This window comes from Candidatus Pseudothioglobus sp. uisw_070, assembly GCF_059512545.2.
Genome location: NZ_CM183456.2, coordinates 1554948 through 1611526, shown reverse-complemented (window position 1 = coordinate 1611526; position 56579 = coordinate 1554948). Strand labels below are relative to the sequence as shown.

Here is a 56579-nt window from a genome sequence, read left to right as displayed (position 1 = left end):
TCGGCGTCGGAGTATGATCAATATATTCACCAACCATAGCTTTAGTGTGTTCATACCACTTAGATTCGTACTCTTCACCGTAAGTATTTTGAGTATATGTTTTGAGGTGGAGAAAATATGCACCAACTGGCCCATAACCATCTTTAAATCGGGTTAACACAATTCGGTTTTCCATCTGCGTCATCTTAGCGCCCACCTGAATTGGAAGCGCATAGGCTGAACCACTACTCCATGGAGCATACCAAGTCCTTCCCATTCCTTCACCTACTGAACGAGGCTTAAAGATATGAGAGGCACCACCTGCTCCTACAATTACTGCTTTGGCACGGAAAACATGATAATCACCAGTACGGCAATTAAAGCCAACTGCTCCACCAACTCTATTTTCCTTAGCCTCATCCATTAAAAGATGCGTAATCATAATTCGGTTATAAATTTTGTCTACTGATTTGCGAGCCGCTTCTGCAACGATAGGTTTGTAGCTTTCACCGTGAATCATTATTTGCCATTTACCTTCGCGCTGGTAACGACCAGTTTCTTCATTTCTCATAATGGGTAGGCCCCATTCTTCAAATTTGTGAACGGCAGAGTCAACATGTCGAGCCATATCAAAAGCAAGGTCCTCACGAACTAAACCCATCAAGTCATTACGTGCATATCGAACATGGTCTTCGGGTTGGTTTTCATCCCACTGCATTCCCATATAGCAGTTGATCGCATAAAGGCCTTGAGCTACTGCACCACTTCGATCAATGTTTGCCTTTTCGGCACATATAATTCTCATATCACGGCCCCAATATCTAGCCTCATAAGAAGCACCAGTTCCAGCCATACCACCACCAACAACTAAAATATCACAGTCTTCCCAAACAGTTTTTCTCTTAGCCATTAGTAGTAAACTCCCTCTTTTAGCTTATCTTTATTTATTACGGGTAATCCAGTTTCAATGTTAAGAGCATCTGGCTCAAAACATAAAAGTTGTGAATCAAGTGCTGCTTGATCAGGAACTTCTAAGTCCGCAAGTTTTGGAATTTTTTCACCCCATGGTTGCGTAGTAATTGGAGAAACAAAGTTTTTCTCACGACCATCTCTAAATTTAATTTTCCAAGAGATAGTTCCTTTTTCTTCTTCACGAAGAACTCTTACGCTATGGCCCATTGGAGCAAAGTCAGCATAACCTCTTACATCAATTGCATTTTGAGGGCATGCTTTAACACACGAGTAACACTCCCAGCAAAAGTTTGGCTCAATATTGACTGCACGTCGAATAGTCTTGTCAATGTGCATAATGTCAGATGGACAGATATCTACACAGTGTCCACAGCCATCGCATCTAGTCATGTATACAAAAGTTGGCATAATATTTTCTCCGAAAATTAGTTATTATTAGTAATGTCTTGGCGCTTCGCGTTCAATTCCAAGGCCAAATTTCTTTGGCATATCAGCAGGTTCTGGAAGGTTCTCTCTTGAACCGTCAGCTTTAGTAACTCGTTTTTGAAAAGCTGCAGCAGGCTTATAAAACATGTGGGCAAATTTTGACCATAAGACACCACCAAATAGAACAGTGCTAGCCCCAATGAATAGCCCAAAAAATAGAGTTTGCCAGATATTAATTCCATTGGACTGCATGTAAGACCATAGGAGCGCAAAAGTAGACATAGCTAAGAGCGATAGAACAAATAAGTCTGCCCTAATTACTCTGTACCACTTATTACCTTCAGCCGCAACATCAACTCTTATAAAGAACCAAAACCAATAACCACCAACACAAAGCATAGCTGCACCTAAATGCCATGCTAATGGCCAAATTGAAGGAGTCATTGTGTTAGGAGTTGAGTAAGAAAAAATCATTACAACTGTCGCAACGACAAAAATGATAAATCCATACATTGTCAGAAGGTGAGCCAATCTTCTTCTAGTGCTGCAAAATTCTGACGAGGTTAAGATTTCATTGGTTGCAGTTTTAAAAGCAATAGAAACTTTTTCTCCAGAGCCTACGTTTCTGGTTGCAGATTTTTTTGCTTTAACTGAGTTGTTGAAGAAATACTTAGCACTCTTTTTATGAACCACATCAAAAAGCGTGGCACCTATAACAAGAACAAACATTGCAATTACATAAGTTTGCATTACAAAAGATGGAATAAATGCTGAAATTTCAGAAAATGGGTTAATAGATATCATATTATATTTTTCCTTTTTTTTTGTTGTATTATGGAGGCCCTTATCCATAATAAATTCACTATATTTCCGAGCATGAGATTGTAGAATATTTGCGCATTTGTAATTCAATTTTTATAGAACCAGAAAACTCATAACTAATAGACCAGGATTGTTGATTAAATTTAATTTCATCTTCATCTATTTCGCAGAATGCCCTTTAAGTTCAATTTTTACTTTGTCACTTTCTTTAATTTTAGAATAGTACTTACGAAGAATTTCAACAACTTCAGGTCTTGAAAAATTATCAGGAACTTCTAGGTTTTCACTAAGAAGATGTCTTAATTTAGAGCCTGAAAGCATTAGTCTGTCTTCCTGATCATGTGGGCAAGTTTTCATGCTTGACATTCCAGCACACTTTTCACACCAAAATGTCCAATCAATCTTTAAGGGCTTAGTAGCCAGACCATTGTCAATTTCATCAAAAATATTGTGAGCATCAAATGGTCCATAATAATCTCCAACACCCGCATGATCGCGTCCTACTATAAGATGAGAGCACCCATAATTCTGTCTGAATAGCGCATGAAGTAATGCCTCCCTTGGACCAGCGTATCTCATGTCCAATGGGTATCCCGATTGGAGAACAGTGTTATCTACAAAGTAATTTTCAATTAATGCTGAAATAGATTTGGAGCGAACATCAGCAGGAATGTCACCTGGCTTTAGTTCTCCTAAAGTTGAATGAATCATTACTCCATCGCATATCTCTATAGCAATTTTAGCTAAATACTCATGCGAGCGATGCATAGGGTTACGAGTTTGAAATGCAGCTATAGTAGACCATTCTTTTTTTACAAAGTATGCGCGTGTTTCAGAAGGTGTCATGTAAAGGTCACCATATTGATTTGGAAATCCTCCATCTGATAAAACTTTTACAGCTCCAGCAAGATTGTATTTACCTTGGGCCATAACTAAGGCAACACCAGGATGTTTTATGTCGCTAGTCTTGAATACTTCGTTGCACTCTAGCTCTTTGTCAATTAAGTATTTTTCAGAAATAAGCATTGTAGCGATAACTGCATTATTTTTTTCGTACACAATAGCAACTTCCTGACCAACTTTTAAATCTTCATTATCAGTAGAAAGTGTTATTGGGATAGGCCAAAAAGTTCCATTGTCCAATGCCATATTTTTACACACACTTAGCCAGTCAGCTTTTCCCATGAAACCTTCAAGAGGAGTAAAACCACCAATACCAAGCATGATCAAATCACCAAACTCTCTTGATGAACAAAACAATTTATACATTGAGTCTGTTTTTTTCAGCTCTGAGTTTAATGCATCTCCTCCTAAAGCGAGGATTTTGAGTTCATTACTTGCGTGGGGTGGTACTAATTGAGACATAAATTAATTATTTTTTTAAATAGTTTTAATAGATTTTTAGAACTCATATATATGAGTTATCAATATGTTATTATAGGTTTAATTGTTTAAATATGTCAATTAAAACTTGACCTACTTGGCAATCATTTGTTAGTATAAAAAGTATACATGAATTAATATATATCTTTTATTTTTTTCTGTTTAATTACACACTTCAATCGCTTTTTAAAATATTAAAATTGTGCCAATGATTCGTTCTGCATTAACAATATCGCTACCAATTCTATTTGGTTTTGTACCTTTAGGGATTGCCTTTGGTCTTCTGTTCCAGGAGCTCGGTTACCCATGGTATTTCGCATCCTTGATGGCCATCTTTGTCTATGCTGGAGCTGCTCAGTTTATGGCAATTGGGCTTCTCTCTTCTGGAATAGGTTTATTAGAAATTGCAATTTCAACATTTTTCTTAAACTCAAGGCATATGTTCTATGGTCTTGCCTTCCTTGAAAGTTTTGGTAATTGGAATCTTAGAAAGTTATATTTAATATTTGGTCTAACGGATGAGACTTATGCGCTCATGACCACAATAAAGGTTCCTAAAAATTTTACTAAGGAGCGTTATTATTTCTTCATAACGCTATTTGCCCAATTATATTGGGTTCTGGGATGTACTATTGGCGCCTTAACAGCAAATGCTTTGTCATTCAATACGAATGGAATGGAATTTGCAGCGACTGCTTTGTTTGTGGTGTTACTTATTGAGCAGTGGGTTAAGGTGAAGAGGTTGCTGCCGTTTGTCATCGCATTCATCGCATCTGCTATTGCTTTATTATTTTTTATAAAACATATGCTTTTGGTTGCCATTATTCTTTCAATAGCATCAATAGTTTTATTGCGATTAATCAAAATACAGTCTAATGAATGAAATAAATTATCTTCTAGCTGCTATGCTTGTGATGACAGTAGCAACTTATATTACAAGGCTGACGCCATTTTTACTTTTTGGTAAAGGTCAAGAGAGCTCTTTGTTTAATTACATTTCTAAAAGTACACCGCCAATGGTGATGACAATACTTGTAATTTATATGCTAAAGGATGTTGAGTACTTAACATTTGAAATTGTCTATACATTTATTGCATTGCTTGTAACTGCTGGACTTCATATTTATAAAAGAAATGCTCTATTAAGTATTGTTAGTGGAACGATTGTTTATATGATCTTTGTTCAAACTTAGTACAACTTAATATTATTAAATATTACCTGAGATCTTTGAGTACATATGAATTACTATATAATCTGACACCCATTAATAAACGACTCATTTTAAACTTATAATCTTATGTTTCAATTAGCCAAAATTTTCCCTTTTATAGCATGGTTTAGACTGACCACTATAGAGACAATTAAGGCTGATTTTTTTGCAGGATTGACAGGCGCTATTATTGTCCTTCCTCAAAGTGTTGCCTTTGCAACAATTGCAGGAATGCCTCCAGAATATGGCCTTTATACAGCGATGGTTATTCCTATAGTTGCTGCACTTTTTGGCTCGTCTTTCCATTTAGTATCTGGCCCAACCACAGCTATTTCAATTGTTGTTTTTGCAGCAGTCAGTAAGTACGCTGAACCTGGCAGCGCAGAATTTGTATCGCTAGCTTTGACGCTGACCTTTTTGGCGGGAGTGTACCAACTAGTTTTTGGACTTGCTAAATTTGGTATGTTGGTAAATTTTGTTTCTCATAATGTTGTCATCGGTTTTACAGCTGGCGCAGCGCTATTGATTGCAAGTAGTCAAATCCCATATATTGTAGGTATTGATATCCCCAGGGGAGAGGATTTTCTTAATACCTGGTTTGATATTTATACGGGAGTTGGGGAATTTAATATCTATCTTTTAATTGTTGGTCTTGGGACTTTAGTAACTGCGATAGTTGTTAAAATTTTAAAACCAAAATTTCCTAATTTATTAATTGGGATGCTAGTTGGTGGGCTACTGGCTTTTTACTTGGGTGGCTTTACTGACAGCATAAAAACTGTCGGAGCAATGCCGGCTTACTTTCCTCCGTTATCAACGCCTGACTTTTCGTTAAACTCATTAAAGGCACTTGCACCAGAGGCATTTGCAATTGCACTTTTAGGTCTTATTGAGGCTTCATCAATTGGAAGGTCGATTGCTACTAAATCAAATCAAAGGATTAATGCGAATCAGGAGTTTATTGGTCAGGGAACATCAAATATTGTAGGAAGCTTTTTCTCAAGTTATGCATCTTCTGGATCTTTTACAAGGTCGGGAGTTAATTTTGAATCTGGAGCAAGAACCCCTTTATCTGCAATTCTTGCAGCACTTTTTCTAATGGCAATTGTGTTTTTAGTTGCACCACTAATTTCGTATTTACCTCTTGCAGCAATGGCAGGAGTTATCCTTCTTGTTGCATATAACCTCATAGATTTTAAAAATATTAAAAAAACGTTTACGTACAGCAAATCAGAGAGCGTTATCTTTACGGCAACTTTTCTAGCAACTCTATTATTTGAGCTAGAGTTTGCGATATATCTTGGAGTGCTATTATCATTAATGCTTTTTATTGCCAAGACATCAACTCCAGATGTTCATACGCTAGCATTTGGGACTCCACCAGGTGAAGGCGATAGAAGGTTGCAAAGTATTAGAAAGGCGCCTTTAGTGCAATGCCCACAGCTCAAGATAATTCGTATTGATATGTCAATATATTTTGGATCAATAAACCACATTCAAAAACAAATAAGTCAGATTGTTGATAATCAGAGAATTTACCACATTTTGATTGTTGCAAGTGGCGTTAACTTTATTGATCTAGCTGGAATAGAGGCGCTTCTAATTGAAAATAAACGTTTAAAAGCCCACAATGGTAGTTTATATTTTGTTGCTGTGAAATCTACAGCCTTTGAGTTTATGGAAAAAGTAAATTTTGTTAATGAGATTGGCAGAGATAACTTTTTTGATTCAAAAGCAGAGGCCATTAATGTTTTATATGACCGGCTTGATAAGAGTAAATGCGAAAAGTGCCAAGCACTAGTTTTTAAAGAATGTAATTAATAGATTTTTCCAATAAAAAAGCTCGATTTAATCGAGCTTTTTTTTGATTGGAGGCTGGGACCGGAGTCGAACCGGTCTATAAGGCTTTGCAGGCCCCTGCATAACCGCTTTGCTACCCAGCCAATTGAGGTTAAATTTAAAAAAAAAAGCCTTGTTATCAAGACCAACACAAACAGTTAGAATATGGAGCGGGAAACGAGATTCGAACTCGCGACATTCACGTTGGCAACGTGATGCTCTACCAGCTGAGCTATTCCCGCACAAGGTTGGAAATTATAGTGTTTTTTTTCTAACTGTCAAATGTTTTTAGCCCTGCAATTAGATATTTTATACCTGACCAGAGTGTCAGAATTGTTGCAGCAAAGAGGAGGACACGGCCCATTATATTTATCTCATTAAATGAAAAAACGAATAGAGGCTGATGAATCAAAAGAAATAGTATTGCAATCATTTGTACAAATGTTTTTGATTTCCCTATCCATGACACAGCAACATTAGCTCTTTTACCAACTTCACTCATCCATTCTCTAAGCGCAGAAACAAGAATTTCTCTCGAGATTATGATTATTGAAGGAATTGTGATATACCACGTGTGATAGTAATCTATTAGAAGAATAAGCGCTGTACAAACCATCAGCTTATCTGCAACTGGATCAAGAAATGCCCCAAGCGCAGTTTCTTGGTTGAGTCTTCTGGCTAAGAATCCATCTATAAAGTCAGTCGCACTGATAACTATATAAATTGCAATAATAGAATTATTAATCCAGCTAAGTGGCTCTCCATCCAGATAGTTTGGCTGTAAATAAAACAAACCAATAAAGATAGGAATCAAACAGATTCTTGATAGGGTAATTAAATTAGGAAGAGTCATCATAAGGCTAATTCTATCAAAGACTCGAAGTATTTAGGGCAAACTTATTCAAATGTTGGTGCGCTCGGCAGGATTTGAACCTGCAACCGCTCGGTTCGTAGCCGAGTACTCTATCCAGTTGAGCCACGAGCGCAGCAGCGTAATTATCGCCATGTTTCATGCAAAGGTCAAGAAGAGTTTGAGGTATTTATTAAATTATCAACCAATTTATTAAGCTCCATCATTCTTGAGCCTTTTATTAAAATTGTAGCACCTTTATGATGGTTCTCTATCTCATTAAATATTGATTCAATATTCTCAAAATGGCTGCCTTTGTAGTTTTGAGCCTCTTGACCAATTGTTAGAAGATTATCAATATTTTGTTCACGCGCATAATCTCCAATGTGTTGATGAAGTTTTTTTGAATCTTTACCAAGCTCTGCCATTGCTCCCAGAACTAAAACTTTCTTTCCAGAAAATTGTTTAAGTGAGTCAATTGCAGCTTTCATTGATTGAGGATTTGCATTATAACTATCATCAAGAATAGTGAAATTTTGAAGTTTAATTAATTCTAGCCGCCCTTTTTCAGGCGCTGAATTCTCAAGACCTTTTTTTATCATCTGAGGGCTAACCCCAAGCTTAAGGGCACAAGCTGAGGCTGCTAATGCATTGTCTATTTGATGTAAACCAATCATTGAAAGAGTTATATTTACAGAGCTAAGATTAAAGTTAAGATTAAAGTTTAGAGCAGAATTAGTGTGCTTAATATCACTGGCATATATGTCACTTTCATTACCAAAAAAAGTAAGAGCTTTAGTGTTAGACATTTTTTCCCAGATATTGATATGAGGTGAGGATTTATTAACGATTGCAATACCATCTTCAGATAAAGATTCGAGAATCTCTCCTTTTGCTTTTACTAAGTTTTTCTCACTGCCAAACTCACCAAGATGCGCATTATTCGCATTTGTAATGATTGCAATATGTGGGTGAGCCAACTTGCACAATAACTCAATTTCATTTACATGATTTGCGCCCATTTCAATAATGCAGTATTGGTGATTTTTTTCAAGCTCTAAAAGTGTTTTAGGAACGCCTAAGTGATTATTAAGATTACCTTTAGTTGAAAGTGTTGGACCGTGTAGGGACAAGATTGAGTGAAGCATGTTTTTTGTTGAGGTTTTTCCATTGCTTCCAGTAATTGCAATTACAATTGGCGAGTGAGATTGACGATGCCAAGCAGCTAATTTTTGGTATGCTATTTCTGAATTATTAACTTCAATAGTAGGTAAATTTGAGTTAACTTTTTTATGAGTAATAGCTGCAATAGCCCCTAAATCTTCTGCTTGTTCAATAAAATTATGACCATCAAAATTTTCACCTTCAAGCGCAATAAAAAGCTTTCCAGAAATTTGACCTCGTGTGTCAGTACAAATGCCCTGAAAGTTGATCGCTTTATCTGAGCTTGATTTACCACTAATAATTTTGCTTATTTTATCGGTGTCAGATGAAAGCATCTAATGCGACCTCAACATCACTGAACTGAAAAATTTGATCACCAATAGTTTGTGTTGTTTCGTGACCCTTGCCTGCTATAAGTAATACCTCATCTTCCCCTAAGGTTTTTACTGCCGTTTCTATTGCATGTTTTCGATCTAAAATTACCTGAACATCATTCTCTACTTTAATTCCACCAAGTATATCTTCAATAATTTTTTCTGGACTTTCGCTTCTTGGATTATCATTGGTAAGAATTATGCTGTCAGCCTTTTCACTTGCGATTTTCCCCATTAACTGCCTCTTGGTTTTATCCCTATCTCCACCGCACCCAAAAAGCACTCTGATTTTAAATTCAGGATAGTGCGCCCTAAGAGATGCAAGGGCATTATCAAGTGCATCTGGTGTGTGTGCATAGTCTATCCAAATATGGCTGTTTTCAAGTTGCTGCATTCTTCCAGGCGGTGGATAAAGTTTTGCAAGAAAAGGAATAATTTGATCTTCACTATATCCCAAACATTTAACACTAGTGAATGCTGCAAGAGCATTTGATAAATTAAACTCCCCTATTAAGGGTAACTCAAAGACGTAATTATTGAGCTGACAAATAAAACCATTCTCACTAGTTTTAAAGAATTCTAAATCATCGATTCCAAAGGTAAGTGGATCTTTATCCGAGGCAGTATCTAAAAAATATTGATGATTTTCATCATCCCTATTAATAATTGCTTTTTTTGAAAAACCATTCGTAAATAATTTACCTTTGGCCTCTTTATAATTTCCCATTGTTTCATGATAATCAAGATGATCTTGCGTCAAATTGGTGAAGATGCCCTGAACAAATGAAAGCCCTTCAAGCCGATCTTGGATGAGCGCATGCGAAGAGGCCTCAATAATGGCTAGTTTAATTCCCTGGCTGCTGTATTCTTCAAGTGAGCTATATATTGAGAAGATATCTGGTGTTGTGTTTATGCTTTTCTTTTCAACCTTGCTGATGCCAAGTGTCCCAATAACGCCATTATTAACTTCTAAGAAGTCAAGCAGCTGTGAAATGTAATGACTGACAGAGGTCTTACCATTTGTACCCGTGACTGCAATAAGATCAACATCCTTTGCTTTGGTGTAGAAATTTTGAGCAAGCCCAGAAAGTTGAGGCTTGAGGTTATCAATTCTGATGGTTGGGACGTCGCAATCAAAATCCTTTCCCTCAATTAAAACTCCTATGCAGCCATTTTCAATTGCACTGTCGATATACTCAGCTCCATGATTTTTCTCACCTTGAAGGGCAATAAACAAATCACCCTTAGTAAGTGTTTTCGTATTGAGTGACAGACCAGAAACATCAAATGCTTCAGTAGTTTCAGCAATATCGGATAAAAGGATTTTAATGTCCATTATTATTAAAACCTATAAAGGTAATGGTCAACTTACTAAAATAATTTCGCTTGAATCAAGGTATGCATGTTGATTGCGCCAACTATATTATTACTTGAGTCAACAACTGGCAGTGAATTTAAGCTGTATTTTTCCATCAACTGCATTGCGATTAATGCGGGCTCTTGTGGTTCAATGGACTTGCAATCTTTGGTCATGACATCTTGAATAGTTAATTTCTGAAAATCTACATTAGACTCTAAAGCCCTTCTTAAGTCACCATCAGTAAATATTCCCACGAGCTTTTCATTTTCAGCAATGAGAACCATTCCAAGTGCCTTTTCACTCATCACTAAAAGGCTATCAATAAGCAGCATCTCTTTAGTGACCTTTGGTATATCTTCCCCTGATTTCATAACACTGGAGACAAGCGTGAGTAGTCTCCTGCCTAGAGAGCCTGAAGGATGAGACATGGCAAAATCATCTGATGTGAAATTATTTAAGGACATAAGCGAGACAGCAATTGCATCACCCATAACCAAGGTTGCGGTAGTGCTTGAGGTTGGCGCTAAATTGTTAGGGCATGCTTCATTATCGACACTTATATCTAAATGAAAATCACTTGATGAGGCGATTAAAGACTTAGCACTTCCTGTCATACTGATAATAGGCACATTCATTCTTTTGATTCCTGGGAGTAATGAGATAATCTCATCTGATTCTCCAGAATAGGAAATCATGATAACTACATCATCATGACTAATCATCCCAAGGTCGCCATGACCAGCCTCAGCTGGATGTAAATAGAAAGCAGGTGTCCCTGTTGATGCCAGGGTGGAAGAGATTTTTTTGGCGATATGGCCTGATTTACCCATCCCAATTAGAACAACTTTCCCTATACAGTTTTTAAGAATTTGGCAAACCTCATCAAAACTTTGATCAATTCTTCCTTTAAGTTTTAAAACAGAATCAGCTTCAGTTTGAATGACGTCTTTAGCAATATCGATTATAGATTTACCCACAGGCATAGTAGAATTGGTCTTTGTTGTGTATTGATAGATTATAAATATTATTTAACTAGTATGGGTTATATAATTATTTCTTAATTTGAAATATAATCTCGGGATGGGAAAACTTTTAGCATTTATATTATCTGAGCTATTTCAGTGGAATTAAAAAACAAAGTTCTGTTTGTTTGTATGGGTAATATTTGTCGCTCTCCAACAGCGGAAGGTGCTTTTCGATCAATTGTTGAAAAAAATAGTAAATCTCAACATTTTGAAATAGATTCAGCTGGGACTCACGCATACCATATAGGTAATTCACCTGATCAAAGGTCTCAACAAGCCGCTATCAATCATGGTGTTGATTTGTCAAGTCAGAGAGCGAGGCACGTTCATGAGAGTGATTTTTATTATTATGACTACATTATTGCCATGGATTCTGACAATCTCGAAAGATTGAAATCAATCCAACCTTCTGAAAGTCATTCAAAGATTGAATTAATGTTAAATTACTCCAAAGAACATTATGGTGCTAGTGTTCCTGACCCCTATTATGAGGGAAAGTTTGATGAAGTCTTTGAGATGCTTTACTCAGCTTGCACATCATTTTTTGAAAGTATAGTAAAAAAAGACTAATATTCATTGACATTCAAGTCAGCACCAAAGTATAATTGCCCGCTTTATTGACCCCGCTATGTGGGCGAAAAATTAAATATACATTGGAGTATAACCCTTTATGTCAACGATTAACCAATTGGTAAGAAAGCCAAGAAGTAAGAAGATTGTTAAAACTGGTGTCCCAGCGTTGGACAGTTGCCCACAAAAACGTGGGGTATGCACTCGAGTTTATACAACAACACCAAAGAAACCTAACTCTGCTTTAAGAAAAGTTGCTCGTGTCAGATTAACTAATTCTGCTGAAGTTACAACTTATATTGGCGGTGAAGGACATAACTTACAAGAACACTCGGTAATTCTTATTCGTGGTGGTCGTGTTAAAGATTTACCTGGTGTACGTTACCACACTGTTCGTGGAGCATTAGATACAACTGGTGTAGATGGAAGAATGCAAGGCAGATCAAAATACGGTACAAAAAAACCAAAAACATAATTTATTAAGAGAAAACTAATATGAGAAGAAGAGCCGCCCCAAAAAGATTAATATTGCCAGATCCTAAGTATCATGATCTTGTTCTAGCTAAGTTTGTAAATATTTTAATGCTAGATGGTAAAAAATCAGTCGCTGAAAAGATTGTCTATGATGCACTTGATACAATTGAATCCAAAGGAAACGCGGAGCCAGTTGAAACATTTAAAAAAGCTCTTGAAAATATTGGTCCAGCAGTTGAAATCAAATCTCGTCGTGTTGGTGGTTCTACATATCAGGTTCCAGTTGAAGTAAGATCAGATCGGAAAGTTGCTTTGGCGATGCGTTGGATTATCGAAGCATCAAGAAAGCGTGGTGAAAAAGGAATGAAGCTTAGGTTGGCAGGCGAAGTGCTAGATGCAGTTCAAAACCGTGGTACTGCATTTAAGAAAAAAGAAGACACTCATAGAATGGCGGATGCTAATAAAGCATTTGCTCATTTTCGCTGGTAATTTAAGGACTCAATCATGGCAAGAATTACTCCAATTAATCGTTATCGTAACGTTGGTATTATGGCACATATTGATGCTGGAAAGACGACGACTACTGAACGCATACTTCTATATACAGGACGTACTCACAAAATTGGTGAAGTCCATGATGGAAGTGCAACAATGGACTGGATGGAGCAAGAGCAAGAGCGAGGTATTACAATTACTTCAGCTGCAACTACTTGTTTCTGGAAGGGAATGGATGGTCAGTTTGAAGATCACCGAATTAATATTATTGATACCCCAGGCCATGTTGATTTCACGATTGAAGTTGAAAGGTCATTAAAAGTATTAGACGGCGCTTGCGCCGTTTTTTGTGCTGTGGGCGGCGTAGAGCCTCAATCTGAAACAGTTTGGAGACAAGCAAATAAATATAACGTTCCTAGAATTGGCTTTGTTAACAAGATGGACCGAGCAGGTGCGGATTTTTTACGTGTATGCGACCAAATTAAAACAAGATTAGGTGCTAACCCTGTTCCGATGCAAATTGCTATTGGTGCAGAAGATGCCTTTGAAGGCGTAGTTGATCTTATCCGTATGAAAGCCATTTATTGGAATGAAGAAGATCAAGGCGCAACATATGAAGTGAAAGATATCCCTGCTAATTTGCAAGATCTTGCAGATGAGAAACGTGAATTCATGATGGAATCTGCAGCAGAGGCTAACGAAGTTCTTATGGAGAAGTACCTTGATGACGGTGAATTGAATCCTGATGAAATTAAAGAAGGTATCCGTCTTCAAACCATTGCAAATCAAATTATTCCAATGTTCTGTGGTACAGCGTTTAAAAATAAAGGTGTCCAGGCTGTTCTAGACGCTATGGTAATGTATATGCCTTCTCCAGAAGAAGTGGATGCTATTACTGGAATATTAGATGATGCTGCTGAATCAGAAGGAGTAAGGCCTCCTAGAGATGATGAGCCTTTTGCAGCTCTAGCTTTTAAAATTGCGACAGACCCTTTTGTTGGTAACCTAACTTTCTTTAGGGTTTACTCTGGTGTTTTGAAGTCAGGTGATTTTGTATATAACTCATCTAAAGGTAAGAAAGAGCGTATCGGCCGAATTGTGCAAATGCACTCCAACGATCGTGAAGAAATTAAAGAGGTAAGAGCTGGAGATATTGCTGCAGCTATTGGCCTAAAAGATGTTACGACTGGTGACACACTATGTGACATGAAAGATAAAATTATTCTTGAAAGAATGGAATTTCCTGAGCCAGTAATTGCTGTTGCAGTTGAGCCTAAAACTAAAGTTGACCAAGAAAAGATGGGTATTGCTTTAGGAAAGCTAGCAAATGAAGACCCTTCTTTTAGGGTTTCTACAGATGAAGAGTCTGGACAAACAATTATTGCAGGTATGGGCGAGCTTCACTTAGATATTATTGTTGATCGAATGATGCGTGAATTTGATGTTGGGTGTAATGTTGGTGCCCCTCAAGTAGCGTACCGTGAAACAATTACAAAACTTGTTGAGCACGAACATAAATTTGCCAAACAATCTGGTGGTCGTGGTCAGTATGGTCATGTCTATCTAAGAATTGAGCCACAGGAGCCTGGTGCGGGCTATGAATTCGTTGACGAAATTAAAGGTGGTGTTATTCCTAAGGAATATGTTCCTGCAGTTAATAAGGGTGTTCAAGAACAAATGCAAAACGGCGTTATTGCTGGATTTCCATTAGTTGATGTTAAAGTTACTGTTTATGATGGTTCTTATCATGATGTAGATTCTAACGAAATGGCATTTAAAATTGCAGCCTCTATGTGTGTTAGAGAGGGCGTTAAACTTGCTAATCCTCAATTGCTAGAGCCAATGATGAATGTTGAAGTATCAACACCTGAAGATTACATGGGTGATGTTATGGGTGATTTAAATCGTAGAAGAGGTATTGTAAGTGCTATGGATGACACTCCAGCTGGCAAACAAATAAAGGCTGCTGTTCCTTTAGCAGAAATGTTTGGATATGCAACGGATCTTCGTTCAATGTCACAAGGGCGTGCAAATTACTCTATGGAATTTGCTAAATATACTGCAGCTCCAAGAAATGTTGCTGAAGATGTTATTGAAAAATTAAATACTTAATAGGGGATTAGAAATGGCAAAAGAGAAATTTGAAAGAACCAAACCACACGTAAATGTGGGAACAATTGGTCACGTTGACCATGGAAAAACTACCTTAACTGCAGCCCTTACTAAGGTTATGGCTGAAATGAACGGCGGTGAATTTAAGGATTATGCAAATATTGATAATGCTCCTGAAGAAAGAGAGCGTGGTATCACGATTTCAACAGCGCACGTAGAATACGAGTCAGCGGCTCGTCACTACGCTCACGTTGATTGTCCGGGACACGCCGACTACGTTAAGAACATGATTACAGGTGCTGCGCAAATGGACGGCGCAATTATTGTAATCGCTGCAACTGATGGACCAATGGCTCAAACGCGTGAGCACATTCTATTGTCTCGTCAAGTTGGTGTTCCTTACATCGTTGTTTACATGAACAAAGCCGATATGGTTGATGATGAAGAATTAGTAGAGCTTGTTGAAATGGAAATCCGTGAACTCTTAACAGAGTACGAATTCCCAGGTGATGACACTCCAGTGATCTTTGGTTCAGCTTTGAAAGCATTAGAAGGCGATACATCAGATATTGGTGTCCCTTCAATTATGAAGTTAGTTGAAGCATTAGATACATACATCCCAACTCCAGAGCGTGATACAGATAAGACATTCCTAATGCCAATTGAGGACGTGTTCTCAATCTCAGGTCGTGGAACGGTTGTAACGGGTCGTATCGAGCGTGGTGTTGTTAATGTTGGTGATGAAATTGAAATCGTTGGTATTAAAGATACGCAGCTGACTACTTGTACAGGTGTTGAAATGTTTAGAAAATTGCTTGACTCAGGTGAAGCAGGTGATAACGTTGGTGTTCTTCTTCGCGGAACGAAGCGTGAAGACGTTGAGCGTGGTCAAGTACTTGCTAAGAAAGGTACGATTAACCCGCACACTAAGTTTGAAGCAGAGATTTATGTTTTAAGTAAAGAAGAAGGTGGACGTCATACTCCATTCTTTAACAATTATCGTCCACAGTTCTACTTCAGAACAACAGACGTTACTGGTGCATGCGAACTGCCAAAAGGCGTTGAAATGGTTATGCCAGGTGACAATGTGAAGATGACAATTGAGTTACTAGCTCCGATTGCAATGGAAGAAGGATTAAGATTTGCAATTAGAGAAGGTGGACGCACGGTAGGTGCTGGAGTCGTCTCGAAAATTACGAGCTGATTAGTTGAATAAGGGCCGTCGATATCTTGTATAATCGACGGTTTTTTCGTATCACAAGTTAGATAAGGTAAATAGGCAAATGAGCAATCAAAATATTAGAATTAAATTAAAGGCATTTGATCATCGATTAATCGACAAATCAGCCGTAGAGATTGTAGAAACAGCAAAACGAACTGGTGCTAGTGTAAGGGGTCCAATCCCTTTACCTACTAAGACAGAACGTTTTACTGTGTTGTCTTCTCCGCATGTAAACAAAGATGCTAGAGATCAGTACCAACTTAAAACTTATGTTAGGTTGATGGATGTAATTAGTCCAACAGACAAAACAGTAGACGCATTGATGAAATTAGATCTTGCTGCTGGTGTTGATGTGAAAATCCAACTTAACTAATAGAACAGAAAGGATTAATAAAATGGCAATTGCATTAGTAGGAAAAAAATTAGGAATGACGCGTTTGATGGCTAACGATGGTTCAGCATCTTCCGTTAGCGTCATTAAGATAGAGCCTAATCGAGTAGTGCAGAGCAAGTCTGTCGATACCGATGGTTACAATGCAATTCAAGTCACGACTGGCAAAAAGACTAATAAGAAGGGTGACGCAAAAATTCGTCGTGTTTCTAGCTCGTTAAAAGGTCATTATGCAAAAGCTTCTCAAGAAATTGGCCTTGGACTTTGGGAAATGAGAGTTAGTGAAAATGAAGTTTCTGATATGCCTAATCTTGATGTTTCATATTTTGGCGCTGGACATTACGTGAATGTAACAGGAAAGTCAAAAGGTAAAGGATTTCAAGGTGGCGTAAAGCGCCATAACTTTAGTATGCAAGATGCAACTCATGGAAACTCAGTTTCTCACCGTGCGATTGGTTCTACAGGACAATGTCAAGATCCAGGTCGCGTATTCAAAGGTAAAAAAATGGCTGGTCAAATGGGTAATGCTCAAGTGACAGAAGAATGTCTGGAGATACTTAGAGTTGATAGTGAGCGTAATTTGTTGTTAGTTAAAGGTGCCATTCCAGGTTCTAAAAATGGCTTTGTAAGAGTATTTTTGTCAGATAAAAAGAATAAAATTAATTCTGAGATAAGTAAGCAGCTATCTGAACAACAAGTGGCTCCAGTTGAAGAAGTTGAAGAAACGTTAGTTGAGGCATCAGTGGAAGCAGTAGTTGAAGCTCCTGTAGTTGAAGATGTTGCAACAGATATAGAACAAAATCAAGATAAAGAAACTGAAGCTTAATAAATAGTTATTTAAAGGTCTAGCGATGAAAGTAAAAGTATTAAATTTAAAAACGAACAAATCTACTTCTCAAGAAGTTTCAGATGATATTTTTGGTCGGAACTATAATGAATCATTAGTTCATCAAATAACAACTGCTTATATGGCAGGTGGAAGAAGTGGCACTAAAGCACAAAAAAATCGTGCTGCAGTCAGTGGTGGTGGTAAGAAGCCTTGGAAGCAGAAAGGTACAGGGCGTGCTAGAGCAGGTACTTCACGTGGACCTATTTGGAGAAGTGGTGGAGTAACTTTTGCTGCTCAGCCTCGTAACTATTCTCAAAAAGTTAATAAAAAAATGTACAAAGGTGCAATTAGCGTTATATTTTCAGAGCTACTTCGTAATGATCGCTTAAAGATAGTTTCAGATCTTGAAATTACTGAACCAAAAACAAAAAATGTTACGTCACTAATGAAATCCTTAAACCTTAAGGATGCTTTGTTAATGACAGATGAGCTAGATGAGAACTTGTACTTGTCTTCAAGGAATTTATACCATGTTGGTGTTTGCGATACTCAAAGTATAGACCCAGTAAGCTTAATTGGTTATGACAATGTAGTTATGACAAAAGCCGCATTAAAAAAAGTTGAGGCAATGTTATGAATAAAGAAAAAATATTAAGCGTCCTACTTGGGCCAATTGTTTCTGAAAAATCTACTTTAGCATCTGCTAATAACCAGTACGTCTTTAAGGTTAGGCCTGATAGTAATAAGAGAGAAGTGAAGGCTGCAGTTGAAGAGTTATTTGGAGTAACTGTTGAAGATGTTACTACTTCAAATGTAAAAGGCAAGAGAAAGATATACAAAGGTAAAGCTGGACAGCGTGTTAATTGGAAAAAAGCAGTCGTTAAAGTGTCTGAAGGTCAGATGATTGACGCAACTGCCTCATAGAGAATTTATTATGGCAATAGTTATAAAAAGAAAACCAACCTCACCTGGCAGAAGACATGTTGTCAGTGTAGTTGATAAAGATTTGCACAAAGGTAAGCCTTTTGCAGCTTTAACAGAAAGTAAGAATAGAATAAATGGTCGTAATAACCGTGGAAAAATTACTGTTAGGCATAGAGGTGGAGGCCATAAACAAAGATATCGTATTATTGACTTCAAGCGTAATAAGGATGATATTACTGCAACAGTTGAAAGAATTGAATACGATCCAAATAGAAGTGCAAATATTGCTCTTGTCTTGTATGCTGATGGTGAAAGACGTTACATTATTGCACCTAAGGGTGTTAATGCAGGTGATCAGGTTGTTTCTGGAAATTCAGTTGCAATACACAAAGGAAATACTTTACCTTTGAGTAATATACCACTTGGTAGTGTTATACATTGTGTTGAGCTTAAGCCACAAAAAGGAGCACAAATTGCACGAAGTGCTGGTACATCAGTCCAGCTAGTTGCCAAAGAAGGTAACTATGTAACTCTTAGACTTCGGTCTGGTGAAGTAAGAAAAGTTTTAGCTGAATGCCGTGCGACACTTGGTGAAGTTTCAAAGTCAGAGCATAGCTTAAGAAAATTAGGAAAAGCTGGAGCCACTCGTTGGAGAGGTGTTAGACCAACAGTTCGTGGTGTAGTAATGAATCCAGTTGATCACCCACATGGTGGTGGTGAAGGAAAAACTAGTGGTGGTAGACATCCAGTTTCTCCTTGGGGTACTCCTACTAAAGGATACAAAACACGTAGCAATAAACGTACTGATAAGCTTATCGTACGTCGAAGGAATTAAAGGGAAATTATGGCAAGATCACTTAGAAAAGGTCCATTTGTAGATGAGCATTTAATTAAGAAAGTATTGAAGGCTCAAGATAATAATGATAGAAAACCAATTAAGACTTGGTCGCGTCGATCAGTTATTGTTCCTGAAATGATTGGGCTGACAATAGCTATACATAATGGTCGTAATCATGTTCCAGTTTCAATAAATGAAAATATGATTGGTCATAAATTAGGCGAGTTTGCCGTAACAAGAACATTCAAGAGTCACTCCGGTGACCGTAAATCGTAAGCATAAGGTGACATAATGATAGAAGTTAAAGCAATTCATAAATACGCAAAAATCTCACCTTTTAAAGTTAGATTAATTGCTGATCAAATTCGCAATAAGCCGGTGGAAGAGGCTTTGAGTATTTTGACATTTAGCAATAAAAAAGCTGCGGTACTTGTAAAAAAAGTTCTAAGTTCGGCGATTTCTAATGCTGAGCATAATGATGGATTAGATGTAGATGAACTAAAGGTAAGTAGTATTTTCGTAAATGAAGGTTCTACAATGAAACGTATTCGCCCAAGAGCAAAAGGTAGAGCGAATCGTATTCTTAAACGATCAAGCCACATTAGTGTTGGCGTAAGCGAGTAAAAAATTATGGGTCAAAAAGTAAATCCAGTAGGCATAAGACTAGGAATTGTTAAAGATTGGCATTCAAAGTGGTACGCCAGTAGTAAAAATTATTCCGAATATTTGTTGTCTGACATTGCAGTAAGAGACTTCTTATTCAAAGAATTAACTACCGCATCTGTAAGTCGCATAAGTATTGAAAGATTGTCAAATACTGCTAAAGTTATTATTCATACAGCTAGACCTGGAATTGTAATTGGTAAAAAAGGTGCTGATATTGAGAAGTTGAAGAACTTGGTTTCAAAAATGATGGGCGTTCCTGTCCATATAAGTATTGAAGAAGTGAAGCAACCAGAATTAGATGCCCGTTTAGTTGCTGAAAATATTGCACAACAACTTGAAAAGCGAGTGATGTATAGACGCGCAGTTAAGAGAGTTTTAGGTAACGCTACAAGATTGGGCGCACTAGGAATTAAGATAATGGTAAGTGGTCGATTAAATGGAGCTGAAATAGCTCGATCTGAGTGGTATCGCGAAGGACGTGTTCCATTACATACATTTAGAGCTGACGTTGACTATAGCAGTTATAGGGCGAATACTCAGTATGGAGTTATTGGCATTAAAGTATGGATTTTCAAAGGTGAAATTCTAGATCATAATAAAGGCACTATTGAAGAAGTTTCAAAGCGTGGTGCTGGAAAACAAACAGTAAAGAAGTAAAGGAATTAAGAAATGTTGCAACCTAAACGTACAAAATTTAGAAAAATGATGAAAAACCGCAACCGCGGTTTAGCTGCTGGCCACAATGTAAGCTTTGGTGATATTGGCCTTCAAGCAACTGGAAGGTGTCGAATGACTGCTAGGCAAATTGAAGCAGCACGTCGTGCAATGACCAGACATGTTAAGCGCCAAGGAAAAATTTGGATTCGTGTATTTCCCGATAAACCAATTACTAAAAAACCCCTTGAAGTTCGTATGGGAAAAGGTAAAGGTAGTGTTGAATATTGGGTTGCGTTAATTAAACCTGGACAGATGTTATTTGAAATGCAGGGCGTAGATGAAGTCGTTGCTAGAGAAGCTTTTGAGCTTGCAGCTGCAAAGCTTCCTGTCAAAACAACAGTAATTAAACGGACAATAATGTAATGGATGTTAAAGAATTAAGAGATCAAGACGAGTCTCAGTTAAATGACCAGCTTATAACATTGCTTAAGGAGCACTTTGAATTGCGTATGCAGCAGAGCACTTCTCAGTTAAGTGATTTATCAAAGCTTAGTAAAACAAAGAAAGCAATTGCCCAAATTAAAACAATAATTAATGAGAAGAAGTCATGAGTGAAACTAATTCAGTAGAAAGAATATTAACAGGCAAGGTTGTTAGTAATAGCCGTGATAAAACAATTGCTGTTTTAGTTGAGCGCAAAGTGCGCCATCCAATTTATAAAAAATATATTAAACGTAGCACAAAAGTTCATGCACATGATGAGAAGAATGAATGTGGTCTTGGTGATGTAGTAAGAGTTTCTGAATCAAAGCCTTTCTCAAAAACAAAGAATTGGGCTTTGGTAGAAGTTGTTGAAAAATCTGTAAATATTGATTAACTAGTAGCATTTTAGAGAGAAGAATATGATTCAAATGCAAACAAGATTACATATAGCTGACAATAGTGGTGGGGTTAAGGCTATGTGTATTAAAGTTTTAGGCGGTTCAAAGCGCCGTTATGCCAATATTGGTGATGTTATTAAGGTTAGTATCAAAGAGGCATCTCCTCGAGGTAAAGTTAAGAAAGGTGATGTATATGATGCAGTAGTTGTTAGAACTGCTCAAGGTGTTCGCCGAAGTGATGGCTCTAGAATTCGCTTTGATAATAATGCTGTAGTGTTGCTGAATCCAAAATTAGAGCCAATTGGCACTCGTATTTTTGGACCTGTGACTCGTGAATTAAGAAACGCACAGTTTATGAAAATTGTTTCACTTGCACCAGAGGTTCTGTAATGATGAAAATTAAAAAAAATGATGAAGTGATAGTAATTGCAGGAAAGGATAAGGGCTCAATTGGATCTGTAAAAAATATCCTTGGAGTAAAAGTTATTGTAGAAGGTTTAAATCTAGCTAAGAAACATGTTCGTGCTAATCCTCAGGAAGGTATTCAGGGTGGTATTGAAGAAAAGGAAATGCCATTAAGTATTTCTAATGTTGCAATTTACAACCCAACTTCAAAAAAAGCAGATCGTATAGGTATTAGAACAGATGATAAAGGTGTGAAAGAAAGATTTTATAAATCGAGCGGCGAATCCGTACTTTGATATAACAAATAAATAGGTGACAAGTGTCTAGATTACAAGAACAATACAAAAATGAAATTCTTCCTAAATTAAAGGAAGAATTAGGTGTCACTAATACAATGTCAGTCCCTAAGATTGAAAAAATAACAATAAATATGGGATTAGGCAGTGCATTGGGAGATAAAAAAATACTAGAAAGTGCTCTTGAGGAGTTAGGACTAATTTCTTCACAAAAGCCAATGACTTGTTTAGCAAGAAAGTCAGTAGCAAGCTTTAAACTTAGAGAAGGAAATGCTATTGGGTGTAAAGTTACCTTGAGAAAAGAAAGAATGTATGAATTCTTAGACCGTTTAGTGAATGTTGCAATACCTCGTATTAGAGATTTTCGCGGACTTAATGATAAATCGTTTGATGGTCGAGGAAACTACAACATGGGTATTACTGAACAGATTGTGTTCCCAGAAATTGAATTTGATAAAGTAACAAAAGTGCGTGGTATGGATATTGCTATCACTACTAATGCAAAAAATGATGAAGATGCTAAGAAACTATTGGCGATGTTTAATTTTCCATTTAAAGGAGAAAATAATGGCTAAAAAGTCTATGATTCACAGAGATGTGAAGCGATCAAAATTGGTCGAAAAGTTTAAGGAGAGACGTCTTGAACTTAAAAAAATTATTAAGAGTATTCATACCTCTGATGAAGACCGTTTTCAGGCGGTGATTAAATTACAATCACTCCCAAGAGACGCTTCACCTGTACGTCAACGTAACCGATGTGGTCTTTCAGGTCGTCCTCATGGGTTTTATCGTAAATTTGGCTTGGCCAAATCCCAACTCAGAGAGCGCACTATGAATGGTGAAGTCCCTGGATTATCTAAAGCAAGCTGGTAGGAGTTTAATATGAGTATGTCTGACCCAATAGCTGATATGTTGACTAGAATTAGGAATGCACAAGCAGTTAATAAAGATCAAGTAAGTATCCCAGCTTCAAATTTGAAGTCGGCGATTGCCAGTGTTATGCAAGACGAAGGTTATATCACTTCTTTTGCTATTGAAGGCGATAAAGCTGCTAACAAAACGTTAGTAATAAAATTAAAATATTTTGATGACCAACCAGTTATTGAAACCTTAAACAGAATTTCTAAGCCTAGCTTAAGACATTATGCGAGCAAAGACGAGATGCCAAGAATTATGAATGGTTTAGGTATTGTCATTGTCTCAACACCAAAAGGTGTAATGACAGGTCAAGCTGCCAAAGCCCAAAATATTGGTGGTGAAGTCCTGTGCAGTGTTTCATAATATTGGAGATTAATAATGTCTAGAATTGCAAAAGCACCAATTACAATCCCTGAAGGCGTAAATATTACGCAAGCTGAAGGATTAATTTCGGTCAAAGGAAAACTTGGTGAAATGACAATGCATGTTAATTCAGCAGTCCTTGTTTCTAATAATGATAATATATTAACCTTTGAGCCAAATGAAGTTAGTAAGAAAGAACAAAAAAACGCATGGGCTCAGGCTGGAACAGTAAGAGCAAATACAGCAAATTTAATTAAGGGCGTTACCGAAGGCTGGGAGAAGAAGCTAACACTAATTGGAGTTGGTTATCGTGCTAAAGCGCAAGGTAAAGTATTAAACTTAACTTTGGGTTTTTCTCACCCAGTTAACTATAATTTGCCTGAAGGTATTTCTGTTGAAACTCCTTCGCAGACAGAGGTTATTGTTAAAGGTATTGATAAGCAGAAAGTTGGTCAAGCTGCAGCAGAAATTAGAGCATTTCGTCCTCCAGAGCCATATAAAGGTAAAGGCGTTCGTTATACAGATGAGCAGGTTGTTCGTAAAGCTGCTAAGAAAAAATAATTGATTAAGGTAGTTAAATGAAATTATCAAAAAAAGATGCTCGCTTAAGAAGAGCAACAAAATTTAGAGCTAAACATGCTGAAAGAGATGTAGAGCGTTTATGTGTCTTCAAATCTTCTCAGCATATATATGCTCAGATCATTAGTGGTTGTGGAACGAAAACGTTAGCTTCTGCATCAAGTATATCTTTGAAAATGAAGAATGGTGGAAATGTTGAAGCCGCTTCAAAGGTGGGAGATTTGATAGCAAAGGCTGCTAAAAAAGCTAAAGTTTCTAAGGTCGCATTTGATCGTTCAGGATTTAAGTATCACGGACGAGTAAAAGCCCTTGCTGAAGCGGCAAGAGAAGGCGGATTAGATTTTTAATTAAGTAAACTTAAGGTTTAAAGAATGGCTGATAATAAAAGAAATAATTATAAAGAAGAAAGTGAATTCATCGAAAAGCTGGTTAATATTCGACGCGTAGTTAAAGTTGTCAAAGGTGGTAGAATTTTTGGTTTCTCTGCTCTAGTAGTAGTTGGTGATGGAAATGGAAAAGTTGGATATGGAACTGGAAAAGCTCGTGAAGTTCCTTTAGCTATTCAAAAAGCAATGGATAAAGCTAAAAGAGCTATGAAGCCTGTCCCATTAGTAAATGGAACATTGCACTACCCTATTACATCATCTGTTGGAGCTGCTAAAGTATATATGCAGCCTGCCTCTGAAGGAACAGGCGTAATTGCTGGTGGACCCATGCGAAGTGTTTTAGAGGCAGTTGGAGTTCATAATATTTTGGCAAAGTGTAATGGTACTCGTAACCCAATTAGTGTTGTTAGAGCTACTGTTGAAGGCTTAACTCAAATGTCATCGCCACAAATAGTCGCTGCAAAGCGAGGTAAAACGGTTGAACAAATTACTGGAGAAGTGTGATGGCTGAGAAAAAAGTAGAAACAAAAGCAGCTCCTAAGAAGTCAACTCCTAAAAAAGTAGTTGCTAAGGTTGCAACTTCTAAAGTAGTTGAAACTAAAAAAGTACCTACTAAAAAAGCTGTGTCTACAAAGTCAACGGTAAGTGTGACATTAATTAAAAGTTTTTATGGCCGTCTTCCTAAGCATCGTGCGACAGTAACTGGTTTAGGATTAAAAAGAATTAACCATACGGTTATTCTTGAGGACACGCCAGAAGTAAGAGGCATGATTAATAAAGTGTCTTACTTATTAAAAGTAGAGGGTTAAATAATGAATTTAAATACTTTGAAGCCTGCAATAGGTGAAAAAACTAGCAGGAAGCGTGTCGGAAGAGGCATTGGTTCCGGAATGGGTAAGACAGCTGGAAGAGGACATAAAGGTCAAAAATCTCGATCTGGCGGATTTTCGAAGGTTGGTTTTGAAGGTGGTCAGATGCCACTTCAAAGAAGATTGCCTAAGGTTGGTTTCTCGTCAAGGGTTTCTATAATAACATCTCAGGTAACACTATCTCAGCTTGATAAGTTAACTGAAACTGATATCAATATTGATGTTCTTAAGAAACACAACCTAGTTACTAAAAATATATTAAGAGTCAAGGTTATGCTTTCAGGTGAAATCAATCGCGCTATTAACCTAGTTGGAATTAAGCCAACTAAGGGTGCTAAAGCAGCTATTGAGGCTGCTAAAGGAACCATAAGCGAGTAAGGATATGAGTGACGATCTATTAAAACGCATCCTATACTTAGTTGGTGCTTTAATCGTTTTCAGACTTGGAACGCATATTGTGATTCCATTTATATCACAGACTGCGTTAGCTTCACTTGTGGAAGATAACAGAACTGGTATTCTAGGAATGATGAATATGTTTTCAGGTGGAGCCTTAGAACGCTTATCAATCTTTACGCTTGGAATCATGCCTTACATTTCATCTTCAATTATTATGAACCTGATGACATCAGTTGTTCCGAAGTTTGAGCAACTTAAAAAAGAAGGTGATCGAGGAAGAAGAACAATTACTCAATATACTAGAATGGGTACAGTATTTTTAGCGGTATTTCAATCATATGGAGTGTCAATTGCACTTCAGTCTCAGTCAGGTGGAGGCGTAGCGTTAGTTACAAATCCTGGCCTAACCTTTAGTTTTGTAACAGTAGTTACTTTAACTACCGGTACTTTATTTTTGATGTGGCTTGGTGAACAGATTAGTGAGAAAGGAATTGGTAATGGAATTTCAATGATAATCTTTGCAGGTATTGTTGCAGGCTTGCCAGCTTCATTTGGTAATACTCTTAGTATGGTTGGTACGGGAGAGTTAAGTGTATTTGTTGTCGTACTTATGTTGGCAATGGTAGTTCTTGTAATGGCTTTTGTTGTTTTCATGGAAAGAGGCCAAAGACGAATTGCTGTTAATTATGCTAAAAGACAACAGGGAAGAAAAATGGTTGGTGGTCAGACATCCTATTTACCACTCAAGATTAATATGGCAGGTGTTATTCCGCCTATTTTTGCCTCAAGTATTATTTTATTTCCAGCAACTTTAGGTGGATGGTTTTCTCAATCTGAGGGAATGGGATGGTTAGCAGATATTACTTCAAGCATTTCACCAGGCCAGCCTCTCTACATAATTTTTTATGGTGCTGCCATTATCTTCTTTACCTTTTTCTATACAGCTCTTACTTTCAACGCGAAAGATACAGCAGATAATTTAAGGAAATCAGGTGGATTTATACCAGGTATTAGACCTGGACAGCATTCGGCAGACTATATAGACGCAGTAACTTCAAGACTAACAGCAGTAGGTGCTATTTACATAACAGCAGTATGCCTACTTCCAGAGTTTTTAATTTTGTATTGGAACGTTCCGTTCTACTTTGGTGGAACTAGTCTTTTAATTATCGTTGTTGTAGTAATGGATTTTATAGCACAAGCGCAGTCTCATATGATGTCCAATCAGTATGAAGGCTTAATGCGCAAAGCAAATTTAAAGTAAGGGTAAGTTATGAAAGTAAGAGCATCAGTTAAAAAAATTTGTAAAGATTGCAAAATTATTAAAAGACATGGAGTAATTCGTGTCATATGTAAAGAGCCTCGCCATAAGCAGAGACAAGGTTGATGACATTGACAGGCGTTCATTTACAAAGTAAAATTGCACGATTTTTCAACTATAAAATTTTGAATGGAATTATCCATTCAAAAATAAAATTTTTAGAGGCATAGGTAGATTATATGGCACGTATTGCAGGCATAAATATTCCAACAAATAAACATATTGTAATTGGTTTACAATCAATTTTTGGTATTGGAGAAACTAGATCAAAACTAATTTGTAAAACACTTAAATTAGAGCAAAGCACTAAGGTGTCTGCACTAACTGAAGATCAACTAGAAGCAATTCGTGGAGCTGTTTCTCAATTTGAAGTTGAAGGTGATTTGAGGCGTGATGTTGCAATGAACATAAAACGCCTAAGAGATTTAGGTTGCTACCGTGGTATACGTCACAGAAAGGGATTACCGTTACGTGGCCAAAGAACAAAAACAAACGCTAGAACTCGCAAGGGTCCGCGTCGTTTAATTAAATAATTAAGGCATAAGTTATTATGGCAAAAGAGCAAACAGCTAAGAAAAAATCTAAGAAGATCGTCTCTGACGGTATTGCACATATTCATGCAACTTTTAATAATACTATTGTGATGATTACAGATCGTCATGGGAACACTTTATGCTGGGCAACTTCAGGTGGTGCAGGATTTAGAGGCTCAAGAAAATCAACGCCTTTTGCAGCTCAAGTTGCAGCAGGTAATTGTGGTGAAAAGGCTCAAGCTTTTGGAATGAAAAATGTAGAGGTTCGAGTTAAAGGCCCAGGCCCAGGCCGTGATTCTGCAATTAGAGGCTTGAATGCACAAGGTTTAAAAATTCAATCAATAACAGATGTGACGCCTATACCTCATAATGGTTGTCGTCCTTCTAAGAAACGTAGAGTATAAGGATAAATTATGGCAAGATATACAGGTCCTACATGTAAATTAGCACGCCGTGAAGGTGTGGACTTAGAGCTTAAGAGTGGAATTAGATCTATCGATTCTAAATGTAAATTAACACAACTTCCTGGTGTTCACGGAGCAAATGCCCGTCGTCAAAAAGGAAGTGAGTATGGATTGCAGCTCCGTGAAAAGCAAAAAGTTAGACGTATTTATGGTGTATTAGAAAAGCAATTTAGTCTTTATTATAAAAAAGCTAGTGCAAAAAAAGGGCCAACTGGTGAAAATTTACTATCACTTCTTGAGTGTCGTCTTGATAATGTTGTCTATAGAATGGGTTTCGCTTCAACGCGTGCCGAAGCAAGACAATTAGTGTCTCATAAGTCAATTGTAGTAAATGGCAAGCTGGTTAATATACCTTCTTTTCAAGTAAGTGCAAATGATGAAATCTCTGTTCGAGAAAAAGCAAAAAAACAAAGCCGAATTCAACTAGCACTTGAAATTTCTGGTCAAAGTGGATTATCAGAGTGGTTGGATGTTGATAATAAAGCATTAAAAGGTGTTTTTAAAAATGTCCCTGCTCGCGATGAATTATCTTCAGATATTTCAGAGCAATTAATCGTTGAATTGTATTCTAAATAGGAATTAAATATGCAAGGAAGTGCAAGAGATTTTCTAAAACCAAAACTAGTAGATTCAGTTGAGTTGTCTAAAAACGAATATCGCGTTGTTCTAGAGCCTTTTGAAAGAGGTTTTGGACATACTTTAGGAAATTCAATTAGAAGAACGTTATTATCTTCTATGGTTGGTTCTGCGATCACAGAAGTAGCAATTGATGGTGTAATGCATGAATTTTCAACTATTGAAGGTGTTCAAGAAGACGTTCTAGATATACTTCTCAATCTTAAAGAAGCTTCTATTGGCCTAAATTCAAGTGATAGCGCTACAGTTATTATTGAAAAACAAGGTCCATGTGAGCTTACAGTTGCCGACATTGAAGCAAATGGTACAGATGTTTCTGTATTTAATCCTGAGAAAGTAATAGCTACAGTGAATGAAGGTGGAAAAATTAGAATGACTGTTGTTATTAATACTGGTATCGGTTATGACGTTGCTGTTGCTAGATCAGTTGATTCTGAGACAATTGGAAGCATTCAGTTAGATGCAAGTTTCTCTCCTATAAAAAGAGTAAGTTTTACTGTTGAATCTGCAAGAGTTGAACAAAAAGTTAATCTAGATAAACTAAATATTGTTATTGAAACTAATGGTTCAGTTAATGCTGAAGATGCTGTTAAGAGAGCTGCTACAATTCTTCAAGATCAATTATCTTCATTTGTTGAGTTAGAGCCAGTAATCGAAGAGGAGCCACAACCAACTTCAGATGACTTTCCTCCAATGTATTTATCAGCTGTCGATGAGCTTGAATTAACAGTTCGCTCTGCAAACTGTTTGAAAGCTGAACAAATCTATTATATTGGTGACTTGATTCAAAAATCAGAGCAAGACTTACTTAGAACTCCAAACTTGGGGCGTAAGTCACTTAATGAAATTAAAGAAGTTTTGACAGAGAAAAATCTAGAGCTTGGTACAGAAATTGAAAACTGGCCACCAGTTGACTTAATGAGTGAATAAGGATAAATAATGAGACACAGAAAGTCAGGTAGACAATTAAATAGAAATTCATCGCATAGAAAAGCCATGTTTAAGAATATGGCTAATTCATTAATTCTGCATGAAACAATTAAAACAACACTTCCTAAAGCGAAAGAATTAAGACGCGTTATCGAGCCTTTAATTACAAGAGCTAAGGCGGATAGCGTTGCTAATCGTCGTCATATTTTCTCTAAACTAAGAGATGATGCAATGGTTGCTAAGTTGTTTACGCAATTGGGCCCTTTTTATCAAGATCGTCCTGGTGGATATATACGTATTTTAAAAGCAGGTTTTCGTACAGGTGATAAAGCTCCAATGGCATTAGTTCAATTAGTTGATTTTGAAGGTCAAGAAGAGGTTATTATTGAGGCACCTAAAAAAGAAACTAAAGTTGCTGCACCTAAAAAAGAAACTAAAGCTGCTGCACCTAAAAAAGAAACTAAAGCTGCTGCACCTAAAAAAGAAACTAAAGCTGCTGCACCTAAAAAAGAAACTAAAGCTGCTGCACCTAAAAAAGAAACTAAAGCTAAAGCTACAAAAAAAGAATCATAAAGGAATTACCATATGCCAGCAATTAAAGTAAGAGAGAACGAACCATTTGATATTGCACTTCGTCGTTTCAGACGTCTTTGTGATAGAGCTGGTGTCATTACAGATGTTAGGAAAAAAGAGTATTTTGAGAAGCCAACGTGGGTTAATAAGCGTAAAAAAGCTGCTGCAGTTAAAAGAACTCATAAAGAAATGTCAAAAAATCGTATTCACCGTAAACGTATGTACTAATCACTATTTATAGTGCAAAAGTAAATCAAAATATGTCACAGCTAAAACAACTCATTACTAACGATATGAAGTTAGCAATGAAGGCTAAAGACAAAGAAGCCCTTAAAGCAATTCGTATGATTCTAGGGGCAATCAAACAAAAAGAAATAGATGAGCGCATCGAATTGACTGATGGACAGGCTTTGTCTGTTATTCAAAAAATGGTCAAGCAACGTAAAGATTCTATATCACAATTTTCAGACGCTGGAAGAACTGACTTGGTTGATATTGAAGAAGCAGAGCTTTTAATAATAAATAACTACATGCCAAAGCAGCTAAGTAAAGATGAGGTTGAGGCTGCAGTTATTAAAGCTATTTCTGAAACTGGAGCTGACTCTATGAAAGATATGGGTAAGCTAATGGGCGTTCTTAAAGGCCAGCTTGATGGTAAAGCAGATATGGGCGTTGTTTCCCAATTAATTAAAGCCAAACTAAGCTAGTTCTAGTTATACATACTGGTTACTATTTCTTCCATAACGACAAAGGTTGAGCTATGCTGAACATTTGGTAGCGATGAAATTTTTTCACCTAAGACCTTTCGATAACTCTCCATATTTTGCGTTCTGACTTTCAATAAGTAATCGAAATTTGATGCAATCATATGACATTGTTCTACTTCTGTTATATCTTTAATTGCTCTATTGAATGAATTTAGTGCGGCAGTTTTTGTATCATTCATCTTAATTTGAACAAATGCAATATGATTATTCTCAACTAACTCATGATCAATAATAGCCTTATAGCCTTTGATATATCCTGACGTCTCTAATTTTTTAATACGATTTAAACAAGGGGTTTTAGATAACCCAATTTGATTAGACAATGCAGTAACAGTCATTCGACCATCACTTTGAAGGAGCTTAAGAATCTTATGATCGAAACTATCAAGAGTAGGCATAATAACTATTTAATTTAAAATAATAGATATATTATAATTTAATTTTTAATATATAAGTCTAATTATATGTTTATTAAAAAATTATAGTTATTATGACTATTTAATATAAATTAAAATTGTTGTAAATTTAAAATATTTCTTATAAGATGCAGGATCAATACACTTCTAAAGTATTTGATATAGATTACACATCTTCTCGAAAAAAAATGAGAGATGCAAGAGTAATGTCAGAGGCAGAGGCCCTAGATCAACTTAAGCTATCTGAAACAACAGATGCATATCAAAGAGTAGATTTTCAGAAAAAAACTTCGAATCTTATCAAAGATTTAAGAGCTTCAAATCAACCAGACTTACTGTCATTGTTTATCTCTGAATATAATTTAACAAGTGATGAAGGGCTTTCATTAATGACTCTAGTTGAGGCTTTTCTTCGAGTTCCAGATAACAAAACAAGGGATAAATTATTTATTGATAAAGTTGCTAGAAAGGGATGGACCAGGCATATTGGTGGTAGTAAATCCTCTATGGTTAACATTGCAACTATTGCTCTTAGTATTGCAGATAGGATGATTGCACATGGAAGCAATAAAGAGATTAAAAATAGAATAAAAAAAGCGTTAGAGATTCTATCTAGGCCCGGTATACGGTTTAGTGCAAACAATGTGATGCAATTTTTTGCTAAGCAGTTTGTCTATGCTGAAAATATTAAAACTGCAATTAAATCAAGTAAGGCTAAAAATGGTCTGTATTCATTTGACATGCTTGGAGAAGCTGCTTGGACTATGGCAGATGCTGACAAGTATTTTTTATCTTACAAGAATGCATTAATAGAAATTGGAAAGCATAGGCAATCAAAAAATGTATTTGAGGCTGATGGAATATCGGTAAAACTTTCTGCACTTCATCCTAAATATGATTTTATGCACAGAGAGAGAGTTCTTTCTGAATTACTACCTCGGATAATTGAGCTCGTAAATATTGCTCAAAAATATAATATAGGAATTAATATTGACGCCGAAGAGGCTGAGCGCTTAGACCTCTCATTGGACGTTATTGATCGGGTTATGGATTCGATTTCAAATACCTCATGGCAAGGATTTGGAGTAGTAGTTCAGGCTTATCAAAAGCGTTCATCATATGTAATTGATTGGCTTCACCAAAGCTGCAAAAAATATGATTTAAAGATAATGGTAAGGCTAGTCAAAGGGGCATATTGGGATAGTGAAATTAAGAAAGCCCAAGTTATGGGAGAAGTTGATTATCCAGTTTTTACAAAAAAAATAAATACTGACTATTCATTCTTAGTATGCGCTCAAAAACTACTCTTGATGAGGAATTTTATCTACCCCCAATTTGCTAGTCATAATGCACATTCATTAGTCAGCGTTTGCGAAATTGCTGGAGATAATGTTGGATTTGAGGTACAAAGACTTCATGGTATGGGCGAGTCTCTTCATATCTATATAAAAAATAAATATAATGTCCTTTCAAGGGTATACGCGCCAATTGGTAGTCATAAGGAGTTGTTGGCTTATCTAATGAGGCGATTATTAGAGAATGGAGCTAATAGTTCCTTTATTAATCATTTATTTGATGAGAATATTAAGCCAGAAAGCTTAGCAGTAGATGTTTTTTCTGAAGTTGAAAAAGATACTAATAACTCTCATTCAAAAATCCCACTTCCAAAAGACATTTTTAAAAATATCCGGCAAAACTCATCAAGTATTATGCTGACTGAGCAGAATGAAGTTGATTTACTATTTCAATCTCAAGAGCCTTGGTTAAAGAAAAAGTGGCAAGCAAAATCAATGATTTCTGGGATAGCCCTAGAGGACTCTAATCAAGAAGAAGTAAAAAATCCATCTGATACTTCTGATATTTTGGGCAGTTTGCTATATGCAAATCAATCACAGTTAGATCGCTGCTTAATAACTGCACAAAATGCATTTAATTTAAATTCTCATGACCCAGACAGAATTCTTGAGAGTTTAAATAGAGCCGCTGAACTCTATGAAGAAAACCAATTTGAATTGATGGCCCTTGCAATGCGAGAGGCTGGAAAGACTTATCAAGATGCCATTGATGAGGTTAGAGAGGCGGTTGATTTTTTACGCTATTATTCCAACTTAGCACATAATATAATTCTTAATAAAAGACAAGCCATGGGAGTTTTTGTTTGTATTAGCCCGTGGAACTTTCCTTTGGCAATTTTTACAGGCCAGGTCGCTGCTGCGCTTGCTGCTGGAAATGTTGTAATTGCTAAGCCTGCTGAGAGTACCTCTTTAATAGCCTATAGAGCAAGTGAGTTATTAATTGAGGCCGGAATTCCTTTAGGAGTATTTCAGCTTTGCTTAGGAAAGGGTTCAGATGTTGGCTCTTACCTAACTAGCAGTTCAATAATTTCTGGTGTAGCCTTTACAGGCTCATCAGCTGTAGCAAAACAAATCAAACACAACCTAATTAAAAATGGAAATCCAGGGGCAAGAGTTATTGCTGAAACTGGCGGCCTAAATGCAATGGTAGTAGACTCAACCGCTTTATGCGAACAGGTAACAAGAGATGTCATTGATGGAGCATTTAAAAGTGCAGGGCAACGTTGTTCTGCACTTAGGGTACTAATGATTCAGGAAGAGTGCTTTGATGAAACCCTAAAGATGATTCAGGGCGCAATGATGGAGCTCCGTATTGGAAATCCTAAACACCTCTCCACCGATTGCGGTCCAGTTATAAATCGTGAAGCTCAAGTAAAACTTCAAAGCTATATTGAAAAATCTAGAAAAAGAAATCAAATAATTAAAGATATTCAATGTGATCTTAAGACTGGCTATTATGTAACTCCAACAATTATTAATCTTAAATCAATTGATGAAATTAATGAAGAGTTTTTTGGTCCAATCCTTCATGTTATTTCATACAAAAGTGATGAGTTGGAGTATATGATTGATCAATTAAATGCAAAAGGCTTTGGATTAACGTTTGGTATACATTCCAGAATTGACAAGCAAGTTGAGGAAATTACGTCCAGAGTTAATGCTGGGAATATCTATGTGAATCGAAATCAAATTGGTGCTGTTGTTGGATCTCAACCTTTTGGAGGTGAGGGCTTGTCGGGAACTGGCCCTAAAGCAGGAGGGCCAAGTTCACTTCATGGATACAGCCAGAGTATAGCCTCAACTAAGACAACCGATCATGAACTTAAACTTTATGGGAATGCACAAGTTAATAATTTGATTTTGCCGAGCATTCTAATAAATGAAGATTTGATAACTAAAATGAAAAACCAGTTTTCGTTCATTGAAAGTGATTTCTTTGACTTCCTGCATGATGAAATAGCTAAATACGCAACTAAGATTTTCTTGCCTGGGCCAACTGGTGAATCAAATAGTATTAGATATAAACCAAAAGGAACAGCATTATGCCTTGGTCCAACAGCTATTGATGCACTTAAGCAGACTTTACTAGCTCTTGTATTAGGAAATAGCGTTGTTAGTCTTATTAAAGAAGATGAATATAACTCTCTGATTACGCTTGGCTTTGGTAAAGAGAATATATTTAGATTGGTTAACGGGCCAAGCCTGAAGTTGATGAAAAGTGAATCGTATAAATTAATATTATTTTTTGGTAATTTGATGTCAGTGGAAAAGTTAATAGTTAATCAGCGCTCAGCGATTACCCCAGTTATGAGTTCTCTTTACGAAACATGGCAATTAGTTAATGAGCGTGTCATTACAGAAGATACAACGGCATCTGGCGGTAATGCCAATCTCTTAGCGCTTTAATCTTTATTAGTTGTTTTTAAATGTTGTTGGCGTTAATTTAGTCTGGCCAATAAACCAACGAATAAATGAAGAGGGATCTGAGTAGCCAAGTTGATATGAAATTACTTTAACCGAAAGACCTTTTTGAAGCATATTTTTGGCTTTTTTGAGCTTGAAGTTATTTAGAACTTTTCGAAACGTTGTGTTTTCTTTTGATAATTCATAGCGAAGCTGGATAGTGCTGACACCAAGCTGATCTGAAATTTCTTGAATATTGATATTACTATAATAATTTACATAATTATTCATCAGTACTTCAATATTTTCAACAAGATTAACCTTACTAACCTTTTTATCGATTTTTTCTTGCGCAATTGACTTTAAGTAATCAACAAGCTTCGTGTTTGAGAGAGTATTCTTTTTTAAATAATTTTTTTTGCTAATTACAATTGATGTTTCAGCACTTTGAGAGTTAATTGGGCAACTAAAAACTGATTTTTCTTTTATGGCTCCTCCAGAGGTATGAGTTTTTGTATTAATGCATTTAATTGGGAATCTTTTAGACCTAATAAAGGCAGCAAGTATTGAAAGGCATAGATTCTCATAAACAGATGAATGCTGAATCTTTGGGTTTGCAATAAATAGCACTTTAACTTCATTGAGATCTTCCCTAATTACAAAATTAATACCTTCTAATTCAATATTTATATAAGTTTGCAATAGCTTAAAGCCCTCTTTTAAGTGTCTAGAGTAAACAAACATTAACCCAAAGGCTTCAGCATAGTTAGGCCTTATTTGAGCTAATCGAGCATAATTTATTGAGATTAGCTCATCATTAAAAACTGATTCAGCCTCGATAAAAAAGTTTAAAAAAATATCAATTGGTAGTGATAAGTTTGGATTTAATAGCATATTTTTTGATAACCCAATCCCGTTACAAATTTCATTTACTTTTTCTGGGTAAATTTGTTGTAACCTTAGAATTGATCGCCAAACTGCACTATTTGTATTCATACTAATTCAACATAAAGTTAAGATAAAAATCACAATCCTTAGAAAATAAAGCGTTATAAAATGTTAATATTTTATTATATTATGATAACTTAGATTTAATTTTTATAACTATACTAGTTATTCAATTATTAAATTAATAATTCATTTACGACAACGCTTTAAATAAGGATTAATTGTTATGCTCGAAACTATATTTCAATATTCACTTCTTTCTTTCTTTCTTTCTATTGTATTAATTCTAGTAGCTTTAGTGAGATTTCAAATTAAGCCATGGCAATTGTGGCTAATAGCAGTTGGTTTGACATATCCAGGCGCTGTAGTTGCTGACCATTTTGGCGCTCAGCTTTTACTTCTTTTTCTTTTAGCTTTAGGTATTCTAATAGTTCCAAGTGTTAGATTATTGTTGTTTACTAAGCCTCTTTATAAGTTAATGCGCAAATCCCTTCCTCCGATTGGCTTAACCGAAAGTATTGCACTTGAGGCAGGAAGCGTTTGGTGGGATGCTGAGTTATTTCAAGGCAATCCTGATTGGACGAAGCTATCAGAACTTGAGGCAACTGAACTCACTGATGAGGAGCAAAGTTTTGTTGATAATGAAGTTGAAACCCTTTGCGGTATGGTTGATTCCTACGAAATTGTTTCCAGTGAAGATTTGCCTAAGGAGGTTTGGCAGTATATTTTTGATAAGGGATTCTTGGGTTTGATTATTCCAAAAGAATTTAATGGACTCGGTTTTTCTCATTTCGCGCATGCCATAATTGTAGGAAGGCTTTCATCGGCCTCACAGTTTTTGGGAATTTCGGTTATGGTTCCAAATTCTTTAGGACCTGGTGAGCTGTTATTAAAGTATGGGACCGAAGAGCAAAAACAACATTACTTGCCTCGTTTAGCCAAAGGAAAAGAAGTGCCATGCTTTGGACTAACCTCTACAGTTGCTGGATCTGATGCGGGCTCTCTGGTTGATAATGGGATAGTATGTTATGGTGAGTACGAAGGTAATAAAGTATTGGGTCTAAGATTAAATTGGGAAAAGCGCTATATAACCCTTGCACCTATAGCTACAGTGATAGGGTTGGCTTTTAAGGCATATGACCCTGATAATTTACTGCCAGCTGATCACCCTCTTTATAAGAAAAATGATTTAGGAATTACCTGCGCACTTATTCCACGAAAAACTGAGGGTTTAAGTATAGGAACACGTCATCGTCCAATTGGCGAGCCATTTCAAAATGGCCCTATTTATGGTAAAGATGTTTTTATACCAATGGACTGGGTAATCGGTGGTGAAAAAATGATTGGCCATGGATGGAGAATGCTTATGGAGTGCTTAAGCGTTGGTAGAGGAATCTCGTTGCCTGTAACTGGGGCATCTGCCACTCAGGCTATGCTTTTAACTACGAGTACCTATGCACAAACTCGTGAGCAGTTTGGAATTCCAATTTCGAAAATGGAGGGAATCCAAGAGAAACTATCGAATCTTGCTACAAATGCATTTCGAGCAACTGCAAACATTAATCTTTCTACTTGGGCGCTTGATGCTGGACATCGACCATCAATTATTTCAGCAATAGTGAAATATAGAAACACTCAGTTATTGCAAAATTCTTCGATAGATGCAATGGATGTTCATGGTGGAAGAGGAGTAATGCAAGGCAAAAGAAATTATGTTTCAAATGTCTATTCTGGTGCTCCAGTTGCGATTACTGTTGAAGGCGCAAATATTCTAACTAGAAGCTTAATGATTTTTGGACAGGGACTTGTTAGGTGCCACAAAACTTTACTAGATGAATTAACAGCGCTTCATGATGACGGGAAGAATGCAATAAAGAATTTTGATAAAGCTCTAGTAACTCATGTTGGAAGCTTTATTAATAACATTGCTAGAGCAATTGTCTACGCTTGGACTAAAGGCAGATTGGCAAAACCTTATGGTAATAAAACGACAAGGCCTTACTATAGAAGCTTATCAGTTTTATCCGCAAAGTTTGCCGTCTTAACCGATATCGCCTCTTTATTGTTAGGTGGATCTTTAAAAAGAAAAGAGATGGTGTCTGGTCGATTTGCTGATGCAATTTCTGCAATGTATGAAATCAGTTCATGCATAAAGCTTTATGAGGAGAAATTCCAAAATGACGATAATATCGAGAGTATTCTTAAATTATCAGTTCTCACGTTAGTCAAAGAGGCTGATATTGCGATGCGAGAAAATATAGAAAGTATGCCAGTGAATGGAGTTATTAAGGCAATAATAAGATTTTTCCTTTTTCCTTTTTCAGTCACTAGCGATAAAATTAATGACAAATTAATTATTGCTACTTCAAACTCTATTACTGATATTGACTGGTTAATTGACAACTTATCTACATGTATTTGCTCCAACTTAAGAGAAAAACCTGGACACCCTTTTTATATTCTATTTCAGGGGTATGAGGCTGGGATTAAATTAAAAGTGCTCAGAGATAAAGCCAAAAAAGCTGGATATAAGTATCAGCCAAGTATTACCTTAGAGTTTTGGCTTCAAGGGCTTGTTGATAATAAAACTTTAACCACTGAAGATAAAGAAAATTGGCTCAGATGGAATGACATTCTTCTTGAAGCACTAAAAGTGGATGATTTTGAAAATTTAAAGAATTAAAAATATAGGAAAACTATGAAACAATATTTTGATAAAGCTTTTAGCAAGATTGCCGTTCTTGGCTCGGGAACAATGGGTGGGCAAATAGCTGCTCACTTCGCAAACTTAGGGTTTGATGTAGTCATGTTTGATACAAGTGAAGAGGCGTTAATGAAATCGCTCTCCATGTTGAAAAAATTGAAACCTACGCCATTTGCAAGCCTCTCAATAGCGAGTTTAATTAAGACCTCAACTTATGAGAATCTAGATACTCTATCAAAATGTGATTTCATAATAGAGTCAATTGTCGAAAATATTGATATCAAAAAACAACTTTTCATGAAAATAGCTCCTTATGTAAATGATCATGCAGTTCTCGTGACAAATACTTCTGGGTTATCAATTCAAAAAATTGCTGAGCATTCTCCAGAAAGCTTGAGAAGTAGAATTTTTGGAGTTCACTTTTTTAACCCTCCCAGATATTTACCGCTTGTTGAATTAATACGAACTTCATTTAGTGATGAAAAGTTACTTCATATAGCTGAAGGATTTATTACCTCGGCATTGGGAAAGGAAGTTGTTTATGCAAAAGATAGTCCTGCTTTTATTGCTAACAGAATAGGCGTCTTTTCTTTTTTGGCTGTATTAAAGCATGCTGAAAATTTCTCTTTATCTGCTGATACAGTTGATGCACTAACTGGTAAGAGGGTTGGAAGACCTGCTAGCGCTACATTCAGAACTCTAGATGTTGTTGGTCTTGATGTGATGTCAAATGTTGTAAAAAATATTTATGAAAATGCCAAGGATGATCCATGGGTTGAACTATTCAAATTGCCTGATTGGATTGATCATTTAATTGAAAAAGGGTCATTAGGAAGTAAGACTAAAAAAGGCATATATGAGAAAGTAGGAAAGAATATAAATGTTTATGATCCAGCTACTGGAGAATATAGACTCGCAGATAAAACTATTAGTTCAACGGTCAAGAAAATACTCAAAGATAATGGAAATATTGAGAACTCATTATTAGAGCTTTCCAAATCTGGTGATCCGCAAGCACAATTTTTATGGTCAGTTCATCGTGATGTTTTTCACTATGCCTCTTTTCATTTAGAGCATGTGGCAGAAACAGTAAGGTGTGTTGATCTTGCATTAAAGTCAGGCTTTGCTTGGCAGAAAGGTATCTTCGAGCAAGTCCAGCTTACTGGTTGGAGTAAGGTTAGAGAGGCCCTGAATATTGATATTAGTGGCGGTAAAACTCTTTCTCAAGAGCCCCTTCCAAATTGGGCTATGGATAAAGATTTTGTTTATTCTGATGATGGGGCTTTTGATCCAAATAAGAATCAATATATTACAAGATCATCTCATCCAGTTTATGAAAGGCATCTGCATAAATCTCTTTTGCAGGGTGAAAAGCAATATCACCAAAATATTTTGCTGGAAGGTGAGGCGACTAAGCTACTTGATATTGGCGATGGTATTGCCAGCGTTTCTTTTAAAACAAAAATGAATGTTTTAAGTTCAAACGTTTTAACTGAGCTACCAAAGTGCCTTGACTATCTTGAAGAAAATGGTTTTCATGCTTTAATTTTTAAGCAGGAGCAAGAGCATTTTTGTGCTGGAGCAAATCTATATGAAATAATTTCTGCTATTAAACTAGGCCTACTAGAAAAAGATCCAGGAGTTGCCTCTAAAGCTAAAAAGAAGGCGTTTGAAGTTATGAATCCAGGGCTTCCTAAGCTTGGTAAGCTTTATTCCATTAAAAAAACAGTAGCTATGCTGCAAGAATTATTGATGCGCTTAAAGCATGGCAAAATAGTAACAGTTGCTGCAGTTGATGGGCTTGCACTTGGGGGAGGCTGCGAGCTTTTATTACATTGCAATAAAGTGGTAGCCTCAATGAATTCTTATATCGGCCTTGTAGAAGTTGGTATTGGTGCCTTACCAGCGGGCTGTGGCAGTAAGGAAATGGCTTTAAGGGCATTTCTTAATAAAGAAACAGACGATATATTTCCTTTGCTTTCTAAGCATTTTGAGCAAATTGCCATGGCAAAAGTTTCAGCAAGTGCTTTAGAGGCAAAAGAAATGGGCTATTTAAAAAATGATGATGTAATTATTGCTAATCCAAACGAGTTACTTTATGTTGCAAAGCAACAAGCAATAGCATTACTAGAATCTGGATTTAAATCTCCCTTAGATGCGACATTTAAAGTAGTTGGAAAAGCTGGGTATGCAAACATTATGGCGCAAATTGCCAACCTTTATGAAGGACACTTTATGTCAGATCATGATAAGTATTGTATAACCTCTTTGGCAAAAGTAATGACTGGTTCTGAAGTTGAAGAAAATACAACAGTGAATTCGCAAATGCTATTAGATCTTGAGAGGAAGTATTTTATCGAACTTTTAGGCACTCAGAAAACGCAAGAAAGAATTGAGTTTATGCTAAGAAATAGCAAGCCACTTCGAAATTAACTGGAGAACATTATGAGAAAAGCTTATATTATTGATGCAAAAAGAACTCCAGTTGGAAAAGTAAGGGGTTTATTGTCTAAAACTAGAGCAGATGATTTATTAATTCATGCAATACAAAGTGTATTGAAAGCATCGGATACTAGTGAAGAAATTAATAAAAATATTGATGACATTATTGTTGGCTGCGCAATGCCAGAGGGCCCACAAGGGCTTAACATTGCTCGCATTGCAACATTACTTGCTGGCTTGCCAGATTCAACGCCTGCGTACACTTTAAATAGGTTCTGCTCATCAGGACTTCAGTCGGTATCCAATGCCGCTGACTTAATAAAATCGGGTTCAGCTGATTTAGTTATAGCAGCTGGCGTTGAAAGTATGAGCAGCGTTCCTATGACTGGCTTCAAACCTTCTATGAATCCTAAAATTTTATCAGATGAAAATATTTCTATTGCATACGGAATGGGATTAACAGCAGAAAAAGTAGTACAGAAATATAAAATATCAAGAGAAGCTCAAGATGAATTTGCATTTGAAAGTCACCAAAAAGCAATTCTTGCAAATAGTAATGGTTCATTTTCAAATGAAATATCCCCAATAACAACTGTTGAAAATGGATACTCAACTACTTCCAATGAATACACAACTCGTTCTAATGTTGTATCTATGGATGAAGGGCCAAGAGAAGATACAAGTCTTGAAGTTTTGGCTAAACTAAGAACTGTATTTGCTCAGGATGGCTCAGTTACTGCAGGAAATAGCTCACAAATGTCTGATGCTGCTGCTGCAGTTCTTGTTGCTAGCGAAGAGGCTGTTGAAAAATACAATCTAACACCAAAAGCTGAGTTCATGGGCTTTTCAGTTGCAGGAGTTCCTGCAGAAATTATGGGAATTGGCCCAGTCAAAGCAATTCCTAAAGTTTTAAAATCAACAGGCTTAAGTCTGGATGATATAGGCTGGATTGAGCTCAATGAGGCCTTTGCTGCGCAATCATTAGCTGTAATTCAAGAGTTGGGCCTTGATCCTAAAAAAGTCAACCCACTTGGGGGTGCAATTGCCCTTGGTCATCCCTTAGGAGCTACAGGGGCTATAAGGATTGCTACTCTGGTATCAGCTATGCAAAGAGAAAATATTGATTATGGTATGGTCACAATGTGTATTGGAACTGGAATGGGCGCTGCAGGCATACTTAAAAATATAAGAAATTAGATGAAAACACAAAATTTTATCAGTAAGCTAAGACTGCCAATCATTCAGTCACCAATGTTCATTGTATCCAACGCAAGACTTGTTATTGCATCATCAAAGGCAGGAATTGTTGGGTCATTTCCGTCAGCTAATTGTCGAACATTAGAAGCACTGGATCAAACTTTTTCTGAAATAACCGAAGCTTTAGGTTCAGGCAAAGAAGCACTTCCTTGGGCGGTTAATCTTATTGTTAGTAAAATGTATGCTCGGAGTAATGATGACCTCGATTTAATTCTTAAGCATCAGCCACCAATTGTAATTACTTCACTGGGTAACCCCAAAGAGGTTGTTGAAAAAGTTCATAAATATGGCGGATTAGTTTTTTCAGATGTTATTAATTTATACCACTCAAAAAAAGCAATTGATGCTGGAGTTGACGGTTTAATATTGGTTTGTAATGGCGCAGGCGGGCATACCGGTGAATTGTCACCATTTGCTTTTGTAGCTGAGGTGAGAGAGATCTTTGATGGCACAATTATTGTCGGCGGAAGTATCAGCTCAGGCGATTCAATCTTAGCAATCCAGGCTATGGGTGCTGACATGGCTTATATGGGAACTCGCTTTATTGCTACAAAAGAAAGTGATGCCACTGAGGAGTATAAAGAGATGATACTTAACGCCTCAGCCAGTGACATTATTAAGTCTAATAAAATTACTGGTGTTAATGGAAATTGGCTCGAGCAATCACTAAAAAATGCTGGGATTTCTCCTAAAGAAAGAGGAATTAAGCAATCATTGGGTGATTTAAAAAAAATGATAATGCCCCTAATTAAACAAAAACTTAAAGTAGATTTTGATATCAGTAAGGTTACTGCTAAGAGGTGGCGTGATATTTTTTCAGCAGGGCAGGGAGTTGGCTCTATCTCCAATGTACCAAGTGTTGAGGATTTAGTGTTAGAATTAGAAATGCAACATGCTAAATCAAAAAGTCGAATTTTAAAAGGATAATAAATAAATGCTATCTAGGCCAGCAAAGCGAGATTTAAAACATAATAGAGTCATCGAAGGAAAGGGCTATAAAAGAGATGATGGGCTTTGGGACGTTGAGGTATTCCTAGTTGATAGTAAAACTTATTCATTTGAAAATATGCATAGAGGCTATATAAGTGCAGGAGAGCCACTTCATGATATGGCTGTAAGATTAACTCTAGATGACGACAGGAAAATTATCGATATAGAGGCAGTAATAAATGCATCCCCATACAATATTTGCCCGCAAGCTGTACAAAATTGCCAAAATTTAAAAGGTGAGTATTTAATTTCAGGCTTTAACAGAAAGGTTATCAAAGCTATGGGTGGTGAAAAAGGATGTAGGCATATTACTGACTTATTGGCTTATGCCGGAACGATTGCTTATCAAACTCTTTGGAAAGAGAAAACTGGCGGCAAAACCAATACTATTTCTTTAGAGGAGGCCAAATCGATAGAAAAAAAATTTACAAACTCTTGTTTTGCATTTAAGAAAGATGGAGAGGTTTATAATCAGTACAAAGAAATACTAATAAACAAGATAGAGAAAAGTTAATTACTAGAATAAGGAGAAAAGCATGGAAAAAGTCATACCAAACAAACTTGAAGAAACAGAGTTTTTTAAAGAGCATGGTAACTTAGTAGAGTTTTTTGATAACTGCTGTCAAGAGCATAATGGAAAAATGGCATTTGAAAGCTTTGGTGTTGAAATTTCATATGAAGATCTTTCAGAAAAAGTAAATGCTTTTGCCTCATGGCTGACTAATAATTTTCAGGCAGGAGATAGGATAGCTGTGATGATGCCAAATATGCTTGCCTATCCAATCATTGTATATGGAGCTCTGAAGGCTGGAATCGTTGTTGTTAATGTTAACCCTCTCTATACTCAAAGAGAATTAGAGCATGTCCTTAAAGATAGTGAAGCTAAAGTATTAGTAGTCTGGGAGGGCGTCGCTACTGTAGTAGAAAAGTCTAATCTTGCGAATGTAGAAAAAGTAATGATTACAACTGTTGGTGACCTTCTTGGATTTAAAGGGAAAATTATTAATTTTGTAACTAGAAAAGTTAAAAAATTAGTGCCTAAATTTAATATTGATGGCGCTATTATGTTTAATAAAGTACTAAGTGACAACTTAGGGAAAAATCCAGTTAAAGTTGATATCTCTATTGATAATACTGCATTTCTTCAATACACTGGAGGCACAACAGGAGTTTCAAAGGGCGCAGTATTGTCCCATCGAAATATCCTTGCAAACATTATTCAAGCGTTTTTTACTATTGATCCAAAAATGTATGATGAATCAAGAAATGAACAGAGAATTGCCATCTGTCCGTTACCTCTTTATCATATATTTGCATTAACCGTTCACAACTTCATGCTGTTTCATATTGGCGGAAAAACTGTTTTAATTACTAATCCAAGAGATCTTAAGACTTTTGTTTCATTAATGAAAAAACATAAGTTTCATATGATTTCTGGCGTAAATACTCTTTATGAAGCTCTATTAAATTATGATGGCTTTAAGGAGTTAGATTTTAGTAACTTGCTTATGTCATTAAGTGGCGGAATGGCTGCTTTAGATACCACTGCAAAAAGGTGGCATGAAACTACTAAATCTGTCATTTGGCAAGCATACGGACTAACAGAGACTTCTCCTTTGGTGAGTGTTAATGATTATAAGCAAACTGAATTTACTGGCTCTGTAGGATTTCCTGCTGCTTTCACTGAAATTGAAATTCGAGATGAGGATAATAATGTTTTAACTGAAACTAACGAGGTTGGAGAGCTCTGCGTACGCGGACCACAGGTTATGAGTGGATATTGGAATTCTGATGTTTCAGGTCTTGACGAAAATAATTGGTTCATGACAGGTGACATTGCTCGAATAGATGAAACAGGTAATATTTTTATCGTTGATCGTAAAAAAGATATGATTATTGTTTCTGGTTTTAATGTATTTCCAAATGAGGTAGAGGCTGTTGTAAATGAGCACCCTGCAGTTCTTGAGTGTGGCTGCGTTGGAATTGAGGGTGAAGGCTCTCAAGAGCTTGTGAAAGTATTTATAGTTCTCCATGAAGGGCAAACGTTATCAGAAGAGGAGATCATTAGTTTTTGTCGTGAAAAATTAACTGCTTATAAAGTACCTAAGCATATTGAGTTTATTAAGGAAATTCCTAAAACAAATGTTGGTAAAGTTCTTAGAAGAGAGTTAAAGACTGGGTCTTAATGAATGAGATACTGTGGAAGCCAACTCTAAGTGAAATAGAGGATTCCCAAGCCTGGGAGTTTATTCAAGAAGCTAATGTTAAGTTTAATATAAGTCTAGAAAATTTTCATGACTTATATAAATGGTCATGCAAATGCCCCGAGTCTTTTTGGGAGTTATTTTGGACATATTCTAAAATCATTGCGGAGAATGACTCTAAAGAGGTTTTAAAAAATGGCGATGATTTTTTAGAATCAGAATGGTTTTCAGATTCTAAATTAAATTTTGCAAAAAATCTATTATCTAAAAGGGATCAATCACTTGCCATTGTTTTTTGGGGTGAGGATAAATATAAAAGCTCTTTATCACACTCTGAATTATACAATCAGGTTTCAAGGCTCTCTCATTGGCTTAAGAAAAGTGGCGTTGTAAAAGGTGACCGCGTTGCTGGCTTGCTTCCTAATATGTCCGAAGCGGTGGTCTCAATGTTGGCAACATCTAGTATTGGTGCAATCTGGACATCCTGCTCTCCTGATTTTGGTGTTCAAGGAGTCCTAGATCGATTTGGTCAAGTAAAGCCTAAAATATTTATTTGTGTGGACGCATATCTTTATAACGGAAAGGTTTTTAATTGCCTTGAAAAGAATGCAGAAATAATTTCAAAGCTGCCATCTATTGAAAACACTTTGTTGGTTCGTTATATTGACGATCAAGCTTCTTTAAAAGAAAATAATTCCATTTTTGCATTTGATGAAATTGCTGATCAGGAAGTAACACCTGAATTAATTTTTGAATCTGTTGCTTTTAATGACCCACTCTATATTTTATTCTCATCTGGAACTACTGGCGTTCCAAAGTGCATTGTTCATGGAGTTGGTGGGACTCTAATTCAACATAAAAAAGAGCATACTCTTCACTGCGATATTAAAGAAGGCGAAAGGGTCATTTATTTCTCTACGTGTGGCTGGATGATGTGGAACTGGCTCGTTAGCTCTTTAGCTTCTGGGGCAACAATAATGCTCTATGATGGCTCTCCAATATTAAAACATAATGCTGGTGTTTTGTTTGACTATGTAGAGCAAGAAAGAATTAATGTTATGGGTATATCTGCAAAATTTTTGGATACTTGCAGGAAAATAAATCTTAATCCCAGTGTATCTCACAATTTAGAAACTCTGCGAATATTGCTTTCTACAGGATCAGTATTAAGTCCCGATTGTTTTGATTATGTCTACCAATACGTAAAAGAAGAGATATGTTTGTCTTCTATTTCTGGTGGGACTGATATTGTTTCATGTTTTGTATTGGGCTCTACAATACTTCCAGTTTATCGAGGTGAGCTACAAACTCGAGGCCTTGGTCTTTCTGTTGAAGTTTGGAATGAGCTAGGCGAATCTGTTATTGGAGAAAAGGGCGAGTTGGTTTGCACTAGTACTTTTCCTTCAAAGCCAATAATGTTTTGGAGCGATAAGAATATGGATAAATATAAAAGTTCATATTTTGAACGCTACTCTAATGTATGGTGCCATGGGGATTATGTAAAGCTCATGGAATCGGGCGGAATGATTTTTTATGGGAGATCAGATGCGACCCTTAATCGAGACGGAGTGAGGATTGGAACAGCTGAAATATATCGACAAGTTGAAATACTAAATGAAGTATTAGAGTCTGTCGTTGTTGAGCAGGCACTTGATGATGACTCACGAATTATCTTGTTTGTAAAGTTAAGTGAAGGTCAGCAGCTGAATGATGAGCTTAAGAATAAAATAGCTCATCAGATTAGAAGCAATACCACGCCTAGACATGTTCCAGATGTGATCATTCAGGTCTCTGATATTCCTAGAACAAAGAGTGGCAAAATTGTTGAATTAGCGGTTCAAAAAGCAATTAATAATCTTCCTATTGACAATAAGACTGCCCTAGAAAATCCCGAAGTTCTTCAGGAATTTTATCAACATGAAGAGCTTCAATGATGCTACATTTTGAATGGTTATCAAAGGTTATAATATTATATTGTTTCTAATTTAAGGTTTGTATTTTGGCTAAGCTTTACTTTTATTATTCTGCAATGAATGCCGGAAAGTCAACCTCACTTCTTCAGTCTGCATATAACTATAAAGAGAGGGGTATGAGGCCTTATATAATGTCAGCAGCAATTGACAATCGATATAGTGTTGGTAAAGTAACATCAAGAATTGGCCTTGAGGCAGAGGCCTATCTTTTTCATAAGGAAGATGATTTGTTTAAGATACTTTCTGAGGAAAATAAAAAACAAGGCATCAACTGTGTGCTTATTGATGAAAGTCAGTTTCTAAGTCGAGATCAAGTTAAGCAACTAGCTATTACTGTAGATGATCTAGATATACCTGTTCTTTGTTATGGTATTAGGACTGACTTTAGAGGTGAACTCTTCCCAGGTAGTCAGCATCTTTTGGCGTGGGCAGATAATCTAATAGAGCTAAAAACTATTTGCCATTGTGGAAGTAAAGCAACGATGGTGGTTCGCACAGACGAAAAAGGTAATATTATTAATGATGGCGATCAAGTAGTTATTGGCGGTAATGATCGTTACCAGTCCATGTGTCGAAAGCATTTTGCAGAGCATATCTGGTCAAATTGAGTTGACATATGAAGGTAAATAGCACTTTAATAGTCTCTTGTTGTGAGTGAGCTTGTTGCCCTTCTTTTGCTTTTAGGTGCATTTTCTGGATTTTTAGCTGGTCTATTGGGGGTTGGTGGGGGGCTAATAATTGTTCCAGCTTTGCTTTATCTTTTGGCGCCATCTGTGGACCAGTCAATCTTAATGCATACTTCAATTGGCACTGCTTTAGCGGCTATTGTTTTTACTTCTATATCTAGTCTCTATGCGCATCAAAGGCACGGAGCAATACTTTGGGATAATTTTAAAAAGTTAGCCCCTACGATTCTACTTGGGTCTTTTACAGGCGCCCTATTAGTAAAATATATGAGCTTTGATTTTCTAAGGCTATTTTTTGCACTCTTTGAGATTAGTGTTGCTTTGATTCTATGGTTTGGGGTTACTACATCAAGTCATGCTGATAATTTATCTAGATGGGCTTGGTCAATAACTGGGTATTTTATTGGCCTAATTTCTGCTATGGTTGGAATTGGTGGCGGAACTATGACAACACCATTTTTGGTTTATAACAATGTAAATATTAAAAATGCTATAGCAACCTCTGCATCTGTTGGGATGCCAATTGCAATTGCTGGAAGTATTGGTTTTATGATTACAGGCTCAAGTCAAGACCTTCCAACTGGTGGGATTGGATTTATCAATTTTGAAGCGCTTGTCGCTATTGTCGCTACGAGTATTTTTTTTGCGCCATTAGGAGCCAAGGTAACCCATGCTGTTGATAGTAAAAAACTTAAAAAAGGGTTTTCAATTTTTCTAGGTTTTTTGGCGGTTATGGTTCTATTTTATTAAATGGTTACTAGCTAGACTTATTACCAAACCATCACTGATCATCAGTAAAATTTAAAGCAACAGAGTTAATGCAGTATCGCTTTCCAGTGGGCTGAGGGCCGTCAGGGAAAACATGCCCTAAGTGGGCGTCACAAGACGCACATCTAACTTCGACTCTAACGTGGCCCATAGAGTTATCTTCTAGTTGACGAACACAGCTACTGTTTGCAAGTTCATAAAAACTTGGCCATCCACTTCCCGAGTCAAATTTAGTGCTCGATTCAAATAACACTGCGTCACAGCATATACAATGATAGTGACCTGTCTCATTATGATTATAATATTCACCAGAGAATGGAGGCTCAGTGCCACATTCTTGAGTAATATGATATGCTTCAGGTGATATATTTTTCTTATTATCCATTCGTGTATTATAAGATAAATTTACAGTCATCTTTAAAATCTGCAGTTAATAATTATGGAAATATATTTAGTAGGCGGCGCTATTCGAGATCAGATTTTAGGGATAGCATCCGAAACAACAGAAAAGGATTATGTTGTTGTTGGTTCATCCCCTGAGGAGCTTTTGTCACTAGGCTATCGTCAGGTTGGAAAAGAGTTTCCAGTATTTCTTCATCCAGAGACTCATGATGAGTACGCACTCGCAAGAATTGAGCGTAAAGTTGGTAAAGGTTATAAAGGCTTTGAATTTGATACTTCTAGGACTGTAACACTTGAGCAAGACCTTTCAAGGAGGGATCTAACAGTTAACGCAATTGCCCAAAAAATAGATGGTAATGGAAGTTATATTGATCCTTATGGCGGAATAGAAGATATCAAAAAGAAAACACTTCGGCATGTATCTGATGCTTTTTCAGAAGATCCTGTGCGCATATTACGTACTGCTCGTTTTGCATCTCGCTTCTCTAATCTTGGTTTTACTATTGACGATAAGACGCTAGAGCTAATAAAAAAAATGGTTGTCTCTGGTGAAGTCGACGCTCTAACATCAGAGCGCGTTTTTAAAGAAATTGCTCTTTCAATGCAGACAGAGTCTCCGTCTGTATTTTTTGAAGTTTTGATTGAATCTAGGGCATATGAAAGGTTATTTCCGATGCTAGAGCTTAGTAATAATAGTGATTTTAAGCAACTCAATCAATCAATCAAGCAACCTGAAGTCTCCTTTGCTCTTTGGCTTCATAAGCAAAATCCTCAAAATATTGAGGCGCTTTGTGAGCATCTTAAATGTCCAAAAGATATCCAACAAATTACTGAACTCGTTGCAGAATGGAGTCATTTTGCTATGAATTTCTTGTCATTTAATCCTCAGGAAGTCTTAAATTTTTACTTAAAGAATGATGGTTTAAGGCGTCATAAAAGGTTTCAAATAATTCTGACGGCTTTTGATTGCTTGGATATAAATACAAAGCCAATAATTAAATTACTAGAGCTTCTTAAATCAATTCAGATTTCGAAACTTGCTAATATCAATATTGCACAAGAGATAGCTCAAGAAAGACTATCGATTATTACTAGATTTATCGATTCTACAGAGTAGGTCATAATCACAGTAGTCGCAAGCATTTTTTGCAGGCAAGACGCTAGCAACGCCTGACTGAAAATTTTGGCTAGCTGAGATTAAGCTTGATTTCCATACAGTCAATTGACTGTCCCAATCTGGCATTTTATTACTCGCCTGTTTACTTATTGGAAGTTCAAATTTATTCTTTGTTATTGCCTTAAACTCACAATTGTTAGAGTTAATAGTTGCAAATGAGATTCCATCAACTGAATTCGTTATTGCGTAAATAGGAAGCTGAGCCTCCTTTAAAGGATCTCCAGTGAGATGGCTTGCTTTAATATTTTTTCCAGTTTTATAATCAATGATGAGTTTTGTGCCAGAAGCCATTTGATCCATACGATCAATACGAGTTGAAAACTTCAAGCCCTCAATATTAACTTCAGATGCTGATTCAGTCTCTAGCACTTCAAAGTAATCTCGCTGCTTCTCAAGATCAAGATATTCATTAATAATTGCTAAAAGCCTATTTTTTTCATTGACCTTAAAATTTGAATTAGGTATTTTCAAAATTGCAGACTCAGTATGCTTCTCTATTAATAAAGTAAGCTCATTATCAGAAAGTTGTAATAATTTTGTGCTGGTTGTAATCTCATTGAAGAAAGTCTCTAAGATCTTATGGATTAAATTGCCCTGTTCAAGTCGGCTTATACCAATATGTGGCTCTTCAAAGTTATCAATACTAAGACGGTTTGTAAATCCTTTAAACCCGCAACTCATCTGATCTTGAAGGGTTTTAACGCCTTTTTTTATGGAAGGTTCAATAATTTTAGAAGCTTTAAAATCTTCAATATATTCTAAATCTCTAGGAAAATCTTCAGATAAAGCTTCGAAAGGAAATTCATCAAAGTCTAAATATGGAGTAGGAAGCTCTTCACGATTACTTGAGTTCTTTGGGTAACTGTATGTAGTATCAAAACTTAAATTATTTAAGTTTTCTAATGTTTTTTTGCTTTCTTCAGCAACTAATTGAAAGCTTGAATTCGGAAGTTTATACTCAATTGAAGTCTTTGATGGAATGAATAATGGCATTTTTATTCGCCCTGGAAGGAAGTTGCTTGTCATGCTCGATACCCATGCATGATCGAAGAATAAACCCTCAGCCTCAAGAGAGCCCATTATATGAATATTTGACAAACCACTTTTTGGTTGAAAAATAACAGCACTTATATGGGCACTTAAGATATCTAAAGCATTTGATAAGTTTGTTTTTTTATAATAAATTGATAGTTTATTTAGAATTAAACTTTCAGTCTGATACTTTTCAAATATCTGATATTCACTACTTGATAAGACTCTATCTGAAGTAAAGCCCCAACAAGAAAGTAATAAGTTGACAAAATCAAGGGAATCTTCAAGAGATATAGTTTTTGAGGTATTAATTGTATTTATTTTTATAAAAATCTCTTTAAGTGATGGGCATGTATCTAAAAGAGAAATGATTTTATTAACCCTGCTCTCTTTGGCACCAATTTTTAAAACTTTAGAGACCAATAACGCGCGACTATCTCGCTCACTCTTAGCGCCTTTAATATAAGGTGAAGTAACAACCTTGATCAATAATTCATGGCTTATATGACCCTTGATAAATTCAGTTGAAATTTGTAAAACAGAGGAAAGATGTTGAATGAGTGGGTAATGTCCAAGCGGTATTCCAAGAGAAATATTGTATGGTTTTTGATGAGTTTCGATTAGGGTCGAAGTAAATTCAAGATCAAAAATAGTTTTAACAATATGCTGTAATTCATTTAAATTTGGGATAACAATTCCAATTTTTTTATCTGGATTTTTTAGACTAATCTCTTTTGCCCATTTTGCTATTGTCTTTAATTCAGTATCTTGGTTATTGAAAGAGAAGGCAGGAATATTTTTATTTTGACCTTGACGCAACATAGGCCTACATTTTAATATTTCAAAAAGTTTTTTTTGCTCAGGTGTTGGCTCATTGAAGCCATAATAATAATATTTCCCTTCTTTATTTTGAGTTTTTAGAGATTCTAGTGAAGCACGAAAAAGATCTGTATGATCGATACACTTATTAGCCGTTTTAAACTTATCATATTTACTTATCCAGCCTATAAAGAGCTTAGGAGGGATTGCACCAAAGCTTGATAACTCAGATATATCAATAAAATAAGTTTTGCAAATTGTGTAGCACTTAATTAGCTCATCAATAAAAGTTTCAGGATTGCTTGTAACATCTCCTTTACTAATTTCTTTTAATAAAAATCTTATTTCAAACTGAGTTAGCAGGCGCAAACTTCTTGATGGATTATTTTGATTCCAGTTGCCTTCAAGCCATGATTTATAGGAAGATACTTTCGGCATTTTTGATGTACCATTAAGTTCAGATATTGATTTCTTGATTGCTAAGACTTGGCGATTGTTCGCGACAATAATTGTATCGTTAGCTTTAATTAAAGAGAGGTCTAGGTTAACCCTCATTACTCACTTCAAATATTTTATTAAGATAACTACAAAGTTCAGGCACCCCTTCTTTTTTCAGGGATGAGAAAAGCTGAACACTTATTGATGGGTAACCTTTGATTGCTTTCATGACAGCAAGTTTAGCTGAGCTTGCAGCTCCCTTTTTAAGTTTGTCAGATTTTGTTAGTAAAATATTTGTAGGGACTTTATTAGTGATAGACCACTCAAGCATCATTTGATCAAAGGGCTTTAATGGATGGCGACAGTCCATTACAAGTATTGCAGCTCGCATGCACTTTCTATTGTCAAAATATTCACTCATATTTCTATGCCAATTTTGTTTTACAGCATCTGGAACCTTGGCATATCCATAACCAGGTAAATCAACAAGCCTTCGATCTTTATCAAGCTCAAAGAAGACTAAATGCTGAGTTCTACCAGGAGTTCTGCTAACTTTCGCTAATTTTTTTTGTTCTGTGAGTGTATTAATTGCACTAGATTTACCTGCATTAGAACGACCTGCAAAAATAACTTCATATCCAGCATCTTCTGGACAACCTTTAATGGATGGACAGGATAAAAGAAACTTTGCTTTGCGATAGAAATTATGCATAATTCAAGTAGTTCGGTGCAGACATTGTCATTATATAATCTTTATTAATTGACATCTCATTACATTCTAATTCTATTAGGTATTCTGACATCATATGGATAATGAAATATATCTTAAAAGAAAGTACCAATACTTTTCTCTAGAGGACAAGCTTAATACTCCTCTAGAGTTATATCAAGCTGAAGTTCATCCAGATTGGATTGACTACAATGGCCATATGAGCGAGTCATTCTATTTGTATGCTTTTGGCGATGCTTCAGATGCTTTATTTCAATACATTGGGGTTGATAATGACTATCGCTTAGCAGGCAAGTCTTTCTATACTGTTGAAACGCATATAAACTTTTATTTGGAAGTTTCAAAGGGAGAGCCTCTTAAGTTTACTACTCAATTACTTGGTTTAGATGCAAAAAAGCTTCATATTTTTCATCAAATGTTCCATGCTGAAAGTGGTGACTTATTAGCTACAACTGAGCAAATGCTTGTTCATGTAGATATCAACAAAGGGAAAGCATGCCAGATTGAATCAACTGTTGAAGATATACTTTTAAAGATTTGGGGATATCATAAAAAATTGTCTACACCAAGGCAAAAAGGCCGCATTATGGCGATTAAAAAATAAAGTAAGTTAATTAAATTGTAGGAGTAGGGATGGATTTTGGCCTTTCTAATGAGCAAGAAATGATTATCGATTCAGTTAAAAGTTTCGTGGAGCAAGAGCTTTATCCTCACGAAGATGAGGTTGAACAAAGTAATAAAATTAACAAACCACTAGCTGAAAATATCAAAAAAAAGGCAATCGATCAAGGTCTTTATGCTAGTAATATGCCAGAAATACATGGAGGTGGGGGTCTTGATACTTTGACTTTATGCCTTTTAGAGAAGGAGTTAGGTAAGGCAAATTTTGGTCTTCAGTATATTGTCGCAAGACCTAGTAATATATTGCTGGCTTGCCAAGGAGCACAAATTGAAGATTATTTAATTCCAACGATTCGAGGAGATAAGGTTGAATGTCTTGCAATGACAGAGCCTAACGCAGGGTCAGATGTTCGATCTATGCAGTGCAAGGCAGAGAGAGATGGAGAGTTTTTTGTAATTAATGGCTCAAAGCATTTTATTAGTCATGCGGATGTGGCCGACTACGTTATCTTATTTGCAGCTTCTGGAACTGAGAAGACTTCCAGAGGAGAGAGGAAAAAAATAACTAGCTTTTTGGTGGATATTGGTACCTCAGGGTTTTCTGTAGAGCCTGGATACAAAAGTGTTTCTCATAGGGGATATCATAACTTTATTCTTAATTTTGATAATTGCCGTGTCCATGAATCTCAAGTATTAGGTGAGGTAGACCATGGATTTGATGTGGCAAATGAGTGGCTTGGCGCTACGCGATTATCAGTTGCAGCAATGTGTCTTGGCAGAGCTGAAAGAGCCCTGCAAATTGCAACAGAATGGGCTGCAACGCGTGAACAATTTGGTCAAAAGATTGGTAAATTTCAAGGAGTTTCTTTTAAGCTTGCTGATATGTCAATGGAGCTTCATGCTGCAGAACTATTAACTTTAAAAGCTGCATGGAAGGATACGCAAGGAGAAATGACTAATAGTGATGCTGCAATGGCAAAACTGAAAGCTACAGAGACTCTTGCAATGATTTCTGATGAAGCCATACAAATACTTGGAGGTATGGGTCTAATGGAAGAGCTGCCTTTGGAAAGAATATGGCGAGACCATCGAGTTGAACGAATTTGGGATGGTACGAGTGAAATTCAAAGACATATCATTTCAAGGTCACTACTAAGACCATTTGAGTAGTCCTTTATGAGTAGAACTAATTTGAGTCGGCTAATATCACCAAAATCAATAGCTGTGGTTGGAAATCGTGGTGCAAATTTTGCGATTAGAGAAAGTAAAAAATTAGGCTATAACCATAAAATTTGGGCAATCCATCCAACTCTAGATTTTCTTGAGGGAATTAAGTGTTACAAAGATATTAAAGATCTTCCTGAGGCTCCAGATGCTACGTTTATAGCAGTTAATGCCGAGTCTGCTATAGCTATAGTTGCTGATTTAAAGTCGATTGGAGGTGGTGGAGCAGTTTTGTACGCTTCTGGTTTTGGAGAGCTTGGAGAAAAAGGAATAAAACGAAATCAGAGGCTGGAAGAGGCTGCTGATGGAATGCCATTAATTGGACCGAACTGTTATGGCTTTATCAATAGTCTTGATGGAGTTGCATTGTGGCCTGATGTTCATGGTTGTGAGCCAGTTTTGAGTGGGGTTGCAATTATTACACAGAGTGGCAATATAGGCCTTAATATTACAATGCAATCGATCGGGCTTCCAATTGCCTACATGTTTACTCTTGGCAATCAAACAAATACAAATATTGCAGATATTATTAATGCGATGCTCGATGACAATAGAGTCAATGCAATAGGCCTGCATATCGAAGGAATTTCCGATATCAAATCGTTTGATGTTGCTGCTCGAAGAGCCCTTGATAAAAAAATTCCAATTGTTGCAATTAAGTCTGGACGTACTGATGTTTCTGCAAAGATTGCACTCAGTCATACCAGCTCAATGACAGGCTTGGACCAACTTTTTAATGTTTTTTTTGAGCGACTCGGGATTGCTAGAGTGGATACTGTTCCAGAGTTCCTAGAAACTTTAAAACTGCTAAGTATTTTAGGAACCATTGACCATAACGGTGTTGCATCTATGAGCTGCTCTGGAGGAGAGGCAGGAATGATGGCGGATTTGATTGATGGTCTAGATATCACCTTTCCTAGCCTTGATGATCTTCATAAAGATAGAGTTAAACTAGCGCTTAATGATTATGTCGAGGTTGATAATCCACTTGATTACCATACCTTTATTTGGGGTGACCGAAAAAGAACTTCAAAATGCTTTAAGCAGATGATTAGTGGCAATTTTGCTGCAACAATGTTGTTATTGG

At 36.4% G+C, this 56579-nt stretch carries 64 protein-coding genes, 3 tRNA genes and 1 pseudogene (2 of these 68 cut by a window edge); 52 read left to right on the top strand and 16 right to left on the bottom strand.

Going from position 1 to position 56579, the window contains the following annotated elements; all coding sequences use genetic code 11:
* From aprA to sat, 4 genes are all read right to left on the bottom strand, one after another.
* A protein-coding gene (gene aprA / locus AC5YGD_RS08140) for an adenylyl-sulfate reductase subunit alpha (protein WP_416686661.1) crosses the window boundary here: on the bottom strand, window positions 1–889 show its 5' end (the start). The gene continues 947 nt to the left of window position 1, outside the view; 889 of the gene's 1836 nt are visible here — the first part of the coding sequence; it begins with the start codon at window positions 887–889; its stop codon lies off the left edge, out of view.
* Complete coding sequence (aprB, locus tag AC5YGD_RS08135; RefSeq protein ID WP_416651654.1) at window positions 889–1359, bottom strand: adenylyl-sulfate reductase subunit beta; 471 nt, start codon at window positions 1357–1359, stop codon at window positions 889–891. The genes aprA and aprB overlap by 1 nt, the downstream gene beginning before the upstream one ends.
* A gap of 27 nt (window positions 1360–1386) precedes the next feature.
* Complete coding sequence (locus AC5YGD_RS08130; protein WP_416651652.1) at window positions 1387–2181, bottom strand: adenylyl-sulfate reductase; 795 nt, start codon at window positions 2179–2181, stop codon at window positions 1387–1389.
* A 177-nt stretch (window positions 2182–2358) separates the two neighbouring features.
* The gene (gene sat / locus AC5YGD_RS08125; RefSeq protein WP_496141388.1) at window positions 2359–3564 is read right to left on the bottom strand and encodes a sulfate adenylyltransferase; all 1206 of its coding nucleotides are present in this window, start codon (window positions 3562–3564) and stop codon (window positions 2359–2361) included.
* 226 nt (window positions 3565–3790) lie between these two features.
* Between sat and AC5YGD_RS08120 the strand changes: the two genes are divergently transcribed.
* From AC5YGD_RS08120 to AC5YGD_RS08110, 3 genes are all read left to right on the top strand, one after another.
* A complete protein-coding gene (locus tag AC5YGD_RS08120; RefSeq protein WP_496141387.1) occupies window positions 3791–4465 on the top strand; it encodes an AzlC family ABC transporter permease in 675 nt (224 codons plus the stop codon).
* Window positions 4458–4775, top strand: a complete 318-nt coding sequence (locus AC5YGD_RS08115) for a branched-chain amino acid transporter permease (protein ID WP_271537961.1) — start codon at window positions 4458–4460, stop codon at window positions 4773–4775. The genes AC5YGD_RS08120 and AC5YGD_RS08115 overlap by 8 nt, the downstream gene beginning before the upstream one ends.
* Window positions 4776–4880: 105 nt before the next feature.
* Window positions 4881–6614, top strand: coding sequence for a SulP family inorganic anion transporter (locus AC5YGD_RS08110; protein WP_416651647.1), 1734 nt, complete (start codon window positions 4881–4883; stop codon window positions 6612–6614).
* A gap of 48 nt (window positions 6615–6662) precedes the next feature.
* On the opposite strand, the gene AC5YGD_RS08105 is transcribed toward AC5YGD_RS08110, so the two are convergent.
* From AC5YGD_RS08105 to AC5YGD_RS08075, 7 genes are all read right to left on the bottom strand, one after another.
* A tRNA-Cys gene (locus AC5YGD_RS08105) sits at window positions 6663–6736 on the bottom strand.
* 62 nt (window positions 6737–6798) lie between these two features.
* Window positions 6799–6874 (bottom strand) — tRNA-Gly (locus AC5YGD_RS08100).
* Between the two features lie 29 nt (window positions 6875–6903).
* Window positions 6904–7485, bottom strand: a complete 582-nt coding sequence (gene pgsA, locus AC5YGD_RS08095; RefSeq protein ID WP_496142370.1) for a CDP-diacylglycerol--glycerol-3-phosphate 3-phosphatidyltransferase — start codon at window positions 7483–7485, stop codon at window positions 6904–6906.
* A gap of 56 nt (window positions 7486–7541) precedes the next feature.
* Window positions 7542–7618, bottom strand: a tRNA-Arg gene (locus AC5YGD_RS08090).
* Between the two features lie 34 nt (window positions 7619–7652).
* The gene (locus tag AC5YGD_RS08085; RefSeq protein WP_496141386.1) at window positions 7653–8981 is read right to left on the bottom strand and encodes a UDP-N-acetylmuramoyl-tripeptide--D-alanyl-D-alanine ligase; all 1329 of its coding nucleotides are present in this window, start codon (window positions 8979–8981) and stop codon (window positions 7653–7655) included.
* Window positions 8968–10356: a UDP-N-acetylmuramoyl-L-alanyl-D-glutamate--2,6-diaminopimelate ligase gene (locus AC5YGD_RS08080; protein WP_271537469.1), complete on the bottom strand. Its 1389-nt coding sequence runs from the start codon at window positions 10354–10356 to the stop codon at window positions 8968–8970. Before AC5YGD_RS08080 ends, AC5YGD_RS08085 begins: the two co-directional genes overlap by 14 nt.
* A gap of 35 nt (window positions 10357–10391) precedes the next feature.
* On the bottom strand, window positions 10392–11357 hold the full coding sequence (locus AC5YGD_RS08075) for a KpsF/GutQ family sugar-phosphate isomerase (RefSeq protein WP_496142369.1): 966 nt from the start codon (window positions 11355–11357) through the stop codon (window positions 10392–10394).
* 144 nt (window positions 11358–11501) lie between these two features.
* Here AC5YGD_RS08075 and AC5YGD_RS08070 point away from each other — a divergent pair, with 144 nt between their 5' ends.
* The 35 genes and pseudogenes from AC5YGD_RS08070 (at window position 11502) to AC5YGD_RS07900 (ending at window position 30843) form a co-directional block, all read left to right on the top strand.
* On the top strand, window positions 11502–11975 hold the full coding sequence (locus AC5YGD_RS08070) for a low molecular weight protein-tyrosine-phosphatase (RefSeq protein WP_271537467.1): 474 nt from the start codon (window positions 11502–11504) through the stop codon (window positions 11973–11975).
* Between the two features lie 100 nt (window positions 11976–12075).
* Window positions 12076–12450: a 30S ribosomal protein S12 gene (rpsL, locus tag AC5YGD_RS08065; protein ID WP_271537465.1), complete on the top strand. Its 375-nt coding sequence runs from the start codon at window positions 12076–12078 to the stop codon at window positions 12448–12450.
* Window positions 12451–12470: 20 nt separating this feature from the next.
* On the top strand, window positions 12471–12938 hold the full coding sequence (gene rpsG / locus AC5YGD_RS08060) for a 30S ribosomal protein S7 (protein ID WP_271537464.1): 468 nt from the start codon (window positions 12471–12473) through the stop codon (window positions 12936–12938).
* Window positions 12939–12953: 15 nt separating this feature from the next.
* Window positions 12954–15056 (top strand): elongation factor G, encoded by a 2103-nt coding sequence (gene fusA, locus AC5YGD_RS08055; RefSeq protein ID WP_271537462.1) that lies wholly within the window; start codon window positions 12954–12956, stop codon window positions 15054–15056.
* 13 nt (window positions 15057–15069) lie between these two features.
* The gene (gene tuf / locus AC5YGD_RS08050; protein WP_271537460.1) at window positions 15070–16260 is read left to right on the top strand and encodes an elongation factor Tu; all 1191 of its coding nucleotides are present in this window, start codon (window positions 15070–15072) and stop codon (window positions 16258–16260) included.
* Between the two features lie 79 nt (window positions 16261–16339).
* The gene (gene rpsJ, locus AC5YGD_RS08045) at window positions 16340–16651 is read left to right on the top strand and encodes a 30S ribosomal protein S10 (RefSeq protein WP_271537458.1); all 312 of its coding nucleotides are present in this window, start codon (window positions 16340–16342) and stop codon (window positions 16649–16651) included.
* A gap of 22 nt (window positions 16652–16673) precedes the next feature.
* Window positions 16674–17495 (top strand): 50S ribosomal protein L3, encoded by an 822-nt coding sequence (gene rplC / locus AC5YGD_RS08040; protein WP_416686647.1) that lies wholly within the window; start codon window positions 16674–16676, stop codon window positions 17493–17495.
* 25 nt (window positions 17496–17520) lie between these two features.
* Window positions 17521–18135 carry a 50S ribosomal protein L4 gene (gene rplD, locus AC5YGD_RS08035; protein ID WP_271537455.1) on the top strand — a complete coding sequence of 205 codons (615 nt, stop codon included), beginning with the start codon at window positions 17521–17523 and terminating at the stop codon, window positions 18133–18135.
* A complete protein-coding gene (gene rplW, locus AC5YGD_RS08030; RefSeq protein WP_271537453.1) occupies window positions 18132–18422 on the top strand; it encodes a 50S ribosomal protein L23 in 291 nt (96 codons plus the stop codon). Before rplD ends, rplW begins: the two co-directional genes overlap by 4 nt.
* A gap of 10 nt (window positions 18423–18432) precedes the next feature.
* The gene (gene rplB / locus AC5YGD_RS08025; protein WP_496141385.1) at window positions 18433–19257 is read left to right on the top strand and encodes a 50S ribosomal protein L2; all 825 of its coding nucleotides are present in this window, start codon (window positions 18433–18435) and stop codon (window positions 19255–19257) included.
* 9 nt (window positions 19258–19266) lie between these two features.
* Window positions 19267–19536: a 30S ribosomal protein S19 gene (gene rpsS, locus AC5YGD_RS08020; protein ID WP_271537450.1), complete on the top strand. Its 270-nt coding sequence runs from the start codon at window positions 19267–19269 to the stop codon at window positions 19534–19536.
* An 18-nt stretch (window positions 19537–19554) separates the two neighbouring features.
* Window positions 19555–19884, top strand: a complete 330-nt coding sequence (rplV, locus tag AC5YGD_RS08015) for a 50S ribosomal protein L22 (protein ID WP_271537475.1) — start codon at window positions 19555–19557, stop codon at window positions 19882–19884.
* 6 nt (window positions 19885–19890) lie between these two features.
* The gene (gene rpsC, locus AC5YGD_RS08010) at window positions 19891–20583 is read left to right on the top strand and encodes a 30S ribosomal protein S3 (protein ID WP_271537448.1); all 693 of its coding nucleotides are present in this window, start codon (window positions 19891–19893) and stop codon (window positions 20581–20583) included.
* 12 nt (window positions 20584–20595) lie between these two features.
* Window positions 20596–21006 carry a 50S ribosomal protein L16 gene (rplP, locus tag AC5YGD_RS08005; protein ID WP_271537445.1) on the top strand — a complete coding sequence of 137 codons (411 nt, stop codon included), beginning with the start codon at window positions 20596–20598 and terminating at the stop codon, window positions 21004–21006.
* Complete coding sequence (rpmC, locus tag AC5YGD_RS08000) at window positions 21006–21194, top strand: 50S ribosomal protein L29 (RefSeq protein ID WP_271537444.1); 189 nt, start codon at window positions 21006–21008, stop codon at window positions 21192–21194. Before rplP ends, rpmC begins: the two co-directional genes overlap by 1 nt.
* The gene (rpsQ, locus tag AC5YGD_RS07995) at window positions 21191–21460 is read left to right on the top strand and encodes a 30S ribosomal protein S17 (protein ID WP_271537443.1); all 270 of its coding nucleotides are present in this window, start codon (window positions 21191–21193) and stop codon (window positions 21458–21460) included. The genes rpmC and rpsQ overlap by 4 nt, the downstream gene beginning before the upstream one ends.
* 25 nt (window positions 21461–21485) lie before the next feature.
* Window positions 21486–21854, top strand: coding sequence for a 50S ribosomal protein L14 (gene rplN, locus AC5YGD_RS07990; protein WP_271537442.1), 369 nt, complete (start codon window positions 21486–21488; stop codon window positions 21852–21854).
* Window positions 21854–22165 carry a 50S ribosomal protein L24 gene (gene rplX / locus AC5YGD_RS07985; RefSeq protein WP_271537441.1) on the top strand — a complete coding sequence of 104 codons (312 nt, stop codon included), beginning with the start codon at window positions 21854–21856 and terminating at the stop codon, window positions 22163–22165. Before rplN ends, rplX begins: the two co-directional genes overlap by 1 nt.
* Before the next feature lie 23 nt (window positions 22166–22188).
* Entirely contained in the window at window positions 22189–22740 is a 552-nt protein-coding gene (gene rplE, locus AC5YGD_RS07980) for a 50S ribosomal protein L5 (RefSeq protein ID WP_271537440.1), read from the top strand.
* Complete coding sequence (rpsN, locus tag AC5YGD_RS07975) at window positions 22733–23038, top strand: 30S ribosomal protein S14 (RefSeq protein WP_271537438.1); 306 nt, start codon at window positions 22733–22735, stop codon at window positions 23036–23038. Before rplE ends, rpsN begins: the two co-directional genes overlap by 8 nt.
* A 9-nt stretch (window positions 23039–23047) precedes the next feature.
* Window positions 23048–23446: a 30S ribosomal protein S8 gene (rpsH, locus tag AC5YGD_RS07970; RefSeq protein WP_271537436.1), complete on the top strand. Its 399-nt coding sequence runs from the start codon at window positions 23048–23050 to the stop codon at window positions 23444–23446.
* A 15-nt stretch (window positions 23447–23461) separates the two neighbouring features.
* Window positions 23462–24007 (top strand): 50S ribosomal protein L6, encoded by a 546-nt coding sequence (rplF, locus tag AC5YGD_RS07965; RefSeq protein ID WP_496141384.1) that lies wholly within the window; start codon window positions 23462–23464, stop codon window positions 24005–24007.
* Between the two features lie 17 nt (window positions 24008–24024).
* A complete protein-coding gene (rplR, locus tag AC5YGD_RS07960) occupies window positions 24025–24372 on the top strand; it encodes a 50S ribosomal protein L18 (RefSeq protein ID WP_271537433.1) in 348 nt (115 codons plus the stop codon).
* A 24-nt stretch (window positions 24373–24396) separates the two neighbouring features.
* Window positions 24397–24915: a 30S ribosomal protein S5 gene (gene rpsE / locus AC5YGD_RS07955; protein ID WP_271537431.1), complete on the top strand. Its 519-nt coding sequence runs from the start codon at window positions 24397–24399 to the stop codon at window positions 24913–24915.
* Window positions 24915–25220, top strand: a complete 306-nt coding sequence (gene rpmD / locus AC5YGD_RS07950) for a 50S ribosomal protein L30 (protein ID WP_416686638.1) — start codon at window positions 24915–24917, stop codon at window positions 25218–25220. Before rpsE ends, rpmD begins: the two co-directional genes overlap by 1 nt.
* A 3-nt stretch (window positions 25221–25223) precedes the next feature.
* Window positions 25224–25658, top strand: coding sequence for a 50S ribosomal protein L15 (gene rplO, locus AC5YGD_RS07945; protein ID WP_271537427.1), 435 nt, complete (start codon window positions 25224–25226; stop codon window positions 25656–25658).
* Between the two features lie 4 nt (window positions 25659–25662).
* The gene (gene secY, locus AC5YGD_RS07940) at window positions 25663–26943 is read left to right on the top strand and encodes a preprotein translocase subunit SecY (RefSeq protein ID WP_271537425.1); all 1281 of its coding nucleotides are present in this window, start codon (window positions 25663–25665) and stop codon (window positions 26941–26943) included.
* A gap of 9 nt (window positions 26944–26952) precedes the next feature.
* Window positions 26953–27066: a 50S ribosomal protein L36 gene (gene rpmJ, locus AC5YGD_RS07935; protein WP_020026342.1), complete on the top strand. Its 114-nt coding sequence runs from the start codon at window positions 26953–26955 to the stop codon at window positions 27064–27066.
* 113 nt (window positions 27067–27179) lie between these two features.
* Window positions 27180–27533: a 30S ribosomal protein S13 gene (gene rpsM / locus AC5YGD_RS07930; RefSeq protein ID WP_271537422.1), complete on the top strand. Its 354-nt coding sequence runs from the start codon at window positions 27180–27182 to the stop codon at window positions 27531–27533.
* A gap of 17 nt (window positions 27534–27550) precedes the next feature.
* Window positions 27551–27937, top strand: coding sequence for a 30S ribosomal protein S11 (gene rpsK, locus AC5YGD_RS07925; protein WP_271537421.1), 387 nt, complete (start codon window positions 27551–27553; stop codon window positions 27935–27937).
* A 9-nt stretch (window positions 27938–27946) separates the two neighbouring features.
* Entirely contained in the window at window positions 27947–28573 is a 627-nt protein-coding gene (rpsD, locus tag AC5YGD_RS07920; protein WP_271537420.1) for a 30S ribosomal protein S4, read from the top strand.
* 9 nt (window positions 28574–28582) lie between these two features.
* Window positions 28583–29563 carry a DNA-directed RNA polymerase subunit alpha gene (locus AC5YGD_RS07915; RefSeq protein WP_271537418.1) on the top strand — a complete coding sequence of 327 codons (981 nt, stop codon included), beginning with the start codon at window positions 28583–28585 and terminating at the stop codon, window positions 29561–29563.
* A 9-nt stretch (window positions 29564–29572) separates the two neighbouring features.
* Window positions 29573–29953, top strand: a pseudogene (rplQ, locus tag AC5YGD_RS07910) (50S ribosomal protein L17); the annotation flags it as partial.
* 195 nt (window positions 29954–30148) lie between these two features.
* On the top strand, window positions 30149–30364 hold the full coding sequence (rpsU, locus tag AC5YGD_RS07905; protein WP_416651608.1) for a 30S ribosomal protein S21: 216 nt from the start codon (window positions 30149–30151) through the stop codon (window positions 30362–30364).
* Between the two features lie 32 nt (window positions 30365–30396).
* Window positions 30397–30843, top strand: coding sequence for a GatB/YqeY domain-containing protein (locus AC5YGD_RS07900; protein ID WP_416686634.1), 447 nt, complete (start codon window positions 30397–30399; stop codon window positions 30841–30843).
* Window positions 30844–30845: 2 nt separating this feature from the next.
* Here the strand turns inward: AC5YGD_RS07900 and AC5YGD_RS07895 are convergent, their stop codons facing one another.
* Entirely contained in the window at window positions 30846–31301 is a 456-nt protein-coding gene (locus AC5YGD_RS07895) for an Lrp/AsnC ligand binding domain-containing protein (protein ID WP_496141383.1), read from the bottom strand.
* A gap of 146 nt (window positions 31302–31447) precedes the next feature.
* Here AC5YGD_RS07895 and putA point away from each other — a divergent pair, with 146 nt between their 5' ends.
* Entirely contained in the window at window positions 31448–35080 is a 3633-nt protein-coding gene (gene putA, locus AC5YGD_RS07890) for a bifunctional proline dehydrogenase/L-glutamate gamma-semialdehyde dehydrogenase PutA (RefSeq protein WP_496141382.1), read from the top strand.
* Between the two features lie 6 nt (window positions 35081–35086).
* On the opposite strand, the gene AC5YGD_RS07885 is transcribed toward putA, so the two are convergent.
* Window positions 35087–36073, bottom strand: a complete 987-nt coding sequence (locus tag AC5YGD_RS07885) for a helix-turn-helix domain-containing protein (RefSeq protein WP_496141381.1) — start codon at window positions 36071–36073, stop codon at window positions 35087–35089.
* 178 nt (window positions 36074–36251) lie between these two features.
* On the opposite strand from AC5YGD_RS07885, the gene AC5YGD_RS07880 reads away from it, so the two are divergent.
* The 9 genes from AC5YGD_RS07880 (at window position 36252) to AC5YGD_RS07840 (ending at window position 49031) form a co-directional block, all read left to right on the top strand.
* Window positions 36252–38708, top strand: a complete 2457-nt coding sequence (locus tag AC5YGD_RS07880) for an acyl-CoA dehydrogenase (RefSeq protein ID WP_496141380.1) — start codon at window positions 36252–36254, stop codon at window positions 38706–38708.
* A 15-nt stretch (window positions 38709–38723) separates the two neighbouring features.
* Complete coding sequence (locus AC5YGD_RS07875) at window positions 38724–41162, top strand: 3-hydroxyacyl-CoA dehydrogenase NAD-binding domain-containing protein (protein ID WP_496141379.1); 2439 nt, start codon at window positions 38724–38726, stop codon at window positions 41160–41162.
* A gap of 12 nt (window positions 41163–41174) precedes the next feature.
* Window positions 41175–42368, top strand: coding sequence for an acetyl-CoA C-acyltransferase (locus tag AC5YGD_RS07870; RefSeq protein WP_496141378.1), 1194 nt, complete (start codon window positions 41175–41177; stop codon window positions 42366–42368).
* The gene (locus tag AC5YGD_RS07865; RefSeq protein WP_496141377.1) at window positions 42369–43355 is read left to right on the top strand and encodes a nitronate monooxygenase; all 987 of its coding nucleotides are present in this window, start codon (window positions 42369–42371) and stop codon (window positions 43353–43355) included.
* Window positions 43356–43362: 7 nt separating this feature from the next.
* Window positions 43363–43932, top strand: coding sequence for a DUF2889 domain-containing protein (locus AC5YGD_RS07860; RefSeq protein ID WP_496141376.1), 570 nt, complete (start codon window positions 43363–43365; stop codon window positions 43930–43932).
* Window positions 43933–43954: 22 nt separating this feature from the next.
* On the top strand, window positions 43955–45604 hold the full coding sequence (locus tag AC5YGD_RS07855) for an AMP-binding protein (protein ID WP_496141375.1): 1650 nt from the start codon (window positions 43955–43957) through the stop codon (window positions 45602–45604).
* Window positions 45604–47556, top strand: coding sequence for an acetoacetate--CoA ligase (locus AC5YGD_RS07850; protein ID WP_496141374.1), 1953 nt, complete (start codon window positions 45604–45606; stop codon window positions 47554–47556). The genes AC5YGD_RS07855 and AC5YGD_RS07850 overlap by 1 nt, the downstream gene beginning before the upstream one ends.
* A gap of 65 nt (window positions 47557–47621) precedes the next feature.
* Entirely contained in the window at window positions 47622–48203 is a 582-nt protein-coding gene (locus AC5YGD_RS07845; protein WP_271556514.1) for a thymidine kinase, read from the top strand.
* Window positions 48204–48245: 42 nt separating this feature from the next.
* Window positions 48246–49031 carry a TSUP family transporter gene (locus AC5YGD_RS07840; RefSeq protein WP_496141373.1) on the top strand — a complete coding sequence of 262 codons (786 nt, stop codon included), beginning with the start codon at window positions 48246–48248 and terminating at the stop codon, window positions 49029–49031.
* A gap of 31 nt (window positions 49032–49062) precedes the next feature.
* Here AC5YGD_RS07840 and msrB read toward each other — a convergent pair whose 3' ends face one another.
* On the bottom strand, window positions 49063–49434 hold the full coding sequence (msrB, locus tag AC5YGD_RS07835) for a peptide-methionine (R)-S-oxide reductase MsrB (RefSeq protein WP_271556511.1): 372 nt from the start codon (window positions 49432–49434) through the stop codon (window positions 49063–49065).
* A 54-nt stretch (window positions 49435–49488) separates the two neighbouring features.
* On the opposite strand from msrB, the gene AC5YGD_RS07830 reads away from it, so the two are divergent.
* Window positions 49489–50568, top strand: a complete 1080-nt coding sequence (locus AC5YGD_RS07830) for a tRNA nucleotidyltransferase/poly(A) polymerase-related protein (protein ID WP_496141372.1) — start codon at window positions 49489–49491, stop codon at window positions 50566–50568.
* Here the strand turns inward: AC5YGD_RS07830 and AC5YGD_RS07825 are convergent.
* Window positions 50530–53034, bottom strand: coding sequence for a PD-(D/E)XK nuclease family protein (locus tag AC5YGD_RS07825; RefSeq protein WP_496141371.1), 2505 nt, complete (start codon window positions 53032–53034; stop codon window positions 50530–50532). The genes AC5YGD_RS07830 and AC5YGD_RS07825 overlap by 39 nt on opposite strands.
* Window positions 53024–53629 (bottom strand): ribosome biogenesis GTP-binding protein YihA/YsxC, encoded by a 606-nt coding sequence (yihA, locus tag AC5YGD_RS07820; RefSeq protein WP_271556506.1) that lies wholly within the window; start codon window positions 53627–53629, stop codon window positions 53024–53026. Before yihA ends, AC5YGD_RS07825 begins: the two co-directional genes overlap by 11 nt.
* Window positions 53630–53723: 94 nt before the next feature.
* Between yihA and AC5YGD_RS07815 the strand changes: the two genes are divergently transcribed.
* The 3 genes in view from AC5YGD_RS07815 to AC5YGD_RS07805 are tightly spaced (at most 29 nt apart) and all read left to right on the top strand, a layout consistent with a single transcriptional unit that may run on beyond the window.
* The gene (locus tag AC5YGD_RS07815) at window positions 53724–54251 is read left to right on the top strand and encodes a thioesterase family protein (RefSeq protein ID WP_496141370.1); all 528 of its coding nucleotides are present in this window, start codon (window positions 53724–53726) and stop codon (window positions 54249–54251) included.
* A gap of 29 nt (window positions 54252–54280) precedes the next feature.
* Window positions 54281–55438, top strand: a complete 1158-nt coding sequence (locus AC5YGD_RS07810) for an acyl-CoA dehydrogenase family protein (protein WP_496141369.1) — start codon at window positions 54281–54283, stop codon at window positions 55436–55438.
* 6 nt (window positions 55439–55444) lie between these two features.
* Window positions 55445–56579, top strand: partial view of an acetate--CoA ligase family protein gene (locus AC5YGD_RS07805; RefSeq protein ID WP_416686599.1) — the 5' portion only. Its footprint extends 923 nt past the window's final position; 1135 of the gene's 2058 nt are visible here — the first part of the coding sequence; its start codon is at window positions 55445–55447; its stop codon lies off the right edge, out of view.

Coding starts and splice junctions, on each gene's coding strand:
- rplR (WP_271537433.1), top strand. CDS start 24,025: ATGAAATTATCAAAAAAAGATGCTCGCTTAAGAAGAGCAACAAAATTT.
- rpsK (WP_271537421.1), top strand. CDS start 27,551: ATGGCAAAAGAGCAAACAGCTAAGAAAAAATCTAAGAAGATCGTCTCT.
- rpsG (WP_271537464.1), top strand. CDS start 12,471: ATGAGAAGAAGAGCCGCCCCAAAAAGATTAATATTGCCAGATCCTAAG.
- AC5YGD_RS07870 (WP_496141378.1), top strand. CDS start 41,175: ATGAGAAAAGCTTATATTATTGATGCAAAAAGAACTCCAGTTGGAAAA.
- rpsL (WP_271537465.1), top strand. CDS start 12,076: ATGTCAACGATTAACCAATTGGTAAGAAAGCCAAGAAGTAAGAAGATT.
- AC5YGD_RS07815 (WP_496141370.1), top strand. CDS start 53,724: ATGGATAATGAAATATATCTTAAAAGAAAGTACCAATACTTTTCTCTA.
- tuf (WP_271537460.1), top strand. CDS start 15,070: ATGGCAAAAGAGAAATTTGAAAGAACCAAACCACACGTAAATGTGGGA.
- rpsE (WP_271537431.1), top strand. CDS start 24,397: ATGGCTGATAATAAAAGAAATAATTATAAAGAAGAAAGTGAATTCATC.
- putA (WP_496141382.1), top strand. CDS start 31,448: ATGCAGGATCAATACACTTCTAAAGTATTTGATATAGATTACACATCT.
- rplX (WP_271537441.1), top strand. CDS start 21,854: ATGATGAAAATTAAAAAAAATGATGAAGTGATAGTAATTGCAGGAAAG.
- msrB (WP_271556511.1), bottom strand. CDS start 49,434: ATGGATAATAAGAAAAATATATCACCTGAAGCATATCATATTACTCAA.
- rplF (WP_496141384.1), top strand. CDS start 23,462: ATGTCTAGAATTGCAAAAGCACCAATTACAATCCCTGAAGGCGTAAAT.
- AC5YGD_RS07865 (WP_496141377.1), top strand. CDS start 42,369: ATGAAAACACAAAATTTTATCAGTAAGCTAAGACTGCCAATCATTCAG.
- rpsM (WP_271537422.1), top strand. CDS start 27,180: ATGGCACGTATTGCAGGCATAAATATTCCAACAAATAAACATATTGTA.
- rplW (WP_271537453.1), top strand. CDS start 18,132: ATGAATAAAGAAAAAATATTAAGCGTCCTACTTGGGCCAATTGTTTCT.
- rpsD (WP_271537420.1), top strand. CDS start 27,947: ATGGCAAGATATACAGGTCCTACATGTAAATTAGCACGCCGTGAAGGT.
- AC5YGD_RS08110 (WP_416651647.1), top strand. CDS start 4,881: ATGTTTCAATTAGCCAAAATTTTCCCTTTTATAGCATGGTTTAGACTG.
- AC5YGD_RS07850 (WP_496141374.1), top strand. CDS start 45,604: ATGAATGAGATACTGTGGAAGCCAACTCTAAGTGAAATAGAGGATTCC.
- rpmJ (WP_020026342.1), top strand. CDS start 26,953: ATGAAAGTAAGAGCATCAGTTAAAAAAATTTGTAAAGATTGCAAAATT.
- AC5YGD_RS07830 (WP_496141372.1), top strand. CDS start 49,489: ATGGAAATATATTTAGTAGGCGGCGCTATTCGAGATCAGATTTTAGGG.
- rpsH (WP_271537436.1), top strand. CDS start 23,048: ATGAGTATGTCTGACCCAATAGCTGATATGTTGACTAGAATTAGGAAT.
- aprB (WP_416651654.1), bottom strand. CDS start 1,359: ATGCCAACTTTTGTATACATGACTAGATGCGATGGCTGTGGACACTGT.
- fusA (WP_271537462.1), top strand. CDS start 12,954: ATGGCAAGAATTACTCCAATTAATCGTTATCGTAACGTTGGTATTATG.
- AC5YGD_RS07855 (WP_496141375.1), top strand. CDS start 43,955: ATGGAAAAAGTCATACCAAACAAACTTGAAGAAACAGAGTTTTTTAAA.
- AC5YGD_RS08080 (WP_271537469.1), bottom strand. CDS start 10,356: ATGGACATTAAAATCCTTTTATCCGATATTGCTGAAACTACTGAAGCA.
- AC5YGD_RS07895 (WP_496141383.1), bottom strand. CDS start 31,301: ATGCCTACTCTTGATAGTTTCGATCATAAGATTCTTAAGCTCCTTCAA.
- rpmD (WP_416686638.1), top strand. CDS start 24,915: ATGGCTGAGAAAAAAGTAGAAACAAAAGCAGCTCCTAAGAAGTCAACT.
- rpsU (WP_416651608.1), top strand. CDS start 30,149: ATGCCAGCAATTAAAGTAAGAGAGAACGAACCATTTGATATTGCACTT.
- AC5YGD_RS07810 (WP_496141369.1), top strand. CDS start 54,281: ATGGATTTTGGCCTTTCTAATGAGCAAGAAATGATTATCGATTCAGTT.
- yihA (WP_271556506.1), bottom strand. CDS start 53,629: ATGCATAATTTCTATCGCAAAGCAAAGTTTCTTTTATCCTGTCCATCC.
- AC5YGD_RS08120 (WP_496141387.1), top strand. CDS start 3,791: ATGATTCGTTCTGCATTAACAATATCGCTACCAATTCTATTTGGTTTT.
- AC5YGD_RS07825 (WP_496141371.1), bottom strand. CDS start 53,034: ATGAGGGTTAACCTAGACCTCTCTTTAATTAAAGCTAACGATACAATT.
- pgsA (WP_496142370.1), bottom strand. CDS start 7,485: ATGACTCTTCCTAATTTAATTACCCTATCAAGAATCTGTTTGATTCCT.
- rplB (WP_496141385.1), top strand. CDS start 18,433: ATGGCAATAGTTATAAAAAGAAAACCAACCTCACCTGGCAGAAGACAT.
- AC5YGD_RS08115 (WP_271537961.1), top strand. CDS start 4,458: ATGAATGAAATAAATTATCTTCTAGCTGCTATGCTTGTGATGACAGTA.
- AC5YGD_RS07860 (WP_496141376.1), top strand. CDS start 43,363: ATGCTATCTAGGCCAGCAAAGCGAGATTTAAAACATAATAGAGTCATC.
- rpsQ (WP_271537443.1), top strand. CDS start 21,191: ATGAGTGAAACTAATTCAGTAGAAAGAATATTAACAGGCAAGGTTGTT.
- rpsJ (WP_271537458.1), top strand. CDS start 16,340: ATGAGCAATCAAAATATTAGAATTAAATTAAAGGCATTTGATCATCGA.
- rplO (WP_271537427.1), top strand. CDS start 25,224: ATGAATTTAAATACTTTGAAGCCTGCAATAGGTGAAAAAACTAGCAGG.
- rpsS (WP_271537450.1), top strand. CDS start 19,267: ATGGCAAGATCACTTAGAAAAGGTCCATTTGTAGATGAGCATTTAATT.
- rplC (WP_416686647.1), top strand. CDS start 16,674: ATGGCAATTGCATTAGTAGGAAAAAAATTAGGAATGACGCGTTTGATG.
- AC5YGD_RS07880 (WP_496141380.1), top strand. CDS start 36,252: ATGCTCGAAACTATATTTCAATATTCACTTCTTTCTTTCTTTCTTTCT.
- rpmC (WP_271537444.1), top strand. CDS start 21,006: ATGGATGTTAAAGAATTAAGAGATCAAGACGAGTCTCAGTTAAATGAC.
- rplD (WP_271537455.1), top strand. CDS start 17,521: ATGAAAGTAAAAGTATTAAATTTAAAAACGAACAAATCTACTTCTCAA.
- AC5YGD_RS07900 (WP_416686634.1), top strand. CDS start 30,397: ATGTCACAGCTAAAACAACTCATTACTAACGATATGAAGTTAGCAATG.
- AC5YGD_RS07885 (WP_496141381.1), bottom strand. CDS start 36,073: ATGAATACAAATAGTGCAGTTTGGCGATCAATTCTAAGGTTACAACAA.
- rplN (WP_271537442.1), top strand. CDS start 21,486: ATGATTCAAATGCAAACAAGATTACATATAGCTGACAATAGTGGTGGG.
- secY (WP_271537425.1), top strand. CDS start 25,663: ATGAGTGACGATCTATTAAAACGCATCCTATACTTAGTTGGTGCTTTA.
- AC5YGD_RS08085 (WP_496141386.1), bottom strand. CDS start 8,981: ATGCTTTCATCTGACACCGATAAAATAAGCAAAATTATTAGTGGTAAA.
- AC5YGD_RS07875 (WP_496141379.1), top strand. CDS start 38,724: ATGAAACAATATTTTGATAAAGCTTTTAGCAAGATTGCCGTTCTTGGC.
- AC5YGD_RS07915 (WP_271537418.1), top strand. CDS start 28,583: ATGCAAGGAAGTGCAAGAGATTTTCTAAAACCAAAACTAGTAGATTCA.
- rpsC (WP_271537448.1), top strand. CDS start 19,891: ATGGGTCAAAAAGTAAATCCAGTAGGCATAAGACTAGGAATTGTTAAA.
- sat (WP_496141388.1), bottom strand. CDS start 3,564: ATGTCTCAATTAGTACCACCCCACGCAAGTAATGAACTCAAAATCCTC.
- AC5YGD_RS08130 (WP_416651652.1), bottom strand. CDS start 2,181: ATGATATCTATTAACCCATTTTCTGAAATTTCAGCATTTATTCCATCT.
- rplP (WP_271537445.1), top strand. CDS start 20,596: ATGTTGCAACCTAAACGTACAAAATTTAGAAAAATGATGAAAAACCGC.
- rpsN (WP_271537438.1), top strand. CDS start 22,733: ATGGCTAAAAAGTCTATGATTCACAGAGATGTGAAGCGATCAAAATTG.